This window comes from Anaerolinea thermophila (assembly GCF_020723905.1).
In the GTDB taxonomy this organism is placed as follows: Bacteria; Chloroflexota; Anaerolineae; order Anaerolineales; family Anaerolineaceae; genus Anaerolinea; species Anaerolinea thermophila_A.
The window spans coordinates 173,015-230,685 of record NZ_DYHZ01000005.1; the positions used below are offsets into that span (position 1 = coordinate 173,015).

Annotated in this window: 47 protein-coding genes, 1 tRNA gene and 1 riboswitch (2 of these 49 running past the window's edge); of the genes, 26 read left to right on the forward strand and 22 right to left on the reverse strand. The window is 44.2% G+C overall.

Annotation, left to right across the window (positions count from 1 at the left end):
- The 3 genes from LHF31_RS09285 to LHF31_RS09295 all read right to left on the reverse strand — a co-directional run.
- A protein-coding gene (locus LHF31_RS09285; RefSeq protein ID WP_298010455.1) for an MFS transporter crosses the window boundary here: on the reverse strand, positions 1–237 show its 5' end (the start). Its footprint begins 939 nt before the window's first position; only the first 237 of its 1,176 coding nucleotides appear in the window; the start codon lies at positions 235–237; its stop codon lies beyond the left edge, outside the window.
- The gene (locus LHF31_RS09290) at positions 237–1,340 is read right to left on the reverse strand and encodes a Xaa-Pro peptidase family protein (protein WP_298010453.1); all 1,104 of its coding nucleotides are present in this window, start codon (positions 1,338–1,340) and stop codon (positions 237–239) included. Before LHF31_RS09290 ends, LHF31_RS09285 begins: the two co-directional genes overlap by 1 nt.
- Before the next feature lie 92 nt (positions 1,341–1,432).
- Positions 1,433–2,017 (reverse strand): metalloregulator ArsR/SmtB family transcription factor, encoded by a 585-nt coding sequence (locus LHF31_RS09295; protein ID WP_298010450.1) that lies wholly within the window; start codon positions 2,015–2,017, stop codon positions 1,433–1,435.
- A 166-nt stretch (positions 2,018–2,183) separates the two neighbouring features.
- Here LHF31_RS09295 and ffh point away from each other — a divergent pair, with 166 nt between their 5' ends.
- The 8 genes from ffh (at position 2,184) to LHF31_RS09335 (ending at position 10,649) form a co-directional block, all read left to right on the forward strand.
- Entirely contained in the window at positions 2,184–3,506 is a 1,323-nt protein-coding gene (ffh, locus tag LHF31_RS09300; RefSeq protein WP_298010447.1) for a signal recognition particle protein, read from the forward strand.
- Positions 3,507–3,624: 118 nt separating this feature from the next.
- The gene (rpsP, locus tag LHF31_RS14660; protein WP_363324803.1) at positions 3,625–3,972 is read left to right on the forward strand and encodes a 30S ribosomal protein S16; all 348 of its coding nucleotides are present in this window, start codon (positions 3,625–3,627) and stop codon (positions 3,970–3,972) included.
- 85 nt (positions 3,973–4,057) lie between these two features.
- Positions 4,058–4,297 carry a KH domain-containing protein gene (locus LHF31_RS09310; protein ID WP_298010444.1) on the forward strand — a complete coding sequence of 80 codons (240 nt, stop codon included), beginning with the start codon at positions 4,058–4,060 and terminating at the stop codon, positions 4,295–4,297.
- Complete coding sequence (gene rimM, locus LHF31_RS09315; RefSeq protein WP_298010441.1) at positions 4,294–4,857, forward strand: ribosome maturation factor RimM; 564 nt, start codon at positions 4,294–4,296, stop codon at positions 4,855–4,857. Before LHF31_RS09310 ends, rimM begins: the two co-directional genes overlap by 4 nt.
- A 7-nt stretch (positions 4,858–4,864) precedes the next feature.
- Positions 4,865–5,977, forward strand: a complete 1,113-nt coding sequence (gene dprA / locus LHF31_RS09320; protein WP_298010438.1) for a DNA-processing protein DprA — start codon at positions 4,865–4,867, stop codon at positions 5,975–5,977.
- Position 5,978: 1 nt separating this feature from the next.
- On the forward strand, positions 5,979–7,112 hold the full coding sequence (locus tag LHF31_RS09325; RefSeq protein WP_298010435.1) for a mannose-1-phosphate guanylyltransferase: 1,134 nt from the start codon (positions 5,979–5,981) through the stop codon (positions 7,110–7,112).
- A gap of 17 nt (positions 7,113–7,129) precedes the next feature.
- A complete protein-coding gene (gene topA, locus LHF31_RS09330) occupies positions 7,130–9,460 on the forward strand; it encodes a type I DNA topoisomerase (RefSeq protein ID WP_298010433.1) in 2,331 nt (776 codons plus the stop codon).
- A gap of 112 nt (positions 9,461–9,572) precedes the next feature.
- Positions 9,573–10,649, forward strand: a complete 1,077-nt coding sequence (locus tag LHF31_RS09335) for a hypothetical protein (protein WP_298010430.1) — start codon at positions 9,573–9,575, stop codon at positions 10,647–10,649.
- A 49-nt stretch (positions 10,650–10,698) separates the two neighbouring features.
- Here the strand turns inward: LHF31_RS09335 and greA are convergent, their stop codons facing one another.
- The 5 genes from greA to LHF31_RS09360 all read right to left on the reverse strand — a co-directional run bounded on the left by greA (position 10,699) and on the right by LHF31_RS09360 (position 15,149).
- Complete coding sequence (gene greA / locus LHF31_RS09340) at positions 10,699–11,166, reverse strand: transcription elongation factor GreA (RefSeq protein ID WP_298010427.1); 468 nt, start codon at positions 11,164–11,166, stop codon at positions 10,699–10,701.
- An 87-nt stretch (positions 11,167–11,253) separates the two neighbouring features.
- Positions 11,254–12,405 (reverse strand): deoxyguanosinetriphosphate triphosphohydrolase, encoded by a 1,152-nt coding sequence (locus LHF31_RS09345; RefSeq protein WP_303774159.1) that lies wholly within the window; start codon positions 12,403–12,405, stop codon positions 11,254–11,256.
- A gap of 11 nt (positions 12,406–12,416) precedes the next feature.
- The gene (locus tag LHF31_RS09350) at positions 12,417–13,223 is read right to left on the reverse strand and encodes an isopentenyl phosphate kinase (protein WP_303774160.1); all 807 of its coding nucleotides are present in this window, start codon (positions 13,221–13,223) and stop codon (positions 12,417–12,419) included.
- A gap of 22 nt (positions 13,224–13,245) precedes the next feature.
- Positions 13,246–14,187, reverse strand: a complete 942-nt coding sequence (mvk, locus tag LHF31_RS09355) for a mevalonate kinase (protein WP_298003523.1) — start codon at positions 14,185–14,187, stop codon at positions 13,246–13,248.
- Positions 14,188–14,189: 2 nt separating this feature from the next.
- Positions 14,190–15,149 carry a decaprenyl-phosphate phosphoribosyltransferase gene (locus LHF31_RS09360; RefSeq protein ID WP_298003520.1) on the reverse strand — a complete coding sequence of 320 codons (960 nt, stop codon included), beginning with the start codon at positions 15,147–15,149 and terminating at the stop codon, positions 14,190–14,192.
- Between LHF31_RS09360 and LHF31_RS09365 the strand changes: the two genes are divergently transcribed.
- The 16 genes from LHF31_RS09365 to LHF31_RS09440 all read left to right on the forward strand — a co-directional run bounded on the left by LHF31_RS09365 (position 15,148) and on the right by LHF31_RS09440 (position 38,293).
- Positions 15,148–15,942 (forward strand): TlyA family RNA methyltransferase, encoded by a 795-nt coding sequence (locus LHF31_RS09365; protein ID WP_298003517.1) that lies wholly within the window; start codon positions 15,148–15,150, stop codon positions 15,940–15,942. The genes LHF31_RS09360 and LHF31_RS09365 overlap by 2 nt on opposite strands.
- An 82-nt stretch (positions 15,943–16,024) precedes the next feature.
- A complete protein-coding gene (gene lepA, locus LHF31_RS09370; protein WP_303774161.1) occupies positions 16,025–17,824 on the forward strand; it encodes a translation elongation factor 4 in 1,800 nt (599 codons plus the stop codon).
- Positions 17,821–18,858 carry a lysylphosphatidylglycerol synthase transmembrane domain-containing protein gene (locus tag LHF31_RS09375; RefSeq protein WP_298003511.1) on the forward strand — a complete coding sequence of 346 codons (1,038 nt, stop codon included), beginning with the start codon at positions 17,821–17,823 and terminating at the stop codon, positions 18,856–18,858. Before lepA ends, LHF31_RS09375 begins: the two co-directional genes overlap by 4 nt.
- Positions 18,842–19,990, forward strand: a complete 1,149-nt coding sequence (locus LHF31_RS09380) for a glycosyltransferase family 4 protein (protein ID WP_298003509.1) — start codon at positions 18,842–18,844, stop codon at positions 19,988–19,990. Before LHF31_RS09375 ends, LHF31_RS09380 begins: the two co-directional genes overlap by 17 nt.
- A 15-nt stretch (positions 19,991–20,005) precedes the next feature.
- Positions 20,006–20,803 carry a class I SAM-dependent methyltransferase gene (locus tag LHF31_RS09385; RefSeq protein ID WP_298003507.1) on the forward strand — a complete coding sequence of 266 codons (798 nt, stop codon included), beginning with the start codon at positions 20,006–20,008 and terminating at the stop codon, positions 20,801–20,803.
- A gap of 29 nt (positions 20,804–20,832) precedes the next feature.
- Positions 20,833–22,965, forward strand: coding sequence for a hypothetical protein (locus LHF31_RS09390; RefSeq protein ID WP_298003505.1), 2,133 nt, complete (start codon positions 20,833–20,835; stop codon positions 22,963–22,965).
- Positions 22,895–28,231 (forward strand): DUF2298 domain-containing protein, encoded by a 5,337-nt coding sequence (locus LHF31_RS09395; RefSeq protein WP_303774162.1) that lies wholly within the window; start codon positions 22,895–22,897, stop codon positions 28,229–28,231. Before LHF31_RS09390 ends, LHF31_RS09395 begins: the two co-directional genes overlap by 71 nt.
- 54 nt (positions 28,232–28,285) lie before the next feature.
- A complete protein-coding gene (locus LHF31_RS09400) occupies positions 28,286–30,019 on the forward strand; it encodes a hypothetical protein (RefSeq protein ID WP_298003501.1) in 1,734 nt (577 codons plus the stop codon).
- A gap of 73 nt (positions 30,020–30,092) precedes the next feature.
- Positions 30,093–30,590, forward strand: coding sequence for a ribonuclease HI (gene rnhA, locus LHF31_RS09405; RefSeq protein ID WP_298003498.1), 498 nt, complete (start codon positions 30,093–30,095; stop codon positions 30,588–30,590).
- 24 nt (positions 30,591–30,614) lie between these two features.
- On the forward strand, positions 30,615–31,541 hold the full coding sequence (locus LHF31_RS09410) for an NAD-dependent epimerase/dehydratase family protein (protein ID WP_298003495.1): 927 nt from the start codon (positions 30,615–30,617) through the stop codon (positions 31,539–31,541).
- A gap of 118 nt (positions 31,542–31,659) precedes the next feature.
- A riboswitch (cyclic di-GMP riboswitch) is annotated at positions 31,660–31,761 on the forward strand.
- 41 nt (positions 31,762–31,802) lie between these two features.
- The gene (locus LHF31_RS09415; protein ID WP_298003490.1) at positions 31,803–32,585 is read left to right on the forward strand and encodes a DapH/DapD/GlmU-related protein; all 783 of its coding nucleotides are present in this window, start codon (positions 31,803–31,805) and stop codon (positions 32,583–32,585) included.
- Between the two features lie 19 nt (positions 32,586–32,604).
- A complete protein-coding gene (locus tag LHF31_RS09420) occupies positions 32,605–33,825 on the forward strand; it encodes a glycosyltransferase family 2 protein (RefSeq protein ID WP_298003488.1) in 1,221 nt (406 codons plus the stop codon).
- 12 nt (positions 33,826–33,837) lie between these two features.
- Positions 33,838–35,472, forward strand: coding sequence for a radical SAM protein (locus LHF31_RS09425; RefSeq protein ID WP_298003485.1), 1,635 nt, complete (start codon positions 33,838–33,840; stop codon positions 35,470–35,472).
- Between the two features lie 34 nt (positions 35,473–35,506).
- Positions 35,507–36,649, forward strand: a complete 1,143-nt coding sequence (locus LHF31_RS09430) for a GAF domain-containing protein (RefSeq protein ID WP_298003482.1) — start codon at positions 35,507–35,509, stop codon at positions 36,647–36,649.
- A gap of 59 nt (positions 36,650–36,708) precedes the next feature.
- A tRNA-Pro gene (locus tag LHF31_RS09435) sits at positions 36,709–36,783 on the forward strand.
- 466 nt (positions 36,784–37,249) lie between these two features.
- Complete coding sequence (locus tag LHF31_RS09440) at positions 37,250–38,293, forward strand: L,D-transpeptidase (protein ID WP_298003479.1); 1,044 nt, start codon at positions 37,250–37,252, stop codon at positions 38,291–38,293.
- Here the strand turns inward: LHF31_RS09440 and hemW are convergent.
- From hemW to LHF31_RS09510, 14 genes are all read right to left on the reverse strand, one after another.
- A complete protein-coding gene (gene hemW / locus LHF31_RS09445) occupies positions 38,290–39,471 on the reverse strand; it encodes a radical SAM family heme chaperone HemW (RefSeq protein WP_298003476.1) in 1,182 nt (393 codons plus the stop codon). The genes LHF31_RS09440 and hemW overlap by 4 nt on opposite strands.
- A gap of 44 nt (positions 39,472–39,515) precedes the next feature.
- Positions 39,516–40,292, reverse strand: a complete 777-nt coding sequence (locus LHF31_RS09450) for a class I SAM-dependent methyltransferase (RefSeq protein ID WP_298003474.1) — start codon at positions 40,290–40,292, stop codon at positions 39,516–39,518.
- Positions 40,249–41,436, reverse strand: coding sequence for a PqqD family peptide modification chaperone (locus LHF31_RS09455; RefSeq protein ID WP_298003471.1), 1,188 nt, complete (start codon positions 41,434–41,436; stop codon positions 40,249–40,251). The genes LHF31_RS09450 and LHF31_RS09455 overlap by 44 nt, the downstream gene beginning before the upstream one ends.
- Positions 41,423–42,838, reverse strand: coding sequence for a radical SAM protein (locus LHF31_RS09460; RefSeq protein WP_298003468.1), 1,416 nt, complete (start codon positions 42,836–42,838; stop codon positions 41,423–41,425). Before LHF31_RS09460 ends, LHF31_RS09455 begins: the two co-directional genes overlap by 14 nt.
- Positions 42,839–42,841: 3 nt before the next feature.
- A complete protein-coding gene (locus tag LHF31_RS09465) occupies positions 42,842–44,536 on the reverse strand; it encodes a hypothetical protein (protein ID WP_298003466.1) in 1,695 nt (564 codons plus the stop codon).
- A 25-nt stretch (positions 44,537–44,561) separates the two neighbouring features.
- Positions 44,562–44,915 carry a hypothetical protein gene (locus LHF31_RS09470; RefSeq protein ID WP_298003463.1) on the reverse strand — a complete coding sequence of 118 codons (354 nt, stop codon included), beginning with the start codon at positions 44,913–44,915 and terminating at the stop codon, positions 44,562–44,564.
- Between the two features lie 127 nt (positions 44,916–45,042).
- Complete coding sequence (locus LHF31_RS09475) at positions 45,043–45,708, reverse strand: NBR1-Ig-like domain-containing protein (RefSeq protein ID WP_298003459.1); 666 nt, start codon at positions 45,706–45,708, stop codon at positions 45,043–45,045.
- Between the two features lie 78 nt (positions 45,709–45,786).
- Positions 45,787–46,800, reverse strand: coding sequence for a tyrosine-type recombinase/integrase (locus LHF31_RS09480; protein WP_298003456.1), 1,014 nt, complete (start codon positions 46,798–46,800; stop codon positions 45,787–45,789).
- A 28-nt stretch (positions 46,801–46,828) separates the two neighbouring features.
- Positions 46,829–49,015, reverse strand: a complete 2,187-nt coding sequence (locus LHF31_RS09485) for a GAF domain-containing sensor histidine kinase (protein WP_298003454.1) — start codon at positions 49,013–49,015, stop codon at positions 46,829–46,831.
- Between the two features lie 36 nt (positions 49,016–49,051).
- Positions 49,052–49,579, reverse strand: coding sequence for a hypothetical protein (locus LHF31_RS09490; protein ID WP_298003451.1), 528 nt, complete (start codon positions 49,577–49,579; stop codon positions 49,052–49,054).
- Positions 49,580–49,589: 10 nt separating this feature from the next.
- Positions 49,590–50,441 carry an energy-coupling factor transporter transmembrane protein EcfT gene (locus LHF31_RS09495; RefSeq protein WP_298003448.1) on the reverse strand — a complete coding sequence of 284 codons (852 nt, stop codon included), beginning with the start codon at positions 50,439–50,441 and terminating at the stop codon, positions 49,590–49,592.
- A gap of 51 nt (positions 50,442–50,492) precedes the next feature.
- Positions 50,493–51,038, reverse strand: coding sequence for an ECF transporter S component (locus LHF31_RS09500; RefSeq protein ID WP_298003445.1), 546 nt, complete (start codon positions 51,036–51,038; stop codon positions 50,493–50,495).
- A 23-nt stretch (positions 51,039–51,061) separates the two neighbouring features.
- A complete protein-coding gene (locus LHF31_RS09505; RefSeq protein WP_298003442.1) occupies positions 51,062–52,681 on the reverse strand; it encodes an ABC transporter ATP-binding protein in 1,620 nt (539 codons plus the stop codon).
- A gap of 11 nt (positions 52,682–52,692) precedes the next feature.
- Positions 52,693–53,490 (reverse strand): S-adenosyl-l-methionine hydroxide adenosyltransferase family protein, encoded by a 798-nt coding sequence (locus LHF31_RS09510; protein ID WP_298003439.1) that lies wholly within the window; start codon positions 53,488–53,490, stop codon positions 52,693–52,695.
- A 255-nt stretch (positions 53,491–53,745) separates the two neighbouring features.
- Here LHF31_RS09510 and LHF31_RS09515 point away from each other — a divergent pair, with 255 nt between their 5' ends.
- Together LHF31_RS09515 and iorA are read left to right on the forward strand one after the other, a co-directional pair.
- Positions 53,746–55,845 carry an acetate--CoA ligase family protein gene (locus LHF31_RS09515; protein ID WP_298003436.1) on the forward strand — a complete coding sequence of 700 codons (2,100 nt, stop codon included), beginning with the start codon at positions 53,746–53,748 and terminating at the stop codon, positions 55,843–55,845.
- Between the two features lie 3 nt (positions 55,846–55,848).
- On the forward strand, positions 55,849–57,671 hold the 5' portion of the coding sequence (gene iorA / locus LHF31_RS09520) for an indolepyruvate ferredoxin oxidoreductase subunit alpha (protein ID WP_298003433.1). The gene runs 4 nt beyond the window's last position; only the first 1,823 of its 1,827 coding nucleotides appear in the window; the start codon lies at positions 55,849–55,851; the stop codon falls past the right edge of the window.

Genomic DNA, 57,671 nt, shown 5'->3' on the forward strand with positions numbered 1-57,671 from the left:
ACTTCCCAGAAACCATGACGCCCACATCACAGGGCGATTTCCAATTTTGTCTGCAAGATAACCTGCAGGAGCCTGAGCAATTGTCATGGCAATGCCCAGTGCCCCATAAATCACGCCAATGGTTACAGAAGAGGCTCCCAGTTGTTGGAGATAAACGGGCTGGAAGTATGTGAAAAATCCTTCACCGATGCCCCAAAAAAACAGAGATATTGCGACGAGGAGAATATTTTTAGGCATTACAGGATGACCAGTTCGCGAGGTAAGTCTGAGAGAGAGTGACAACCTTCATGGGTAATGACTACATCATCTTCAATCCGAACCCCACCTTTACCAGGAAGGTAGATTCCAGGCTCAATGGTGAAAGTCATTCCATTTTCGATCACCAGGCGGTTTTCAGAAAAGAGATAGGGAGGTTCATGTCCCTCGAGACCTAAACCATGTCCTGTCCGGTGGGTGAAGAATTCACCATAACCGGCAGTTTCTATAATTCTTCGAGTGGCTTTATCAACCTCTCCGATGGGAATCCCGCTTCGCGCAACTTTTTTCCCTTCGTTATTTGCCTGTAAAACGATTTCAGCAATTCTTTGGAGTTCTGGTTCGACTTTTCCAATGGCAAAGGTACGAGTCAAGTCGGCGACATACCCCTGGTAGGATGCTCCCCAATCAATAACGAAAAGATCGCCTGGTTGAAGAGGGCGTTCTGTAGGAGTAGCGTGTGGATTAGCGCTATTTGGGCCTCCGGATACAATGGGGTAAAACGGAAATTCAGGATCGGAGCCATGACGGAGAAGTTGTGCAGTTAATTCTGAAGCAATCTCTTTTTCCGTGATTCCTGGTCGGATGATGGGTAAAGTTGCAATTAACCCTTTTTGCGCAATCTCAACGGCTTTTTGCATTCTTTTTATTTCTTCGTCATCCTTTTTCATCCTCATTGTTGCGATTATGTTTTCAGCATTGAAGAGATCACATTCAGGGGCTGAATTCATGATCAGGAATAACTCCAGCGCACGCAGGCGAACAGTCTCATATCCTAATCTTTTGTTCTTCAGGTTCAGATGGGCGCTTGCCTGGTTAAAAGCACTTTGCCATGTCTCTGGATTGTCATCAAAGAAAATTCCTTCTAATGGAATTTGGCTTTGCCCAAGTTTCTCTTTTTCCAGTTTAGGAAGAATCATGAGGGGATGCTGTTTTTGAGAAATGAACAGCACCACCGGCCTTTCGCTCAAGTGAAAAGACAAACCAGTAAGATACAACAGAGAAGGTCCAGGATTGAAAACAAGAACATCACAATGATTTTCTTGCATCAGGGCTTGGAGTTTATGATATCGGTTTGCGTACATACAGGTCCTTCAGAGGTGAGATAGAGGAATTATATCCTTAAAGAAAATGGCTCTGAGAGAATTTCAGAGCCATTCCATAGTGAAGTTTATCCTTATTTTATACGCCAGTAAATTCCATTCTCGCGTTGCATGAATTGATAGTCAATGAGGTATCGGCGTATAGAGGCGAAGTCATCATGAAATTTTTTGATAATTTCGTTTACCTCTCGCTCCGGGTATTTCTTTCCGATCTCAAAGGCTTGAATGATGTACCGTAGAATAGCAAGAAGTTTTTTTCCCTGGGCAGGAAGGGCCTTTAGTTTCCCATTTGAAGCCAGATAATCCCGAACCACTTTTTGGTCAAAGGACTCAAGATCAACGGGTTCTGCTACTTGGGCTAAATTTTCCTTCTTCAACAGGCGCTGGGACATTTCTTCCAGGGCAGTCTGGTTCAGGCTGTAAATGTTGTAATACCCCTCGGCTTTTGCACTGACCAACCCCGCATCACTCAATTTGGCAAGGTGGTGAGACACAGTGCTGGCGCTTAAATTAAGAGCCGTAGCAAGTTGCTCCACGCTCATCGGTTGATTAGCAAGAATTCCCAGAATTCTTAAACGATTTGAATCTGAAAGGGCTTTAAAGAAAGTCAGCAATTCATCTGAAGGATTCGATGTTGAGGTTTGAGCGTTGTTTGTCATTTCAATCTCCTGGAAATAATTTTATGTTTATAGAAATAATTTGTCAAGGATAAAATTTGTTAGAGGACGCTTTTCATTCTCTTGACCAATGAGCCTACTAAGGATAAAATGACATTCAAAGCCTCCCGAGAGGGAGGTAGATTATTGATTGATGTGAGTAGATATTGTGTTTGAAACACTAACGCAACGGCTGGAACAAATCTTCACCAATCTGCGGAGGCGAGGAAAACTCACCGAGCAGGATGTGGATGCTGTGATGCGCGAAGTCAGGCTTGCTCTTCTGGAAGCAGATGTGCATTACAGCGTTGTGAAGGATTTTGTTTCTCGTGTACGTGAACGAGCCGTAGGTGCAGAGGTCTCTCAGGCATTAAATCCTGCCCAGCAGGTCATTAAGATTGTTCATGAAGAACTGATTAAAACTTTAGGGGAACCTCAATGGTTGAACCTGACAGGACCCAAACCGCGGGCGTTAATGCTGGTCGGTTTACAGGGTTCTGGAAAGACAACTGCTGCGGCAAAATTAGCCCGCCTTTTACGTTCTCAGGGTGAACGAGTTTTACTGGTTGCAGCGGATCCTTATCGTCCTGCGGCGGTAAAACAATTGCAAACTTTGGGTGAGAAGGTGGGGGTACCAGTTTTTTATGAAGAAAAAGTACCGCCACCGCTTCTTTGCGCAAAGGCATTTGATCATGCCCAAAAAGGCGGTTACTCGGTCATGATTATGGATACAGCAGGGCGTTCTCAACTGGATGATGCCCTTATGTCCGAACTAAAAGCCATTACTGAAAAAGTGCCTGTCGCAGACATCTTACTGGTTGTAGATTCGATGATTGGTCAGGAAGCTCTTCATGTGGCACAGGGTTTCCGTCAAGCCGTCAATTTGACTGGTTTGATTATGACCAAAATGGATGGTGACTCGCGAGGTGGGGCGGCAATTTCTATCCGCTCTGTCACAGGAGTTCCCATAAAATTTCTTGGTACGGGGGAGGGGATTGATGCTCTTGAAGTTTATGACCCCTCTCGCCTTGCTTCCCGAATCCTGGGGATGGGAGATGTTATCGGCTTGATTGAAAAGGCTCAACAAGCCTACGATGAGAAAACTGCCCGCGAGCAAGCCGAGAAAATGATGAGCGGGCGCTTCACCCTGGAGGATTTTGCTAACCAGTTGAGACAGGTGAAAAAGTTAGGTCCTCTGGCGCAAATTTTGGAAATGCTCCCGGGACAATTAGGACAAGCCGCCAAAATGGTAGATCCTAAGGACGCCGAGCGTCAATTGAAGATGACAGAAGCGATTATCAATTCCATGACCAGAGAAGAACGGTTGAACCCTGATATTCTTAATGCTTCCCGCCGGCGCAGGATTGCGCGAGGCTCTGGAACGGATGTTCAGGACGTCAATCGTCTGATTAAACAATTCCGGGAAGCACAAAAGTTGTTTAAGACTCTGCAAAAGACAGGAGGGCGCGGTATGCCCAACCTGTTTGGATAGCCACTGGTGATCGGCTGTATGAGATTTGCGTCCTCCCGCAACCCTCTACCGTACAGCCAGCGCCGGGTAAAATCAACAACATCTACGAGAATTTGTGAGATTTGAAGGAGAAAGATTCATGGTTCGCATTCGATTGCGCCGCACTGGTTTGAAGAAACAACCTACCTATCGTGTCGTTGTCGCCAATAGCGAAGCTCCGCGCGATGGTCGTTTCATTGAAATTTTGGGGCACTATAATCCCCGCACGGAGCCTTTTACGCTAGAGGTGGATGAAGGACGGGTTTATTACTGGATGAGCGTAGGTGCTCAGCCCAGCGAAGCGGTCCTGAAACTGTTCAAATCCACTGGTATTTTGGACCGTTTTGCCCGTTTCAAGAATGGCGAGCCGGCAGAAAAATTGCTGGAGGAGTCCAAAGCCTACTTTGCAGAACGAGGCACAAGCGTCAAAACCCGTATCGCTTCCTAGTTTGGGTCTGGGTTGCTGAGGATTTCAGGAGGATGCCCTCCTGAAATCCTCCTATTGGTTTGTCCTGTTTTGAAGGAGCAGGTCTGTGAAAGACTTAATTGAGTATATTGCACGTTCTCTGGTGGATCAGGTAGATAAAGTAGAGGTTACCCAGCAGAAGGGACCCGGGGGAAGGATTAAATTCGAGTTACGAGTAGCAAGGGAAGATATGGGACGGGTAATTGGCAAAGGTGGAAAAGTTGCCAATGCCATGCGTATCCTCCTTCGGGTGGCTGCCGCTCGTGACGAGAAACAGGCTACGCTGGATGTAGTAGAACCCAAATGAGACGGAAGGTACCATTCTCGCCCCAATCCAGAGATCAAACGGCAGGCTCGCCAGTTGAGGGTGAGCCTGTGTTTGTTGCTGTTGGCTTCTTACGACGTCCTCATGGAATTCATGGCGAAATGCTCATGGATGTCCTTACTGATTTCCCCGAAAGAATGAAGCCAAATCGCCAACTATTCCTGGGTGAGGCTCACGAGCCGGTAAGGATTGAGAAAGTCAGATGGGCTAATCAATCCTTGTTGATCAAGTTTGAAGGTTTGAATACAGCCGAAGACATAGGACGCTACCGCAACACGGTGGTTTACGTGCGTACCGATCAGTTACCTCCTTTGCCAGAAGGACAATATTACCATCACCAGTTGTTGGGACTCAAAGTGACAAGCGACCAGGGGGTTTTTCTGGGGATTCTGGAACAAATTCTTGAAACAGGCGCGAATGATGTATATCTCATCCGTACCCCTGAGGAAAAAGAGTTGCTCTTACCCGCTATTGAGGAAGTCGTATTATCCGTTAATCTGGATAGTGGTGAAATGATTGTGCATCTCCAGGAGTGGGCATAAATAGTCTGTGGATTCTCGTTTGTATTGGCTTGGTTTCAATATGGTGCGTGGGGTGGGAGCGGTTCGATTTCGAACCCTCTTGAACCATTTTGGCGATTTAGAGATTGCCTGGAATGCTCCCCTGGAAACCCTCAAAGAAATTGGTTTGTCGCCAAAATCGTTGCAACATTTGCAGCGTTTACGTGAAGAACCAGATTTTTTTAAAAGACTGTCCGATTACTTAAACCGACACCAGATTCGTTTTGTTCTTTGGGGTGATCCTGAATATCCACCTTTATTAAAACAGATAGATCAGCCACCTCCGGTGTTGTATTTCAAGGGTGATATTCTTCCCCAAGATGAAATTGCTGTGGCGATTGTAGGCACAAGAAAAGTAACAGCCTACGGACGTCAGGTTGCGGAGGAAATTGCTACTTTTTTAGCGAGGAATGGAATTTGTGTTGTCAGTGGTTTAGCGAGGGGGATTGATGCTATTGCTCACGAATCGGCATTAAAGGCTGGAGGCAGGACATTTGCAGTACTGGGTTGTGGACTGGATCGAATCTATCCGCCTGAACATGGTAAACTTGCCGAAAGAATTACCCAACAAGGAGCCCTCATAAGCGATTATGCCCCTGGAACTCCTCCAGATGCGATCAATTTCCCTCCTCGCAATCGAATCATTTCCGGTTTGAGCCTGGCAACTGTGGTCGTAGAGGCAGGGGAAGAAAGCGGAGCTTTAATTACCGCAACGTTTGCTGTTGAACAGGGGAGAGAAGTGTTTGCAGTTCCTGGAAACATCAATGCACCTCAAAGCAAAGGTACCAATCGTCTGATTCAGCAGGGAGCGATTCCTCTATTATCTCCAGAGGATATTTTGGAAGACTTACATCTGGCGAATGTATCTGCAAAACAAACCGCAAAGCAAATTCTCCCTGCTGACCCCATGGAAGAAAGGATTTTGAAAATATTGGAAGGTCAATCCCTCCATATTGATGAAATCAGTGCAAACATGGATTTACCCGTTGAACAGGTTTCTGCAATCTTGACGTTCATGGAATTAAAAGGTTTGATTCGAAATCTGGGAGGGATGACGTACGCTTCGTTGTACGAGGTGCCTTCATCAAAAAGGGGAAAATGAAATGGACTACGCTCATTTCTTTGCTGTGATAATGGCTGGGGGAGGAGGCACCAGACTTTGGCCTCTATCTCGACAGAATCATCCTAAACACATGATTCGTTTAGGCAATGATCGTAGTTTTTTTCAACAGACGGTAGATCGTCTGAATGGGTTAATTACTCCGGACCGTATGTATGTTGTCACTGTTGCAGAGCAAGCCCAAGAATTGCAAACCCAATGTCCTGAAATCCCGGCTGAGAATTTCCTGATCGAGCCTTTTCCGCGAGGGACTGCTTCGGTTGTGGGCTTGGCTTCAGTGGTCATCCATGCTGTTGATCCTGAAGCAACGATGGTTGTATTGCCATCCGATCATGTCATTAAGAATGTAGATAAGTTTCAAAATTTACTGAAAAGTGCGTATTTACTTGCTCAGGAAAAACGTTTAGTCACTTTAGGCATTAAACCAACACGAGCCTCAACCGGTTACGGGTATATTCAACGAGGGGAGTTCCTGGGGTATTATGAAAACTTCCCTGCCTATCAGGTTGTTCAGTTCACAGAGAAACCAAATCGAGATAAGGCTCTGGAATTTATCCGTAGTGAAAATTATGACTGGAATTCCGGCATTTTTATTTGGCGAGTAGATCAAATTCGGAATGAAATCGAAAATGCAATGCCTGACCTGTTTAAGTCAATGGAAAGGCTGGCATCAGACTGGAATACCGAACAATGGCAAACTTCAGTAATTATGGAGTGGTTGGAACTGGAAACCCAAACGATAGATTATGGTATTATGGAGAGAACGACGCGGGCTGTGGTATTGCCGGCTGATGGTTTGGGATGGAATGATGTCGGAACATGGGATTCATTCTTTGAGGTCTTTGATCTGGACGAAAACGGAAATGTTGTTCATCAATCAAAGCATGTGGGTTTGTCCACCAGTAACACATTGGTCATATCTGAAAAAACTGAAAGAGTGATTGTCACCATTGGCATAAATGACTTAATCATTGTAGATACTCCAGATGCAGTGTTGGTTTGCTCGAAAGATCAGGCTCAAAGGGTTAAGGAGATTGTTACTCTTCTCAAAGAGGGCAATAGCGAGTTGCTGAAAGACCTTCTTCGATATGGAGATGATCCAAAACAATACTTGTAGGCGTTTTTGAGGGAGATATGACAATTGAAGCCTATTGTGTAAAATGCAAAACCAAACGGGAAATCCAGGAACCGGTTGCTGAATTTACAGCCTCAGGCTCTCCAGTTACCAGAGGAACCTGTCCAGTGTGTGGAACCCGTATCTTCAGGTTGGGTAAGACGCTCGAACACGAACATCTTACCCCTCCAACCCCGGTCAAGAAAGAGAAAACTAAACAAAGGTCAGGAAAACTGGTTATTGTTGAGTCTCCTGCTAAAGCAAAAACAGTAGGCAGATTTTTAGGGAAAGGTTACACGGTTAAAGCCTCTGTAGGGCATGTGAGGGATTTGCTCCGTTCGGAACTTTCTGTAGATGTGGAACATGACTTTCAACCCAAGTACCGTGTGCCTAATGAAAAAAGAGCAGTGGTAAAGGAATTAAAAGCCCTGGCGCAGGAAGCCGAAGAGATTTATCTGGCAACGGACCCAGATCGCGAAGGCGAGGCAATTGCCTGGCATCTCATGCAAGCCGCAGAGATTGACCCCAGCCTTTCCAAGCGAGTTGTTTTCCATGAAATCACTAAACCAGCCATTGATGAGGCTTTTTCTCATCCGAGAGATATTAACATGGCGCTGGTTGATGCCCAACAAGCGCGACGTGTATTGGATCGTCTGGTTGGGTATAACCTGAGCCCGTTGCTTTGGGAAAAGGTTCGCAGTCGGCTTTCAGCAGGTCGAGTACAGTCTGTAGCATTAAGGCTGGTGGTGGAACGAGAAAGAGAAATCCAGGCTTTTGTCCCTGTCGAATATTGGACGATTGAGGCAGAACTTCGTCCGGAGGGCTCTTCTTCAACTTTTATTGCAAAGTTAACCAGGATTGATGATGCCGAGCCTGAACTGCCTGACCAGGAAGTGGTTCATCAATACCTGGGGGATTTGGAGCCGGCAACATTTACTATCACCAGAATTAAACGAAGTGAACGGCGTAGGAAGCCGGCAGCACCTTTTATCACTTCAACGCTTCAACAGGAAGCCTCCCGCCGATTGGGGTTTACAGCACGCCGTACAATGGCAATCGCTCAGCAACTTTATGAGGGTTTAGATGTTGGAGAAGGCGGAACCACAGGTCTTATTACCTATATGCGTACCGACTCCACAAACATTTCAGAAATTGCTTTGAAGGAAGTACGGGAATTCATCAGAGATACATATGGGAATAATTACTTACCCGAATCTTCTCTTCAGTACAAAACTCGGGCAGCCTCTGCTCAGGAAGCGCACGAAGCCATTCGTCCGACTTCGGTTTTAAGAACGCCAGAAAAGGTGAAGCCCTTTTTATCACCTGAGCAATTTAAACTGTACCAGTTGATTTGGCAGCGCTTTGTTGCCTGCCAGATGGAAACAGCCATTTATGATACCCTCTCGGTAGAGGTTGAAGCCGTTGGTAAGCAACATCATTACCTGTTTAGAGCAAGTGGCTCTACTCTTAAGTTCCCGGGTTTCTTAATTGTTTATGAGGAAACGCGGGATGAGGATCAGTCCTCCGAAGATGAAAACGCCGAAGTTCGGATTCCAGCGCAGGTACAGGAAGGCCAGAAACAGGAACTAATGCGCCTTATTCCTGAACAGCATTTTACTCAACCGCCACCAAGATATACAGAAGCCTCCCTGGTGCAGGTGTTGGAAGAAAATGGTATAGGGCGACCTTCAACGTACGCGCCAATTTTGTCCACAATTCAGGAGCGAGGCTATGTGACCCGTGAAGGAAAGCGTTTAATTCCAACGGAGACCGGTGTGCTGGTAAACGACTTAATTGTTTCTCATTTCCCTGACATTGTGGATACCGGTTTCACCGCGAAAATGGAAGAAGATCTGGATCGAATTGCAGAGGGAAACGAAAAATGGGTGGAGGTAATTCGTAAGTTTTATCAAACTTTCTCTCCACAGGTGGAACGTGCAAGAATGCTCATGCCAGAGAGCAAGTCAGAGCCCGAAAAAGTGGGTCGAAAGTGTCCGCAGTGTGGACATGAACTGATTGTCCGATGGGGACGCTTTGGCAAATTTATCTCCTGCAGCGATTTCCCCAACTGTCGCTATACTGAGCCGTGGCTGGAAAAGATTGGGGTTCGGTGCCCTAAAGATGGCGGCGAAATTGTCGAAAGACGCACCCGAAAAGGACGTGTCTTTTATGGTTGTGAAAACTATCCGAATTGCGATTTCACTTCCTGGAAACGTCCTGTTCCTGCCGCTTGTCCTCAATGCGGAGGTTTGCTGGTTATAACCAATAAACGGGAAGTGCAGTGTATTGCCTGTGGGGAAGTCTTCTTACAAGAACAATTTGTTGAAAATGTGGAAGTTAATCAATCCTGATGGCATAGTCCTTGCAACAATTCGAATATGGAATGGAGTTGCGAACTTTCAATCTTTAATCTACAATGACTTTGGGGTAACTCCAGCACGAAATTAAAATCAGGAGCAGAACATGGAAAAGATTAGCGAACTCTTGAAACGGCCACTGGTAATTGGAGTTATTGCATTCCTACTCGGCACGGTTTTTGGCCTGGTGGTGCTGGGTTGGGGATTGTGGCCAGTCCAATGGGTGGATGCCTCAGCAAAAGAATTGCGGGAAGATTTGCGCGAAGATTATCTTCGCATGGCAATTGATTCGTATTCCAGAAACCCTGATGAAGCGGTGGCACAACGGCGTTTGAATGAATTGGGAGACAAAGCAAAAGAAACGCTGGAAAAAATCAAAAAGGAAAATCGAAATCAAGACCCCGCTGCGATTGGTGTTTTCGATAAGATCCTGCAATCCCAAACTGGAGAGATCCCTTCGGCAGTCACCCCTGAGCCTGAAGGGACGGTTGCGGAGGGAGCGCAGGTAACCACCCCCGAGGAGCAAGCCGTCACTGCCACCCCGACGGAAGAAAAATCTGCAGGCACACGCTCAAATCTGACGGTTGTTCTTGGTTTGTTGTGCTTGCTCACTTTAGTTGTAGGCGGCATTTTGGCATATCTTTTCCTCTTCAAAGGACGTGGACTTCGTTCCAGTAGTGATGCTGGAGTAACCATTCCACGGAGCCAGCGGGTTACTTCTCCAGTGTATGAGGAGGAAGCAGGAGAGGCTCCACTTCACACTTTCAACTCTTATTATCACTTAGGGGCCGACCTGTATGATGACTCGTTCAGCATTGACTCTGTGACAGGCGAATTTCTTGGTGAGTGTGGGGTAGGAATATCTGAGACCATTGGTGTGGGCGATCCGAAGAAAGTAACAGCCTTTGAAGTCTGGGTATTTGATAAAAATGATATCCAAACGGTGACAAAGGTCTTGATGAGCCAACACGCCTACAACGACCCGGTTATTTCTCAACGCCTTGCCTCGAAGGGGGAAGTTATTCTGGCTGAGCCTGGAAAACGCCTGACGCTTGAAACAAAGACTCTGATCCTTGAAGCACGCATTGTGAATATGGAATATGGCAAAGGCGCACTTCCTGAGAACAGTTATTTCGAAGAGTTCTCTCTGGAATTAAGTGTATACAGAAAACCGTCTGCTTAAAAATTACAAAAAAAACAAGCGGCGCAAAAGCGCCGCTTGTTTTTTTTTATTATTCAATAGAAAGAATTTTGAAAGTGATTTTCCCCGTAGGAGTCTCAGCGGTTACGATATCTCCAACCGTCCGCCCAATAAGGGCTTTTCCAATGGGAGACTCATGGGAAATACGATTTTTCTTGGGGTCTGCTTCTTTGGGCCCCACAACTTGATAGGTTTCGGGTTCAAAACCATCTTCTTGAATAGTCACCTTCGCGCCCAGATTGACAACGTCTCTGTGGTTTCCACTTTCATCAATCAATACATAATTATTGAGAATCTGTGTCAGTTCCAGGATTCTACCTTCCAGGAACCCCTGTTCTTCCTTTGCCTGAATGTAATCAGCATTTTCGGAAAGATCTCCCTGTTGAATGGCAAAACGCAAGCGTCTGGAAAGTTCTTCCCGTGCAGGACCCTTTAAGAATTCCAGTTCTTCTTGAAGTTTTTTCAACCCATCTGCTGTGAGATAATGCACATCAGCCATATCCAACCACCTTAAATCCTAAAGATGGCGGAATTTTACCTGATTTTAGAGAGTTTGACAATTTGAGTTAAGAAATTCTTATTCCTATCAGGGCAGTCGAACAGGATCGAATAATTTTTGGTGTTCTTCAATCGCATAACGATCTGTCATCCCTGCAATATAGTCACAGATAGTCCTCTCCAGACCCCATTTTGCAATGTTCTCCTGAACGTGTTTGGGCAGGATAGTAGGTTCTTCGCGGTAGGCATTGAAAAGGTCTGAAATGATACGTTCGGCTTTCACAGCCATCCGCACAACCCGCCAATGACGATAAAGATTCTTGTATAGAAAGTCTTTCAATTCGCGATTACGCCGGCGCATATCCTCGCTCATGGTCACCACATTGAAAGGCAAGCGCTGGAGTTCCTCAACTGATCGCACCAAACTCTCGCGAAGTCTTTGTTCAGTGTTTTGAATAATATCATTTACTGTCATTCCGATTAACCGACGGATGATTTGATGCCGGATCATATCCGTCAAGATACCACCTTTCCAGCCAATACTTTCACAGACAACTTCCCAGAGAGAAATTCCTTGAAGCATTTCCACTGTAATCATTCCGGAACGTAAGCCATCATCCAGATCATGCGCTGTGTACGTCAATTCATCGGCAATATTGGCAATTTGCGCTTCTAAGTGCCCGCGTAAATCGGGGTTGAAATCTCTGGCATCGGCTCTATCATATTCAGTTTCGTGTTTGACAATCCCTTCAAGAACTTCCCAGGACAGGTTTAAACCCGGAAACTCAGGGTATCGCTGTTCCAGTTCCGTTACAATTCGCAAGGATTGTTTATTATGGTCAAAACCGCCATAATCTTTCATCAACCGGGACAGGGTAAGTTCTCCAGAATGCCCGAAAGCCGGATGTCCTAAATCGTGAGCAAGGCATATGGCTTCTGTGAGGATTTCATTTGCCCCCAGGGCAACTGCAATAGAGCGCCCTATTTGGGCTACTTCCAGAGTATGAGTTAATCGTGTCCGATAATAATCTCCCTCATAATTGATAAAAACCTGAGTTTTGTATTCCAGCCTTCTGAATGCGGTAGTATGGAGGATACGGTCTCGATCCCGTTGAAAACACGTACGAAATTGTGGCTCGTCTTCCGGGTATTTTCGCCCCCGCGAATTTCGACTTTTCACCGCATAAGGGGCGAGGGTTTGCTCTTCGATTTCTTCCAATCGCTCACGTGTGTATGCCATTTTTCCTCCTCTCAGGAACTCTGGTAAAGAATTTTTGTTCCAATGGATTTCCCTTGTAACGCCCTTAAAATATTGCCTTTTCTAACACCGCTGAAAATCCATGCTTCTAAACCAGGGATCTTCTGGCTGAGTGAGAGCATAGATTTGACCTTTTCCAGCATACCTCCGGTTACATCCACTGCAGATGAGCCGCCAATTTGAATTCGTTCTAATTTCAATGTGTCTTGAGAAATTTCTTCAATGAGTTTCTGGCAGGTTGGGTAATCTGCCCAAACACCTTCCTCTACTCCCGCCAGCAATACCCGTTTAGGAGCAAAATCAGGGGCGATTTCGGAAAACACTTCTTCTGTGGACAGTATTGTACCGCCCTGATTCAGATCAAAAATAACATCACCTTGGACGACAGGAATAAGCCCTTTTTGTAAGGCAAATTGAATGAGGGTCGTGTCAAACCGTACCTTCTGATCTTTTCGAAAAGCAATGGCACTTGGAGGAAAGGAGATCACCGGTAGTCCGACGGAAAACAACGCCTCAATCACAAGTTGATTTAATGCTCGAGCGTCGTACCACACATGAGCAAACCCGCGCCAGTCTTCTTGAGAGAAGACTCCGTCTCTGGTTCGGTATTGCCTGGCAGTGTTATGTCCAAACGAACCGGATCCATGCCCGATAATCAACTTCATTTCAGGATTTTCTTGCAGGGCCTGGTAAATTTCATCTGCAACTTGCTGGATGATTTTTATCCGGGGCGTACGAGGTTTATCTTTTTCTGTAATTAGAGAACCGCCGAGTTTCAAGAACGTTAGATTGGGAAACATGGTTGAGTGGATACCTTATGTATTACCGGATTTCTGTAGCAATTACCAGAGTAGCGCCGGCATCGCGAAGGGCTTGAGTGATTTCGGGAATTCTTTCGGGGGTTGCCAGTGCAATCATGTTTCCCCCTTTCCCTCCTCCACTTAACTTGGCACCCAGTGCCCCGGTGTGGATTGCCGTCTCTACCAGACGATCCAGTTCATGACAGGAGACACCCATTTCCTGAAGGAGTTTGTGATTCTCTGTGAGTAAGGGACCTAACTCATTAACATTCCCCTTTTCAATAAATTCCCTTGCCTGGTAAACGATTCGACTGATATTTTCGAAAATAGAATTGTATTTTTCCGGATTTTGTTCTCGGTTTCTTCTTACCTCCGCAACAACTTCACCCGTAGGACTTGCGATTCCTGTATTTCCAATCAAAATCCTGAAAGGCTTTTCAACGTTTAATAATTGATAGGGCTTTTCTTTTTGAAAGAATATGGGTTGGTTGTAGGTGATCACCGTGTTGTCAATGCCAGAGGGAGTGCCGTGGTAACTGTGCTCTGCCCGAAAAGCAATAGCGCAGAGGGTTTCATCAGGCAGAGGATGTCCAAGAAAGTTGGATAAAGCCCTGGCTAATGCAACGCTAACTGCTGCACCAGATCCCAATCCTGCAGCTACAGGAATGGTTGAAGTGATTCGAATCTTCATTGGGGGGAGGTAAGAGAGACGCAGGGCATTTTGCACTTCTTCGATGACTATTCTCAAGGGATTCTTAAAAGGGAGTTGGTTTAAGTGGGAATTCAGGTGAATATCGGGGGCTTCAATATACACCTCATCGGGCTTGTTCTCCGGTATGGGCATGATGAGCGCTTTGGCGCGCACCTGGCTTACCGGGACTGCAATAGCGGGGTGACCATAAACTACGGCGTGTTCGCCGAATAAAATGACTTTTCCTGGTGCGGTTGCAAAAATCCCGGCCATGTTTACCTTAAGAAATAGAAAATAATGAGAACTGCAAGACCGTAAAGAAGTAAATCTATCTGCAATGGACGATCACTTAATAGCATTTCTTCAGGTGCTCCCCCCTCCTGTTTAATCTGAATTAAGTAAAGATACCGGAAAATCCCGTACATGACAAATGGAATTGTCAGCATCATGGTGTGATTATCCGGCAGATTTGGGGCTGAGAAGGTATACAGGCTATAAGCCAGAATCGTTGATGAGGAAACAATTGTGATAAGTTGATCCAGAAGGGGAAGATTGTAACCATCTAAAACTTTTCGATGTGAGTTTGCATTTTCCTCCAGTAAGGTGAGTTCTGCTCTTCTTTTCCCGAATCCCAGATACAAAGAAAGAAGGGTTGTGACTACGTAAAGCCAGGGGGAAAAACGTTGCACCTCGATGACCGTAACACCCCCAGCCACTCTCAAAACGAATCCTGTGGCAATAATCATGACGTCAATTAGAGGAATGTGCTTGAGCCATCCTGAATAAGCCAGGTTTATCACAAAGTACAGAACTGTGATAATGCCAAAGTCCTTTGAAAGAAGAAATGCTAGAGGGATGACAATGAGTACAATTCCAATTGCCGTGGTGATGGCAACACTTACTGGAAGTTTTCCCGATGCTATGGGACGGTTCCGTTTGGTGGGATGTGCACGATCGGCTTCCAGGTCGATTAAATCATTTATCAGGTAAACACTGCTGGATAACAGACAAAAAATGACAAAAGCCCCAATAGATCTGAGGAGCGGGTCAAAATTATGGAGACTCAATTGACGGTCAAAGACAACCGCAGCGAAAACGAAAATGTTTTTTGTCCATTGACGAGGGCGCATGGCTTTGAGAAGTGAGAACATCATAAATAAAATGATAGCATAAAAACTTCTCCACTTTGGGAAGATAAGATGAAATGATTCGGACAATGATAAAATCATAAACATGGCAAAGGCTCGTTTGGATGTTTTGCTTGTGCACCGAGGGCTGGCTGAAAGTCGTACAGCGGCACAGCGTCTTATTATGGCGGGAAAAATCCGCGTAGCCGGCGAACTCATAACAGAACCATCTCGCCGGGTTGATGAAAATATCCCCATTGAACTTGATTCGGGTCCGAAATATGTATCCAGAGGAGGTGAAAAATTAGAACCTGCATTACACGCCTTTGGATTGGAAAATTTACAGGGGTTTGTCTGTGCAGATGTAGGCGCATCCACCGGAGGATTTACCGATTGTCTGCTTCAGCATGGCGCTCAGAAAGTCTATGCCATTGATGTGGGATATGGAATTTTGCACTGGCGCATTCGTCAGGACCCTCGTGTAATTGTTATGGAGCGGACAAACGCTCGCCATGTTGAGTCTCTGCCTGAAGCCATTCATTTAGTCACGGTTGACGCCTCTTTTATTTCTCTGAAAATTTTACTTCCCGTTATAAAGAAGTGGCTTGCTTCTCCCATGGGACACGTTATTGCTTTGATCAAACCACAATTTGAAGCAGGTAGAGAAGAAGTAAGCAAAGGTGAGGGGGTGATCAGGGATGAAGCAGTTCATCAAAAAGTGATAAAAGAGGTGTTACAAAATGCTATTGAACTGGGGTATCAAGTAGAGGGATTGATCCAGTCCCCACTTAGAGGTCCCAAAGGAAACATTGAATTCCTGGTTCATCTAACACCTGGAAAGGGAGACCCGTCCGTTATCGATTGTCTGATTCAGGGTGTCTTTGTGAAACCAGGGAATTGAAGATCCGCATTTCATTTAGGAGAAATTTTTTCCAAACAGTTTCACTTTTATGGTTATAATTCCGAGTCTGGAAGTGAGGGAGATGAGCGCACACATTCGTAACTTTTGCATAATTGCTCATGTTGATCACGGTAAATCAACCTTGGCAGATCGCCTGTTGCAATTAACAGGGACGATTTCAGATCGAAATATGACCGAACAGGTTCTGGATAGCATGGACCTGGAGCGGGAAAAGGGCGTAACGATTAAGGCTTCTGCCGTACGAATGATGTACACCGCTAAAGATGGGCAAACTTATGAATTAAATCTAATTGATACCCCCGGTCATGTTGATTTTAATTATGAAGTCAGCCGGGCACTGGCTGCCTGCGAAGGTGCATTGCTGGTCGTAGATGCCACTCAAGGAATTGAAGCCCAAACCCTGGCAAATCTGTATTTAGCATTGGAGTCAGATTTAACTATCATTCCAGTTATTAACAAAATTGATTTAGTTTCGGCTCGTCCAGATGAAGTGGCTGAAGAACTGGAAAACTTGCTGGGTATTCCCGCTCATCAAATCCTGCGCATTTCAGCAAAAGAAGGAATCAATGTAGATCAGGTTCTTGAAGCCATTGTGCAGTATGTTCCACCTCCCAGAGGAGACATCCAATCCCCATTACGTGCGTTGATTTTTGACTCACATTATGACTCCTATAAGGGAGTGGTTGCATATGTGCGTGTAGTCGAAGGAGTGGTGAAGCCCAGTGATATGTTGCGATTGATGTCCACCGGGGTAGATGTCAAGCCCATAGAAATAGGCTACTTTGCTCCTGAACTCAAACCAACCGATCATCTTGAAGCGGGTGATGTGGGCTATATTGCCACAGGATTAAAAACGGTGCGAGAGTGCCGGGTAGGTGACACGATTACACACAGCCAACGTCCTGCTGATGAACCATTGCCTGGTTACCAGCATGCCAAGCCAATGGTTTTTGCAGGGATTTACCCGACAGAAGGGGAGGATTATCCCAACTTAAGGGATGCCCTGGAAAAACTGCAGTTGAACGACGCATCCCTGGTGTTTGAACCTGAAACTTCCCAGGCTCTAAATTTTGGCTTCCGTTGCGGATTTTTAGGCCTTTTTCACATGGAAATTATTCAGGAGCGTCTGGAGCGGGAATACGATTTGGATATTGTTGTTACCGCACCATCTGTGGAATATGAAGTTGTGATGCGCAGTGGTGAGGTAATTCGGATTGATTCTCCCGCTCAGTTACCCGATGAAGGACTAATTGAGGAAATTCGTGAGCCCTGGATGCTGTTGCAAATTTTCAGCCCCACCGAGTTTTATGGGGCGATTATGGATCTGGTTACGAAACGCAGAGGTATTTTCAAGGATCAGGAATATCCTGCCACAAATCGGGTGCAACTGAACTTTGAAATCCCTTTATCCGAAATCATCGTAGATTTTTTTGATGAACTGAAATCTCGAACGCGCGGCTTCGCTTCCATGGATTATCATTTCCTTGATTACCGCCCTGGCAATCTTGTCAAACTGGAAGTTCTGGTAAATGGCGAGCCGGTTGATGCATTAGCCACTATTGTTCATCGAGAAGAGGCTTATCACAAGGGACAAGCCCTGGTGAGCAAATTGAAGGAACTCATCCCTCGCCAGTTGTTTGATGTTGCTATTCAAGCCTCTGCTTCAGGAAGAGTGATCTCCCGGGCAAATGTTAAAGCCTTGAGGAAAGATGTTTTGGCAAAGTGTTATGGAGGAGACATAACCAGAAAGAAGAAATTGCTGGAGAAACAGAAAAAAGGCAAGAAACGCATGAAGATGGTGGGAATGGTTGAAATTCCCCAGGATGCCTTTTTTGCTGTATTGAGATTGAGGGAAGAGTGAGCACTACAACAAATTCATCCGGTTCAAAAATTTCATGGCTTTTCCAGTGGGGTGTTGGGATTCTTCTGACCGGGGTTGCCATATTTATCCTTTCCCGAGTTATCGACTTGAAAGAGTTTGTAACGGTTTTCCGGTCACTACCCTTAGAGACCCTACTGATTGTCTGGTTAATTTATCTGGTTTCTATGGTTATTCGCGCCTGGGGGTGGCAAAATTTGCTTCAGCGGCGTGTTGGGTTATGGCGCGCTGTTTTGCTTATGAATGAAGGCTATTTCCTGAATAACATTTTACCTTTTCGTCTGGGTGAATTTGGACGGGCTTATCTGGCAGGTAAACATGGAAAATCTGGTACTTTTAGCGCGTTTTCCACAGTGGTAGTGGAACGGGCTTATGATCTGGCCTTCGCTTCTTTTCTTTTACTTGCTTCATTGCCTTTTGCTTTGCAAATGCAATGGGCACAAAACGCTGCATTGATTCTTTTTGGGGGAATTGTTGCTGGTTTGGTGGTGTTGTATCTAGCCGCGCATCGCAGAGAGAATATTGAGCAAAAAGTTATCCGGATTTCAGAAAGATCAGCCTTTGTAAAGAGATGGATTTACCCGACCATCCATGGGATGCTGGATGGATTTGCAGTCCTCACTCGTTTTGAATTCTTTATTTTCAGTTTGCTAGGAATTGGATTTTCCTGGTTTCTGGCTATTTTCAGGGATTTTTTTGTGCTTCGTGCATTGAGCCCCGATATCCCGTTTTGGGTTACTTTGCTGGCGATCAGTTCATCCAACCTGGGTGGCGCTTTACCTTCCATGGCGGCTTCTCTTGGAACTTTCGAAGGGGCTGCTACTGGAGCCCTGTCGCTGATTGGTTTGAAACCTGAACTGGGTCTGGTTTATGCCCTTGTGATTCATATTATTCATCTTGTGTCCACCACAATCATTGGCGGAATTGGAATTTCTCAAGAAGGGAAAACCATTCAGCAGTTAATCACTGAATTACGCACCTCTCAACGGAGTTCATTGAATGCGAATTCTGATTAGCCTGACTTATTACCGCCCTCATTATTCTGGTTTGACAATTTATACCGAGCGGCTTGCAAGGGCTTTGGTATCCAAAGGACATGAAGTGACAGTGTTGACTTCTCGATTTAGCCCTGAGTTGCCTACGGAAGAATATCGGGATGGAGTTAGGGTTGTTCGTTCATCGGTTGCTTTCCGGCTAAGCAAAGGGGTGATAATGCCCAGCATGCCATTAAAAGGTTGGAAGTTGATTCAGGAAACAGACATCCTCAATGTCCATGTGCCTCAAATGGATGCTGCTTATCTGGCGGTGATGGCGCGCTTATCGGGGAAAAAAGTCCTTATGACCTATCACTGTGATTTGTTGCTTCCCCGAGGAATTATTCACTGGATGGCTAACTGGGGTTCAACGATTGCAAATGAGATTACCGCGCGAGCCTCTCATTTGATTGTAACAAATACCCAGGATTACGCCCTTCATTCCCCTTTTCTAAAGCGCCATATCAAGAAAGTTCATCCTGTTCTGCCCCCCATTGAAATGCCGTCTGTACAGGATGGCGAAGTAGCACGGTTTCGAGAGAAGTATCAAATTCGGGATGATGAAAAAATTATCGGTATCAGCGCTCGCATGGCAACCGAAAAAGGGGTGGAATATCTGGTTCAGGCAATGCCGATTATTTTAAAGCGTTTCCCGAATGCACGGGTTTTGTACAATGGTCAATATGAAAATGTGCTGGGTGAAGAAGAATATGCCCAACGGCTGATGCCCCAAATTCGTTCGTTAGGAGATCGATGGACTTTCCTCGGAATCATTCCTCCGGTTGAGCAGGCAGCCTTTTTCTCTGTGTGTGACGTTACGGTATTACCAAGCATTAACTCCACCGAATCATATGGAATGGTACAGGTGGAATCTATGGTGTGCGGTACCCCTGTTGTCGCCAGTGATCTTCCCGGAGTTCGACACGCCGTTCAGACAAGCGGGATGGGGATTGTAGTTCCTCCAAGAGATGCCCGGTCGCTTGCCGAAGCCATTATCAAAATTCTGGAGACTCCCTCTAATTATTGCGGAAATATCTTTGAGATCAAATCACGCTATGCTTCTGAAACGATTGCCAGCCAGTATGAAACGCTTTTCAATAAACTCTTTGAGTAAGAGAGCGACTTCCATATGAATGATAAAAGAGATGAGCAAATTCTCTGGAGACATTTGAACAGTTTGCCGTATTTTCGTGCTATGGTCAGGGCGATAGAAGATAGTTTTTATCAGGGGGTGGATCTCCCTCGTCCAGTTCTGGATTTAGGCAGTGGGGATGGGCATTTTACTTCGGTTGCCTTTACTCAGCCACTGGATGTGGGAATTGACCCCTGGTGGGGACCTCTTTATGAGTCTAAAAGGTATCATGCATATCGGTTACTGATTCTGGGAGACGGTGGTATCCTTCCGTTTGCCCCCCATTCGTTTTCCAGCGTGATCAGCAATTCTGTATTAGAGCATATTCCTCATGTGGACAAGGTGATCGGAGAAATCTCCAGAGTGCTTCGCCCTGGTGGACGCTTTGTGTTTTGTGTACCCAATCATCGGTTTCCAGAACTTTTGTTGGGAAAGCAGGTATTGAGTAAAGTGGGTTTTTCGAGGTTTGCTGACCAATATGCGCATTTTTTCAACCGCATTTCTCGACATCATCATTGCGATTCGCCGGATGTGTGGAAGCAAAGGCTGTCATCTGCAGGATTGATGATCGAGAAAACCTGGGATTATTTTTCTCCAGAGGCTTTACATAGAATGGAAATCGGGCATGTGTTGGGGCTTCCAGCCCTTTTCTGGAAAAAAATCCTCGGGCGCTGGATTCTTGTGCCAGAGAAATGGAATTTATGGTTTGCGTATCAGATTGCAAGGAAGTCCTTTGAAAACCCATTCTCTCCAGAAGGTGTTTATAGTTTCTACATCACCCGAAAAGCAGAATAATCATTCAGTCCAAAACAGGTGCAGTGCGTATGATGGAAGAACCAAGCGTTTGGGATTATGTAAAAGCAAAAGTCCAATTTTGGAAAAAATCAAACCTGGACTTTTCTTTCCAAGAAACCGCAGAAACATCTGTCGTTTCTGAAGAAAGAAAAGAAAGCCCCAATTTATTGACTTTGTCATCTATTCCCTGGCTGTCTCTGTTGCCATTCGTTGTTTTATTGGTCGGTCAGTTCATGTTGGAACCGCCTGATCGGTTACCCCTTTGGGGTGGGTTATTCTATCTTGTCGGTGGCATCCTGCTCATTTTTGCTGTTCGGTTTGGATATCTGGTGATTCCTGCTGTCCCTGATGATTCTACTCGGGTGGAAAATATTCAGATTCGCTGGAATTGGCTGCTGGCAGCGGGAACTGGCATGGTGATTTCTTTTGTTCTTTTTGGCGGGAATCGGTTTAACTCCCTGAATGTGTTAATCTGGTTGTTTGCAATCATCTCACTGTTCATTGCCATCCTCTCGCCAACTACGTATTCCCGGTGGTTGGCATGGATTACCGCTGCAGGAAAGTGGATTCGTGCTCCGAAGGTAAACTTCTCCATTTCTATATGGGGAATAGTCCTGATTCTGGCTCTGATTGTTGTAGGATATTTTCGATTGGCAAATCTCGAACAAATTCCTTCAGAAATGGTATCTGACCATGCCGAAAAATTGTACGATGTTCGAGATGTGTTGAATGGACAATACAAGATCTTTTTTGAACGTAACACAGGACGAGAGGCATTTCAGTTCTACTGGACAGCGCTCATCGCCGTTCTCTTTAATACAGGTATCTCTTTCATGAGCCTGAAAATCGGTACGGTGATTGTGGGTTTGATTACTCTATACTACATGGCCCGGTTAGGAAACTTGCTTGGGGGGAAATGGCTGGCTTTATTTGTGTTGGTATTTGCAGGAATAGGGTATTGGCCCAACATCATTTCAAGAATAGGCTTGAGATTTCCCCTCTACCCGTTTTGTGTAGCCCCCCTCATGTTTTACTTGATTCGCGGATTGATCAATCGTGATCGAAATGATTTTATCTGGGCTGGAATTGCGTTAGGAATAGGGTTGCATGGTTATACCTCCAGTCGAATGGTTCCATTCTTAGTCATTGTGGCTTTCATCATTTACGGTCTCCATTTGAAAACAAAAGCAGAGCGCATCCAGACTGCCTACTGGCTGGGTTTTGTCATAATCGTTTCGTTCTTCATCTTCTTGCCATTATTCCGATATGCTCTGGAAAATCCGCAGATATTCGCTTACCGGGCATTAACCCGAGTAGGGTATTTCGAACGATCTTTGCCAGCACCGGTACTGGCGGTTTTCCTCAACAACCTATGGAATGCATTAACCATGTTCTTCTGGAGTAATGGAAATGTTTGGGTGCATTCTATTCCTTATCGGCCTGCGTTAGATCCAGTTACGGCTGTGCTGTTTTTTATTGGTATGGTAGTAGTGTTGATCCGCTACATTCAAAAACGCCATTGGGTGGATTTGTTATTGCTTTTATCGATACCATTGTTGTTAATGCCTTCTGTTCTGTCTCTGGCTTTTCCAGATGAAAATCCAAATCTGAACCGAACCGCTGGAGCCTATGTTCCTGTCTTTTTACTGGTGGCAATTGGTTTTGACTCGCTTATTCAGGGAATTCGAAATGTCTTATCAGAGAAAAACGCCATAAAAGGTGTGAGTATTATTGGGGTTATTATTTTCCTGATGGCATTGCTCTTTAATTACGAATTGTTTTTCGTTCAGTATAACCGGTTGTACCGGCAATCTGCATGGAATACGAGCGAAATGGGTGGGATTATGCGAGGTTTTTCCCGAATTACTGGTTCACCTGATACTGTTTACGTGGTGGGATATCCATACTGGGTAGATACTCGTCTGGTAGGGATCAATGCCGGTTTTGTTAATCGGAATCCTGAAATCTTTAAGGATCAGTTCTTTGAAACAACAGCCGATCCTCGAGCGAAGTTATTTATGCTTAATCCGGCAGATGTTGAATCGCTTGAGGCGCTGAGAACTTTATATCCTCAAGGAAGAGCATCCTGGTATGATTCCTCCGTTGAGGGGAAGGATTTCATCTTGTTCATGGTTCCTGCGGATCAGGATCAATTACCGTAGACCTGGATGGAGTAATATGGAAATTCGTAACCAACAGTCCAGTTCATTAAATCAACGTTTTGTTTGGGTTTGGGATGTTTTGTTGATCGGAATAATAATTCTGGGAGCCTATTTCCGCACGGTTGGGCTTAATTGGGATGAAAACACTCATATGCATCCGGATGAGCGTTTTCTGACCATGGTGGCGACCTCTATTGAACCTGTAAAAAATCTTTCTGAATATTTTGATACTGAAAATTCTACGTTGAATCCTCATAACCGGGGTTATGGTTTTTATGTATACGGTACACTACCCATGTTTATTGTGCGATATATTGCTGAATGGGTAGGACAAACCGGTTACGACCAGATTCATCTGGTGGGCAGACAGGTTTCTGCAATTTTTGACCTGGGAACAGTTCTGGTTGTTTTTCTTATCGCATCGCGTTTATATCGTAAACCTCGCCTGGCATTGATTGCTGCATTGTTCTATGCATTTGCTGTTTTGCCTATTCAACTTTCCCATTTCTTCAAAGAAGATACATTCATGACGTTCTTTGCAACGTTATCGGTGTATTTTGCCATTCGTATCCTGCCTTTAGATGGAGAAAAATGGGAAGATCACTTTGATTTGGCTTCCATAAATTTTTCCTGGTTACGTTTTTGGGAGAGCGCCATCCCGTTTATCTTCTTTGGGTTATCTTTGGGTATGGCAATGGCTTCAAAAATTAACTCTGCTCCGCTGGCATTGCTCTTACCTGTGGCGCTGGGTATTCGTTACTTTTCGTTCACCGAAGAAAAAAGAGAGCAGATCCTCGGCATTTATATCAGAGATTTAGTTTTTGCCGCTATCATTGCTTTCATTACTTTCAGAGTTTTCCAGCCATATGCTTTTTCTGGACCCGGATTTTTTAATGTTTCAATTAATCCGAAATGGCTGGCGAACATGAAGGAACTTGCAAGCCAAAACAGCGGTGATGTGGATTTCCCGCCACAACTTCAATGGGCTCGTCGTCCTTTCTGGTTTGCTTTGCAAAATATGGTTCTGTGGGGTTTGGGTGCTCCTTTAGGGGTATGGGCTTGGGTGAGTTTTTTACTGATGGGATGGATGATAATAAAAGGGGAATGGCGTAAGCATCTTCTCCTGTGGGGCTGGACGGGAATTTACTTTCTCTGGCAATCATCCAGTGCTACTCCGTCAATGCGCTATCTAATGCCTATTTATCCCACGATGAGTATTATTGCCTCCTGGGGGATATTCTCGTTATGGGAATACTTCAAATCTAAACCATTACCTTTGAGAGGATTTAAGACACTTGTTGCAGGATTGGGCGGCTTAGTGGTTATTTCAACTTTTCTGTGGGCGGTTGCGTTTATTCAAATTTATCGTTCTCCGTTTACACGTGTTGAGGCTAGCCGTTGGATTTACCAGAATGTTCCTGGACCGATTAATCTCCAGATTCAAACCGATCAAAATCTGATCAACCAACCGGTGAGTTTTGATTATGGGTATTCTCTGACACCCAATCCGATGAAGGTTCTTGTGACTCCCTTCCAATCTGGAAACCTGGTGACTCTGGAAATCCCGCATGTTAAAGATCGAAGGGCAGATCCAGACATGGCTACCCTCATCATCCACGTTCTGGATGCAGAGAGTGGCGATCTTCTCTCGTCCGGTTTGATTACGGATGTGTTTAAACCAGAAGGAGATCCGCGGGGCAAAAGTTATACTGTTACATTGGACTCTCCCGTTTATTTGGAGAGCGATCATTCGTATTTTATTGAATTTATCTCTGCAATACCGGAAGCAGAATTAGAACTGGCTGGTCCAACACTTCTGGTGATACAAAATCAAAATGGAACATACCGCCAGCCATTGCCTGAACCAGTTCGAGTCATTCGGGAAGGACAACAATTTGTCACTGGTTTTCGTCCAATAAAAAATGGAACACTGACAAATATTTATTTCCATCATGTCGTAGATTGGGAAGCAGGATCAGGTAATAAAACGATTAGAGTGGTTGTTCGCTCGAATGAAGACCCCCCCCAAATATCTTCCGGGAGAATCACAGGGACGTTTTTACCGGTTAAAGATTACAGAGGAGAAGGGTATTGGGTGACCCTGGATTCTCCAGTAAACCTTTCGATTGATAAAAGTTACTCGCTTGAAATTGCTCTGGAGAGCGGTTCCGGACAAATTGCTATTTACGGCAGTAAACAAGCCATTGAGACTTCATGGGATGATGCTCTACCTTTGGGGGTGGATGGATACAGCCCATATGATTTCAATTCCGGGGTCTACCGTAGCGATTTGAATTTTGAAATGTATTGGGACGATAACCCCGAAAAACTTCAACGTTTCCTGACCATTCTTGAACAGGCAGACTACATTTTTATCAGTTCGAACCGTCAATGGGGCACAACCATTCGAGTTCCAGAACGTTACCCGTTGACAACGAAATATTATCAAAAATTATTAGGTTGTCCGGAGACAGAGGACCTCTTTACCTGCTATGCCAATGCTCAACCCGGAATGTATGATGGAGAGTTAGGGTTTGAACTGGTCAAAGTGGTTCAATCTGAACCCAGACTTGGAAATCTCTGGTTCAACTCACAATTCGCTGAAGAAGCCTTTTCCGTTTATGACCATCCCAAAGTATTAATTTTCCAAAAGAGCGCTAAGTATGACCGGAACAAAGTGAAGGAAATCCTCAGCGCGGTGGATCTAAGTCTGGTTGTGCATCTTACACCCAAACAAGCCGGAAAATACCCGGGAAATTTGCTGTTACCGCCGGACCGTTTGGCTGCTCAACTTGAGAGCGGCACCTGGCAGGAACTGTTTAACAGACAGTCCTGGATTAACCGCTACCCGATATTGACTGTCTTGGTTTGGTATCTGTTCATTGCAGTTCTGGGGTGGATTACTTATCCTGTTGTTAGAGTGGTTTTTAAAACCCTGCCTGATAAAGGTTTTCCTCTTTCGCGATTAACCGGATTGTTGTTACTGGCTTACCTGGTCTGGCTGGGTGGAAGCCATAAAATCCCTGTGTCCAGAGAGATGATCACGATTGTGATGCTTTCTCTTCTGACCATCGGGCTCATATCTGGTTTTCTTCAAAGAAAATCTATTCTTCAGGAACTCCGAGAGAATGGCAGACATTATTTAATCGTTGAAGGAGTATTTGCCACCTTTTTCTTGTTGTTTTTACTGGTTCGTTTGGGCAACCCGGATTTATGGCATCCCTGGAAGGGTGGTGAGAAGCCGATGGATTTTTCCTACTTCAACGCCATCTTAAAAAGCATTTACTTCCCTCCCTACGATCCGTGGTTTGCCGGTGGTTACATCAATTATTACTACTATGGTTTTGTGCTGGTGGGGATTCCTGTGAAATGGCTGGGAATCGTTCCATCTGTTGCCTATAACCTGATCTTACCTACTTTGTACGGTTTACTTGCGTTGGGCGCGTTCAGTTTTATCTGGAATACTTTGGTGAAAATTAACCAAAAGCATGGCTTGAACACTTCGCCATATGGATATTCGTTTTTGGGAGTTCTATTGCTTCAGGTGGTCGGAAATCTGGGCACGCTCCGAATGATCTGGCATGGATTGATGAGGCTTGCATCTCCTGACCCACAATTTCTTGAGGCAAATCTTATTCAAAAAATAACCTGGACGATCCAGGGATTGGGTAAGTACCTTACAGGTGCTGTTTTGCCTTACCCAAGAGGAGAATGGTACTGGATCCCCAGCCGGGCTTTCCCAGCCAACACAGGGGATCCCATTACGGAATTTCCGGCATTTACCTTTCTGTATGCGGATTTGCATGCCCACATGATTGCGCTTCCGGTTACTGTGTTAGCTCTGTGCTGGGCACTTTCAATTCTGTTCAAACGTTGGGAGGATGAAGAACGCCTATCGCTTCGCAATTTCCTGGACTTTGTCTTTTCTCTCTTTATCGGCGGATTGATTGTAGGTGCCTTGAAAACCACGAATACTTGGGATTATCCAACGTATCTGGCATTAGGAAGTTTGGCAGTCATTTATAATCTGTTTAAATCTAACTCTGTTAACTGGATAAGAGGGAATCTGTCAATTCTTGTTAGAAAAGGAATATTTGCTCTTGTATCGCTGGGCCTCTTTGTCGGGTTCTCTTTCGTTTTATATGCCCCGTTTTCTCAGTGGTACGGACAGGGCTACAGTGAACTCATTCCGTATCAGGGTTTAAGAACTCCGTCCTGGTCATATTTGACCCATTGGGGGCTTTTCTTTTTCCTGATTATTGCCTGGATGGGATGGGAAAGCATCGACTGGATGGCATCTACACCAGTTTCTGCCCTGAGAAAATTATCCCCATATAAGGATGTACTCTACCTGGGTTTATTAGTGTTCCTTGGTGCCTTAATCGGTTTGTTATTGATGAAAGTGCACATTGCCTGGCTTGCATTTCCGCTCGCAATCTGGGCAGGAATTTTAATGTTGAGACCGGGAATTCCTGATGCAAAAAGGGCGGTTTATTTCATGATTGGTACTGCCCTTGTGTTGACCCTCTTTGTGGAATTATTTACATTAAGAGGGGATATCAATCGGATGAATACCGTGTTCAAGTTCTATCTTCAAGCCTGGACGTTGCTTTCCCTGGCGTCTGCAATAGCATTGGGTGTGAGTCATCCGCATGTGGAGACCGGGTGGAACCCTTCCTGGAGAACTGCCTGGTACCTGCTGGGTACATTCCTGTTTGCCAGTGCCCTTCTTTTCCCGCTGATGGGCGGCATGGATAAAATTAGAGATCGGATGAGTCCATTTGCCCCTCACACCTTAGATGGAATGGCATACATGCCATACAGCACGTATAACGAAAGTGGCGTTGATCTGGTTTTGAAAGAAGATTATCAGGCGATTATCTGGATGCAGGAGAATATCTCCGGAACGCCAGTTATTGTGGAAGGGCATGTGCCAGAGTATCGCTGGGGGAATCGATATGCAATCTATACAGGATTGCCTGCCGTGGTCGGATGGAATTGGCATCAGCGTCAGCAACGTGCGCTGACGCCTGAATCATGGGTAACCGATCGTGTTCGAGCCGTTGCGGATTTTTATACGCTTTCGGATGAACAGTTTGCTGAAGCCTTCATCAAAAAGTATCAGGTCCGGTATATCATCGTAGGTGTCTTGGAACGGGCTATTTATCCACCGGAAGGTTTAGCGAAATTTGAACGTCTTAACGGCATCCTGTGGGATGAAGTTTATCGAAACGGGCAAACGGTGATTTATCAAGTCCGGGATTAATGTTGTGGGGATTTTCATTTTACCCAGCAATAATATTTAATTCAGCGAGGATCTATGAGCGCAATCATTTCCTCTGATGTGGAAAAGAAAGCCTGGTATAACCGCCCTTATTTTTGGGTTTTAATCGTGATTATAGGAGCCCTCTTACGATTGATTGGCTTGGGTTCATCTCCGTTAGGAGAAAATGAAGCCAGACTTGCTTATCAGGTGATTGATCTACAAAGCGTCTCTGGGTCCTCATCTCCCTTATACATCAGTTTCACCTCTATTTTCTTCTGGCTTTTTGGGCCAAACAATTTCCTTGCTCGTTTCTTCCCCGCACTCATGGGGATTAGCCTTATTCTATTACCCTTTTTTTTGGATCAAGAACGAAAAAATGGACTGGCATTGTGGATTGCTTTATGGCTGGCGATTGATCCTGCACTTGTGGCGGTTTCCCGTCAGGTAAATACTCAAATCATCTTGCTGACTACATTGTTCTATGCTTTTGTTTTTCTTTGGAAAAAAGATTATTTCAAAGGCTTGTTGTTTGGTTGCCTATCTTTTTTTTCGAGCCCATTAATATTCCATTTTCTTGTTCCTGTACTGCTGACCGGTTGGCTTGCAACAGTTTTCTGGAAGGTAAACCTACCAGATATCCATATAAAAAGGCTTGAAAAAAGGCATTTTTGGCTGGCAGTCGTTCTTGCGCTATTATTCATGACCTGTTTCATGGTGATTCCTCAAAATATAGGAGTATGGGCAAACTTTTTGCCCCATTATCTTGAGACATGGCGATCATCTACTGGAATGCATTTTATGCAGTTCCTGTTTGGAATGTTGGGCTATGAGTTGGGGTTGGTGTTTTTTGCGGTTTTGGGAGCCGTGTATTTTCTGAAAAATAATCAGACCATAAAAATAATTACTCTATGGATAACATTATGGTTGGTCTGGATTTTGATTTTCCCGGGAAAAGAAGTCTTCGATTTGATTTTTATAATCCCCCCGCTTGCTTACCTCGCTGGTTTACAGATTCAAAACATGGTTAAACAGTCAGGTGAAGGGGCAAAGGGTTCTCTACTTTTAGGCGTGGTTTTATTAGGAATTCTGGCATACCTCACTCAAATCATTTTTCGAATGGGCGGAATAGGGGATAATGAAAACCTTCTGTTGAAAATTTTGCCCATTGCCATACCCATCATCATGGCAATGATTTTAACTTTGCTTGTTTCGTGGGAAAGATCATTGTCCACGGCATTGCATGGGATCTATTGGGCATTGGGAACTTTCCTGGTCATCTTAAGCGTGTTTTCTCTTTTCCGAATCACTTCTCCTCAAAGCGATCAAGAGATCTGGAAAATGCCAGGGCGGATCCAGGAAGAAAAGGCAATATTCTCATTTATCCAGAATGTAAATGAGTGGAGGAAATCCCATACAAAACCACTGACAATTGTAGCCCCTTCCGAAAGATACGTATGGCGTTGGGCTTTTCGTGATCGTTTAAATGTTTCCTATATCTCAGGAGAGTATGATGGGTTTAATCCTGATGTGGTCATTGCATTCAATACGCTGGGTTTCAATGAGTCCAACGCGTATCGGGGAAGGGCGTTTTTAGTGGATCAAAGGATTGCCTGGGAACTTCTTTCACCGCCTGAGTGGTTTGATTGGATGTTTTCACGCAGTCTTCCCGAAGCGGTGATACAAAAACAGGAAGCCATCTTGTGGGTAAGGAATGATATCCTGCCAGAAGGTTTGGTAGGGAATGAAAGTCTAAATTTGAATTCGGAATTAGACAATCCGGCGAACTGATATTGTATATTAATTAGATTATAATAAGAATAATAATCCGAGGGTAAACAAAAATCTTCTTGAAGTCGGTGATATGAAACGAATAACGATTTACACAGATGGAGCATGTATCGGTAATCCCGGCACGGGGGGGTATGCTGCCATTTTAATCAATGAAAACCATAGAAAAGAAATTACCGGAGGTTTTCAATATACGACCAACAATCGAATGGAACTCATGGCTGCCATTGCAGCATTGGAAGCATTGAAAATGACCTGCGAAGTAGATTTGTATTCGGATTCAAAATATCTGGTCGAAAACTTTAACTCTGGAGCAGTATTCCGCTGGCGGGAGAAAGGGTGGAAGAGAAACAAAAAGGAACCGGCGGAGAATGTTGATTTATGGGAGAAGTTCCTGACACTGTGTGAAAAGCATCGGGTTCGGTTACACTGGGTAATGGGGCATCAGGGAAATCCCGAAAATGAAAGATGCGATTTTCTTGCTCATCAGATGGCACGCAGAAAAGACTTACCCAGGGATATTGCTTTTGAAGAAGGATCCACCAGGTCTTTTGAACCTTCCTTGTTTTAAAACCAATTGTAGAAAAGAGGAAAAATGAAAATATTAGTCACCGGAGGGGCTGGTTTCATTGGGTCTCATGTGGTTGACCTGATGATTGAGGCTGGGCATGATGTTGTTGTGGTTGACAATCTCTCAACAGGACGGCAAAGGAATCTCAACCCTAAAGCAAGATTTTATCAGGTGGATATCCGGGAGCCCGAACTACGGTATGTATTTGAACAAGAAAAGCCCGATGTAGTGGATCATCACGCTGCCCAGATGAATGTCAGGCGTTCTGTTACCGATCCACTATATGATGCGGATGTCAATATTCGAGGTTCGGTGCACTTATTGGAACTTTGTAGAGAATTTCATGTTCGCAAGATAATTTATATTTCAAGTGGTGGGGCTGTTTACGGGGAACCTGTTTATCTTCCATGTGATGAGGAACATCCAGTTCGTCCCTTGTGTCCGTATGGTTTAACGAAGTATGCGTTTGAACTGTATTTATATATTTATCAACAGAATTACGGAATTGATTACACAGTGTTTCGATATCCGAATGTTTATGGACCCCGTCAAGATCCTTTAGGTGAGGCGGGCGTCATTGCCATTTTCACTGGTCAAATGTTACGGGGACAGCCTGTGACCATTTACGGTAGTGGTGAACAGGTTCGGGATTATGTTCATGTCCATGATTGCGCGCTGGCAAATTTGCTTGCTTTAGAGAACGGTAGTGGTCGTGTTTATAACCTTGGTAGTGGGCAGGGAACATCAGTAAAGGAATTGTTCAGACGCTTGAAATCCATTACAGGATATGCGGGCGAGCCCGTTTATGCGCCTGCAAAGGTTGGAGAAACCTTTAAAATTTACCTGAATGCTCAAAGGGCTAAAGAAGAGTTAGGATGGTCGCAAACCATTTCTCTGGATGAAGGGTTAAGCCAAACGGTGGAATATACAAAGAAGAGTGAGATGGCTTAATTTGAATTGAATTGCAATTCAATTACGATCCTTCCAGAGAGATTGACATTTGGTGACTTTTTAGATTAATATTCTCCAAGGAGAAATTGCAGAATAAATTTTGGGAACAGAATATTGTTAGATTTGTGGAGGCGTTGACTCAGAACCAGGGAATTGGTCGCTTTCCCGAAAGTGTGGGAAGTGTTCTGACGAGCCAATAGCGAAACCGACCACAAAAAGCGGTCGGTTTCGCTTTTTAAAAAGGATATTTTTGCCAGCCATATGGAAACAAATTACCAAATTGAAAGTATGAAAATCCCTAACCGTTCATCTGAAAAAGGAAATGGCGTAAGTTTGTATTTGCAACGTCAGGCGGATTCGCTCGCCCGATATTTCCTTGAACAATTAATTTACTTCCTCTTTGGCTGGATTCCAACGATTGCAGGAATTGGCATAAGAGCCATAGTGTACCGGCTCATCTTATCAATGAAAGGGCTGGTTGCCATTGAGTCTGGCGTGCGATTGCGATTTGCAAATCACATTGTGCTGCATCATGGCGTTTACCTGGATCAGGGGGTTTATCTACATGCTTGCCCAAATGGGATTGAAATTGGTCAGAATTCCATTGTAATGCATGGCGCGGTTTTGCATGTTTACAATTTCCGATCGTTACCTAATGCCGGAATTCGCATAGGAAATAATTGTTTGATTGGAGAGTATTCTGTAATTCGTGGTCAGGGTGGGGTATGGATTGGGGATAGAGTTTATACCTCTCCCTTTACACAGATTCTGGCTGTAAATCACGTCTTTCGTGACCCAGAGGAGCCTTTTATTTATCAGGGAATTACAGCCGAAGGAATTGTAATTGAAGATGATGTTTGGCTGGGGGCTGGTTGCATTGTAACCGACGGGGTGAAAATTGGAAAAGGGTCTGTTGTTGCTGCCGGCTCGGTAGTAACCCATGATGTTCCTCCCCATACCCTCGTTGGTGGAGTCCCGGCAAAGATTATTCGGGAAATTAGCAAGGAAAATTTCCCCGAAGATCACCGGAAAATTTATTTCTAACACCTATTAGAGATGTGTTATGTCAATGTTGTCAATTGTGATCCCTGCATACAATGAAGAGCACGGTATTGCAGAAATAATGAATAGGGTCTTACAAATTCGAGATGAATTGAAAAAAGTAGGCATCTTTGAAATGGAACTCCTGGTTGTTAATGATGGCAGCCGGGATAGGACAGCAGAAGAAGCCAGCAAGGTTGCCGAACAATTTGATTGCGTGCGTGTGCTTTCTCATCCGAAAAACCGGGGGTATGGAGCAGCCTTAAAAACAGGGTTTAATGAAGCCCGCGGAGAACTCATTGGATTTCTGGATGCAGATGGTACTTATCCACCAGAATACTTCCCACAGTTATGCCTGGCGGCTTTGAATGGTGCCGATCTGGTCATTGGGTCTCGTATGGCAGGGGCAGAAAGCAAAATGCCCTTAACACGCAGGATTGGCAACATTATTTTTGCAAATCTCCTAAATGTTTTAGGATGGCAAAGAATTACCGATAGTGCTTCTGGTATGCGTGTATTTCGCAAAGAAATTTTGAGGAGACTTTCGCCGCTACCCGATGGTTTGAATCTTACTCCCGTAATGAGCACAAGGGCAGTTCACGAAGGAATCAAGATGGTGGAAGTACCCATTCCTTACAGCGAAAGGGTAGGACGCTCAAAACTCAGTGTAATTCGAGACGGGACCAGATTTTTCCAGTCCATGGTTTGGACTGTTTTAGGATATAACCCTGTTCGTGTTTTGGGCATACTTGGGTTGGCTGGGGTGATACCTGCAGGATTAATAGGACTTGGACTGGTTGTTGCTCGATTGATGGGAATCACTACTTTAGGCCCCTGGGGCGTGGTAGCGGTTTTTACCGCGCTGGTTTTAGGCGTGACTGGTGTAAGCCTTTTTGCTTTGGGAGCGACTTTTAACTACATTGTGTCTTTGTTTTACAAGATCCCAATCCGGCAAGGTTTGTTTGGTAAACCCATTTTTAAGAAACCTTTGGAGCAGCAGTTTGGATGGATGGGACTGCTCTCTGTTCTGGGTGGTTTAATCATTGGAGTAGTCAGTCTGGTTCTGGGATTATCAGGATGGGAAATTACTCGACTATGGCTGTATTTACTCGGTGGAGCACTGTTGACATTGGTAGGAGTTCAACTGATGATTTACTGGATTTTGATTCGCATTTTAGGTGAATTAAGCCAGAGGGAACTGCTCACTGAGAAGGATCTTAACGGTGATTTTCTTGAGGAATGAAAGGAGTTAGAAATGGAACAACAACAACGAGAATTTAAAAATCTTGGTACCGCGCGCATTGCGAAACTTCGCGAATCCAATTTCCCAAATGCAGATGAGATCGTGAGGGACTCTATACACAATCGAGAGCGATCTGCAGATGCCGTTGATATTTTACTGGTAAACCCTCCATCTCCTGATGGAGGAATCTGGATTCGTTCTCAACACCGGGTTGGCAGACGTTCCCGCGAGAACATGGTCTGGCCACAGGTATCTCTTGCTCAAATGGCAGCCATTCTACGAGATGCCTATACAGTCAAAGTGATAGATTGCATTGGTTCACGAATCGGGTGGAAGGAATTTAAGGCGTTACTTGACCGTTATCAGCCCAAATACTACCTGACACAGGTTACTGCACCGACGCTGGAAAATGATATGTATGGAGTTTTCCTGGCAAAAAACCGTGGTGCAAAGACCATGGCATTTGGCACTCACGTCACTCCCATCCCTGTGGAAACTATGAGAGGATTCGTTTCATTGGATTATGTGCTGTATGGTGAACCTGACCTGACCATTAGGGATTTACTCGATCATCTGGAAAACAAAGTTAACCAGCGCCCTCCAGAAATTCAAGTGATGTTTGATAAGGAAATGGGATACAAGCCTTCTATTGAAGAGGGCGTGTTGAACATGGCTGGCATTCGGGGCATTGTCTGGAGAAGAGGAGAAGAAATCATAAAAAACCCTCCCAGACCGTTTATTGCCGACCTGGATGATTTGCCTATTCCTGCACATGAACTCTTGCCGTTGAAGAGTTACCGGATGCCAATGATGAAAGGACCATTTACTTTTATTGTTACCAGCCGGGGTTGTACAGCGGGATGTACTTACTGTATCAAACATGTTTCCTATCAATACACAGTAAGGTTGCGCTCCCCTGAAAAGATTGTGGAAGAACTTTGGGTCTTAAAGAACCTGGGGATTAATAATATTCACATGTACGCTGATCTTTTCACTGTGAGTCGTGATCAGGTTGTTGAGTTGTGTCGGCTAATTATTGATCAGGGATTGAAAATCAAGTGGACTTGCAATAGCCGTGTGGATTATGTGGATGAAGAGATGCTTAATCTCATGGCTAAAGCCGGTTGCTGGTTTATTTCCTGGGGCATTGAAAGCGGAAATGAGCAAATCCTCCGACACGCTCGTAAAGGAGCATATCCCGAAAGAGCCATTCATTCCCTCACACTTGCCAGGAAGGCGGGTATTCGCAACTGGGGATATTTCATCATTGGTTTACCCGGTGAAACTGAAGAGACAATCCGTCAGACGATTGATTTTGCTAAAGCGCTTCCTTTGGACCTGGCTCTTTTCCATATCGCTGCCCCGTATCCGGGAACGCCATTTTTCTTCGAGGTTGTCCGAGAAGGCTGGTTCCGAAAAGGAACTCGTTGGGAACAGGTGGATATGGACAAAGAAACCGTTTTGGATTACCCGCATTTATCTGCAGAGCGAATGATGTACTGGCAGCGAAGGGCATTCCGCGAATGGGCTTTTCGTCCAGGTCCTATGTTGACTTACTTGAAAATGTTATTGTCGGATGTTCACACATTTAAGATCGCCCTTGACGTTGGCATACAAACCTTGCGCTGGCAGATAAAGGGCTCGTAATGGTGCAGTTAAGCAAACATGGAGGTTTATAGTTATGGGACACTTAGATGAGTACATGAAAGACCTAAAAAGTGTAATTGACAGAATTCCCCTTGAAAAAGTTGAAGAGATTATCCAGTTGCTGCATCAAACCCGGATGAATGGGAAGCAGGTTTTTATTCTAGGAAATGGGGGTAGCGCTTCGACAGCCTCTCATATGGTTTGTGATCTGGCTAAAAATACCAGGAAACAGGGTTTACCTCATTTCCGTGTTTTTGGCTTGACCGATAACATGGCAATCATGACTGCTTATGCCAATGATGAAGGGTATGATACGGTTTTTGCAAATCAACTGGATAATTTAATTGAGGCTGGGGATCTGGTCATTGCCATTTCGGCGAGTGGAAATTCTCCAAACGTAATAAAAGCAGTGGAGTTAGCCAACCAGAGACGAGCCATTACTGTTGGCTTTACGGGAATGACGGGGGGAAAACTGATACATCTTGCACAAATATCGATTCATGTTCCAAGCATGCGAATTGAACAGGTTGAGGATGTTCATCTCATGTTAGAGCATATGATTTGTAGTGCCATAAAGAACCTTGAAATTCCTGTTCAGACCGGAGAAATTATCACTCAAGAACCTCTAGATAAGGCAGAACAGTTATTTGGATTCCCGGTGGCTACTGAAAGTCAATTTCAGTTTGATCAATCGGAATTGCTTGAGGTCATTACCAGAGAATTTTCCGAAAAACTGGACCTTCACGAATTTTTACCGAAAATTTTAGATTTCACCGTACAATCCGTGGGGGCGACCAGTGGTTCCATTGTTGTGCTTGATGAGAATGGGGAAGTGATTGAGGGAGCCATTACCTATGCCGGGGAAGTTCTTCGAAAGTCTACAAACACCTTAAATCGCGCCACCCAGGAAGGTTTGGCTAACTGGGTGATTGAAAATCGTCAACCGGCTCTGGTAGAAAACACTATGAGAGATCCACGTTGGATGAAGTCTGAACCGCAAAAAGTCCAGACAGATGTAGCGCGTTCAGCCATTTGTGTTCCCTTGATGGTGCAGGATCGTGTGGCAGGAGTGTTAACACTCAGTCGTACTTCACCTTATCATTTCACCATGGAAGATTTAGCCATGCTGACAACGATAACTGTTGCAATTTCTTATTCTTTCAGGCGAAAAGCCTGAGAAAATTTTGATAAAACCATTGCCAACATCAAAAATTGCGGTATAATTACAACAGCAATCGGGGCGTGGCGCAGCCCGGCTAGCGCGCTTGCATGGGGTGCAAGAGGTCGAAGGTTCAAATCCTTTCGCCCCGACAAGAACCACCTTTAGGGGGGTGGTTCTTTTGTTTTCTTGTAGTGTTTAGAGTAGGTGCATATAATCAGACATTATGATGAGACAAATAATTGCAGTGACACTTGAGGGTGCTTATTTATCGATCAATATGGTTTTTAGCGATGTTCAGTATTCATTTGCTGATACTCATTTTGCTCTTTTTTGTCCGTTCAGATCGAAAACGCCCTGTTACCGGAAACCTTAACCAGTTTCCACGGTTGCTTGTCCAATTGCCGATTTATAATGAAAGATATGTTGTACTACGTGGGGAGAACTAATCCTCTCTTTATATGGTATCTCTGCAGCAATCTTGGTGTTTCATAAATTGCCGGCTGCAGTTCCGTTGTTTATTAGTCTGGCGTTTACAATGAACGCTTTTTCAGAGATGGTTTATGCCCTGCGGAAAAGGGCAAAAGTTTATCAGTTGGTATAGCACTGAGCTTTGAGATGAAGAAATACGAGATGAATCGTCGGGAATTCCTCAAATTAATCGGGTTGGGATTAGGCTCGTTGGCGTTCCGTCCCTTACTTTATTACCCTGAATCGGGATATAGCGGGGATATTTTGCGTGTAGCCACATACTCGGTTTCCGTTTACAAAGAGCCAAACGACAAAAGTCCCATTTTATACCAGCGATATAGGGATGAATTAATCAATGTGTATGAAGAAGTCATTTCTCCCCATGGACCCGGCTATAATCCGATATGGTATCGGGTATGGAGAGGTTATATACACAGTGCCAGATTGCAAAAAGTAAAATTCCAACTTAATTCTGTAATTAACGAGATTCCTGAAGGCGGAAAACTTGCAGAAGTAACCGTTCCTTTTACTCAGTCTTTCCGTTATATCCCATGGCGAAAGAAATGGGAACCCGTATATCGCCTTTATTTTGAATCCACTCATTGGGTAACGGGAATTGAGCAGGGACCCGATGGAAAAGCCTGGTACCGCATTCATGATGAATTACTGGAATTCCATTATTTTGTTCCTGCTGAGCATCTTCGGTTGATTCCGGATGAGGAATTTTCTCCAATCTCTCCGGAAGTAAAACCATGGGAGAAAACCATAGATGTGTCCATTGCCAGACAGGAACTTATCTGCTATGAGGGAGCGAAAGAAGTTCTTCGTTCTCGCGTTTCCACCGGGGTTTCGCGATGGAATCCAGATCCCAATGCCGTCCCGACAGAAACGCCCACCGGAGAGTTCCATATTTTTTCCAAAATGCCCTCCAAACATATGGGGAATGGGCAGGTGACTGCGGATATCGAGGCATATGAACTGGTAGGAGTTCCATGGACCTGTTTCTTTGTTGAGACCGGAGTTGCCATTCACGGTACATTCTGGCATCGTAACTGGGGGACCCCTATGAGTAGAGGATGTGTGAATGTGCCTACGGAGATTGCGAAATGGATTTTTCGGTGGACAACCCCTGTGTGTGCCCCAGGGGTATGGGAGCAGAATGGTTATGGAACTCTGGTTGTGGTTCATTAGACAAAGTGGATAAATACCTGATTTCCCAATAATTTCCCTTTTCTGGTCAGGCGAAGGTTCCTTTGGTTGTTGCACCATTCAATCAAATCACGAGAAAGTAGAAAGTTAATTTCTTTTTTAAAAATTTCAAGCAAAGAAACTCCAAACCGTGAATAGAAATCTTCTAACTGTACTCCATTGTGGGTTAGTCGGAGTCCCACCATCATATATTCTTTCATTTGTTCCTGAAAATCTAATTTGAGCACCCGATCATTTGCCGGACTGGTGGGAAATGCTTGCGCAATTAAGTGGTTGATCTGATGGATATATTTTGGAATTGCACGCACGTTCTCTGTTCTGATGTTTTCAAAAAAACCATGTGCTCCAGCACCAAAACCCAAATAAGGTAAATAATTCCAGTATTGCAGATTATGACGGCACATTTGCCATTCTCCATTTTTGCCTGGTTTTGCCCAGTTAGATATTTCGTATTGTAAAAACCCGAATTCTGCCAGATAATCCATGGAAAATTCATACATCTCTGCTGTTTCATCTTCCGATGGCATGATGGTTTTTCCTTTTTCCACCCATTGATGAAGAGGCGTGCCTTCTTCTACTGTAAGGCAGTACAGGGATAAATGTTCTGGGTCAAGGGATAGGGCAAAGTCAAGAGAATATTTCCAGGTATCCATTGTTTGACCCGGAATGCCAAACATTAAATCCAGATTGATATTTTCGAAACCTGCTTGTCTGGCAAATCGTATAGATTGTTTTACATCATCTGGGGTATGTGTTCTTGTCAGAAGACTTAATTCTTCCTGGACAGCGCTTTGCATCCCAATCGATAGCCGGTTTACCCCTGCCAGCCTTAACGTTTCCAATAATTCTGGCTCTACACTCCCTGGATTGGCTTCCAGCGTAATTTCCGCTTCTTCCAGAATGAGAAATTGGGATCTTATGGCGGTCAGAATTTTTTGAATAAAAATTGCCGGAATAAAAGAGGGTGTGCCTCCACCAAAAAAAATAGTATGAACTGGGAACATTTGTGGAGCGGCATTACCGACCAGGGTAATTTCTTTGCACAAGGCATCTACATATGATGGAATCCACTTTTCCATCCCGGCGTATGTGTTGAAATCGCAGTAAGCGCAACGATGGACGCAAAAGGGGATATGAATATAAATACTGACCGGAATCATTGGTGTGAAGATATCATAATAGGAGAGTAATTGCAATACAGGTTTTAATCTGGAACCTGACCGTATGCATAAAAAGTGGGCACAAATGAAATGCGCCGACCGGATATGAAATGCCGGAAGTCACGTTGGCGATAAGACTGAACCTCGTCCATTGAAAGGTAATAAAGAAGATCCTTCTCAATCGTTTCCCATTCTTGCTCAAATTGTGTTGGTTCTTGTGGAAAATTCCACTCGCCGCTGTACACTCCTGTAGTGATGTGTGTAAGTCCACATTTGCTAAACAATGCCGATAATTGCCTTCCCATGGTTGGGATAATACCTCTTTGAACCAGTGATTGTGTCTGCATCTTTCCGATGTCAGCCGTATCTTGTGGAAAGTCAATCCTTGCTTCGTAATCAGGTTCTGCAATGGCAACAATCCACCCTGAAGGCATGGTGACTCGAATCATTTCCTTCAATGCGTCTTCAGGGGATTTTAACCAGAGAAAGACAAAGTGAGTCATTACGCAGTGGAAATACTTTGAAGGGAATGGGAGATGATATATATCTGCCTGAGCGTGAAAATAAACAGCAGGATGCTGATAATGGCTATAACGTACCATATCAAAGTCAATATCTATAGAGTGAACTTGAGCCCCATAGGAAATGGTTATATCTTCACTCAGGACCCCAGTTCCACAGCCGGCATCCAGAATACGAAAATGTTCTGGAAAACGATGACGGAAAAAGAAATCCCGGAAAGGACGCGTCCATTTCGATTGACGCTGGAACAAACGGTCAAGATATTCTATTGACGATTTTTCGTCTCTCAATGGCGGCATTCCAAATGGTTTCCCAGGAGTCTTTTAGAAAGTTTCCTAAAACTTGAAATTCGCCTTGTGAAAGCAATACATCTCCGTCCGGTTCTACGTAAAGCGATGAATATCCGGTGATCGTTTCTTTGTTCTCTTCAGATAGCGCAATCTCCAGTGCAACCGGATGGAGACGAGAATAAGGGACAGGGATATCCCAAATCAGGGAAATTCCCATTTCAGCAATTTTATCTCTCGCCCAAAAGACTTCGTCCCTGAAATCCAGGGAATTTGTGGATAGAGATAAGTTTCGGATGCCTTTCTGTTGAAGATGTTCGAACAAGTCTATGTATTCATGGCGTTTCTGATGAGTAATAGTAATGTGGACAGCTATGGAAATATCCTGCCTGATCAGGATATCCAGTTTTTCCCAGATCTCTTGATCACCTTCCTGGAAAATGATCATGATGTGATCCAATCCGCAATCATTAATCAGGTGTTGAGCGGTTTGCTCTGTCAGAGAGTAACCTGTAGAGAGCAAACCCGTCACCATTCCTAATTTACTGGCATACAGGATCAATTCCGGGCATTCTTCTCGCAGCAAAGGTTCACCACCGGTAAAAATGACATGAGGTATTCCTGCATCCCATGCTTTTTTCAGAATAGTTTTCCATTCTTCGGCACGAAGATCAGTCTTAACCCGTTCCACCGGCGCAGAACGAAGATAAGAAAGATCGGGATGACGATAGGTCAATGCACAATCTAGCCGATAAGGAGCAGACATTGCTCCGGTGTTTACTTCTACTCTTTCAATCCCCAGATAAGCAACAGGATCCACATCGGGAAGATTTAAAAGATTTTCTAGTTGACCGGTAAAGGCATTAAGATCAGCCGCTGCTTGTTCTCTGGAAATCCCATATCGCTTTTGTATCGTTTTAATGATTTGATCGTCTGTCCGATTTTCAAGTAAATGGTAAGTCAGTTCTGTCGCGGTTTGATTTAAGTGTAAAACAATGCTTCCATTCAGGATCATGATTCCAGTCCCATTTTTTTCTACCCTGAGGTGGACCTTGTTGGGAATGGAAGATTGTAATCTGAGAGTCCCACTGTAATTCCCTGCGGGGATGGGCTGATAGGCAGGAAAAAATCGGTTGAAAATTTCAGGAAAGTTCATATGATGTCCTCTCAGAACAGGAGATTCTGGTTATTTCATCAAGGATTGGCGAAGGTTTGAAAGAAGGGTCGAGTCCCCTTGCTAAAGGACATCCTCCACCGCAAACATCCAGAATTTGGCATTGTTTGCATTCTTCTGAAATTATTTGACGATTTCGAATGGAAACGGCAAGAGGATGGTTCCAGATGGATTCCCATGACTGGGATAATAAGTTCCCCAGTGGAGAATAATAAGATTGACATGGGATGACATCGCCATTGGGCTCTATCGCCATTGCATACAGTGCAGCAGTACAGCCTTTAATTCCCAGTCCCATCTCTAAGGGGTTGAAATCACAATAATGGGTAGGAGTGTACCAGATCAACTTTTGCCCCGTTTGTTGAATCGCCTGGTTGACATGTTCCAGAAGTTCAGGCAGTCTGGATTCGGGTAGTCCTGTCCGGGCAGATTTTCCATGTCCCGAGTATATGAGAGCGTTCATTCCGATAGTTGGAACTCCTAACTCATGCAGGAACTGGATTGTATCCAGAATGAAAGGGGAATTTTGCTGTAATAAAGTTGTATTGGTCATTACGTATAAAGAAGACTTCAAAGCATTACGAATACCTTCTACTGTCAGCCGCCACGCCCCTCGATGAGCAACCATTTCATCATGGATGAATTCAATGTGAGACTCAAGAGTAATTTGAACATGATCTAATCCAGCATCAACCAACTGTTTGAGATAATCGGGGTTAGCAAGGCGCATGCCGTTTGTGTTTAACCCGGTGATCATACCGGTCTTCTCGGCAAATTCTATTAATTCTGGCAAATCGTTCCTGAGGGTGGGTTCTCCACCGGTAAACACCAGATGAGGAATACCAATATCCCATAATTTTTGAATGATAGATTTCCATTTTTCTGTTGATAGTTCCTGAAAATCCCGAGGACGCGCATTATAGCAATGTGCGCACTGGTTATTGCACCGGTAGGTTATTGCCAGATCCATACGATAGGGAGCAAGGGGTACAGAACGAAAAGGTAAAATTGGCTCTAGTTCCAACTCACATATTGGACAATGGCTTAAAGGACTGGTCAGAACCTGGATTTGTGAAGCGATTTCTTTGTAATCTTTCTCTACAGTCACTTTGTCCATTGAGTACCAGTCTGCAAGTATCTCAATAGCCTTTTCTGAAGAATTGCCTTCCAGTGTCAGATAACACATCAGTGTGGCGCTTGAATTGAGATGAAAGATTCGGTTGGCGTTTACCACTAAAATACCACTCCTGTCCGGATTTATCCGCAGGTGTATGCGGATCCTGGAATTCCCATCGTTTTTTTGATAATGATAAAGTCCAGGATCTGGCAGGGGTGAGGTAACCTTACCAGCAAATATTCGTTTCAATAAACCGGGAATAGCCATCAATTACCTTCCTCCACCAGCACAGGCGCAGGCGCAGCCTGCACATGCACAGGCACAGGCGCAGGCACAAGAACTTCCCCCGCCGCCACTTCTACCTCCCGATGATGATGAAGTTGTGGATTTGGGAACAGGATTGGTTTTTTCTGTAATCCCGGAGGTGAATGATGTCACATCCCCAATTACTGAGGAAGCAAAGGATTGTACCCCGCCCACAATTGAAGCCGCAAAATCTGCTCCAGGAAGTGAAGGGAGAGAGGATCTTCCAGGTGCCTGCCCAACCTGAGAGGGTTTAGGTGAAACTGTTGAAGCCTTTCCAAACCCCGGATCGTATCTTCCCCACCATGAAGGAACGATAACTGGCCGGTTTGTAAAGACCTCGCGAGAACGGTCTTCAAATCTTCGATCGAGCATGGTCCAATCCATGGCTTTTTCGAATAAATCGCTTTGGACTTCAGGAGTGTCTGCGGCTTCCACCTGTTCCCAGGCTCGTCGAATGATGTCCTGGTAGTATTCGATGGTTTCTTTTCTGCTGAAACCTCTCATCTTCTCGCTGACTTCTTTGACGAGATTAACCATCAAATCTTGAAGCATTTTTCTTTTGGTGCTTAATTTTTCTTGTTTCATTGCTTCAAGGAAATCTTTCTCATAACTGCGCAGTTCTACGTTTTCAGGAACTGGTAGGACCTTAATTTTTAAGGGATTTCTGGAAATGACCTCAGCGGCTCCTTTGCGAACAACCGAGAAGAGGATCATGGTAAGGACCTTTTCCAGAGGCTGTTCCATCACAATTGCTGCTTCAACAGCCGTGAGGCCGCGCTTAATTCCGTTCCCTTCAATAGAGATCTTGGGAGGAAGGTATTGCAATTTTCGTTTCTTTTCTGCTTGAGAAACTCCCCAAATGACGAGTACAAAGAACCCGATGAAAGTAATTAAAATGATAGAAAAGCAGATTGCTCCTCCAGCCTCCTCGCTAATGACAGGCTCAGATACCAGCGCGGTACTATCAACCAGCCTGGCTGGAAATGCTGCCCCAAAAATATATTGGGTATAACTGTTGGCTTGAGAGGATTTCCAGCGGTAGAAGACGTTTCCATTTTGATCAAATCCGCTTTCAGGTTGAGGATTGTCGGGCCATCCCTTTGGAGTAAACCATCTTGGTTCTTCAGGCTTCAATCCTGGGGGCAGATGCAGAGTAACGCTGAAATTGGTGCTGCCAATAACGTACTCTTTACCAAAGGAGTTCGGCGAAAATTGAAAACTGGCATAGGCTTCGCCCACATCTTTTACCCGATTGGTTTTATACAACATGTTATAGATTTCGGGAATCCATACCTGTACTGTGCCACTTTCCCCGGGTTGGATGATTTGTTCAGGACTTAATTCCAGTGCGATTCCTGGAGACACATAGGGAGATTCCACAATTCGAAAAATAGGAGCACCATTGATCTGCGCTGTAATGTTAGACAATGCGTAATCATTTGTGGGAAGGCCGATATCTATTGCATCAATAGGCGCTCCAAAAGGCGAATTCTTAAATACAATCACATATTGTATTGAAACAACCCCGTTTGGAGAGACATATAAATCAACAATGTTTTCTGTTACCTCAAACTGCAAAGATTGTGCATTTCCTTGAGTATTAAGAAAAAGTAAAAATAGAAGGAATAAAAGACTCGCACGATAGAAAAGTCTTTTCATATTTTCATCCTTTGGCATTCTCTTTTTACCATTTTGGGTCTTCGGTCAATTGATATACGGTTGAACAGTAAGGACAGGTGACAACTGGCGCCCCATTAATCACCTTGATATTCTCTGCGGAAAGGGTTCCGCCACACGATCGACACTTTATTGTGTCAAGATTGACATTTGCTGGCAAGTCTAACTTTAAGGTGATATTTGAATCTGCTGTGGTCTTGGGCTTTTTAGATGTAAAGTAAAAAAGAACCAGTCCTATACTAACTGTAATGATTCCAATGACGATCCATCCTGGCTGTCCTTGAGCGCCAAAAGCCCCCCATATGAACAACACGCCAAAGAAAATCAATATGCTTGCGACAATATAGCCTATTGTTCTCATTTGCATTTTCTCCTAAGACAGTTTATAGCATTGATTATGATACCGGTTCAAGTTTAAAATGTCATAATTTTGTCAAAAATAAACCCCGGATTTATCCGGGGTTTGAAAGTAAGGGAAAAAAAGGACGTTATTTTTCTACAAAAATTTCAATGTAGAAAGTGCATTTTACCGTTGACCCGGCCGATAGTGTCCAATATGTGATCTGATAGCCGGCTTTTTCCGGCGCTTTCATGGTAATGGTTATGTCAATTGTACCGTCAGGGGGAACGGACTTGGGCAAATCGATAATATCGTTGCTTGTATGCATTGGTACGCCACCCTTAAATCGTACATCAATGCTGTCTGAACGCCATGGTTCCGTGCTGGTGTTCTGTAAAGTCCACGAAACTCTAAATGTTTCGCCTGCCTTAATGGTTTTCCCATCTTCTGGACTCTGTGCAAGCAATTTACATTTACCTTCCAATGGTAAACGTGCGTTGGTGGGATAGACTGTCTTTAGCATGGGTGTGGGTGATGGTAAGACAAAAGGAGTATTTGTCGGTGAAGGGGTAAAGGTGGGGCGCCTGGTAATCTCACTGAGAGCCGTGGGCTGTGCGGTTGGTGTCCATGTTGGTGGTAGTGCTTTGGGGGTAGAGGTGAAAGTTGGGACAAAAATTGTAGGTACAGGAGGGGGTGGGGGAAACGGATTCATGAAAAGGTATGGATTTTGGAATAACAAAAGGACCACAATAGCCACCAACACAATACCAATGAGCAGGATAATTGATAGAAAGTCCCAGATGGATTGTTTCATGTCCTTTGTCCTCAATTGTTATGATGTATAAAGTCCATTTTACACTTAATAAAAAGTGATGCAAAAAATATGCTAGGTTCAGGATTTTTCTTCAATGGCTTGCCAGTAGCCACGATCTAATTCATCATCACTTAAGTGGGCGTATCGTTGAGTAACAGCAATATTACGATGGCGGGCGAGTTCCTGTGCCAATTTTAAATTTCCAGACGAAGTAAGCACGCGGGTGACAAAATAGTGGCGAAAAGAGTGAGGTGTTATTTCGAGTGCAATGTTTTCATCAAGGAATTCCTTAACCCGCTCCTTGACAATATTCCTTCCGGTTGTAGTAGTAATGGGTTTTACTTTTTTGCCGCTTCCTTTATCGTGACGTGCAAAGATGGGAAGAGAGGACAAAGGTTTGCCACTATTCGAGTCTAAAAAGGCTCTCTTTGATAAATATTCCTTAATGGCTTCAATGGCGCGAGTAGAAAAACGTACTACAGCCTCCCGGTTACCTTTTCCAATAATTACTGCTTTGCCTTCATTCCAATCAATATCTCCGCGTCGTAAATTGCATGCTTCATGGACACGCAATCCTGTATCCGCTAGAGTCAATAAAAAAGCCCGATCTCGTAAAAAACGGAGTCTCTCAATTTCTTCAAGAGGTGTATCAGAGGGGAGCGCGTTAATTTTTTCTATCAACACTTCAATGTAATCTTTTGGAAATTGTGGTAGCCTTTGTCCTGGTTTACGGCTTCTTTGTCTGATTAAAAGTTTGACTCTCGGCAAATTGATATCAGCCAGTTTCTCGGCAGCGAGGAATTCGTAAAAATTTTTCAAAGCCGCAAGATACAAGGCCTCTGTCGCCGGGCTATGATATTTCAGGTACGTCGCAAACCATGCTACCGGTGTTTCGTCGAATTCTTTGATTGGCAAGGTGGTTGGATTAAGTCCATGTTCAATGATACATAGAATAAATGCGTTAAGGGCATTTTTGTAGGTCCGAAAGGTATGAGCACTACGAGATAATGATACGTTTTCCAGATACCGGGAAATGCTGTTCGATAAAGTGCTATCTTTTTTAGTGGATGATGTGAGATTTCCACTCTCCATGATTTTGATTATACGACACTATTTATTATCAATTTTCTTGCGGAGACGTTTGAACCGCTGGAAGCAATACGTGGAATTTACTTCCTGGCAAAGAAGTTTCATCACGTCCCGCGCTTTCTGCCCAAATACGTCCATGATGGGCTTCAACAATCCCTTTAGCAATTGTCAAGCCCAATCCTGGCCCAGCGCCCTTGAATTTTATATCTCCTGTGCTGTGAAGCAGGACATCTCCAATGCGATAAAATTTCTCAAAAATTTTCTCTGTATCTTCAGGTGCGATTCCTATGCCTGTATCTGCCACAGTAATTTGAACAAAAGTTTGCTGGGAAACTGGATCTTGAATTGTTTTCCCAGTAATAAAAATCTCTCGGTGATCTGGGGTTGACTTAATAGCATTTTGAAGGAGCTCAGAAAATACCTGTACCATTCTCTGGCTATCAGCCTGAATTAGAGGTAAATTACTAAGATCTGCAACATGGAGGGTTAGATTTCTTTCGTCCAATGCATTGCGCCATTTATCCACTGCAGCGCGAATAATAGTCGCCGGTTTGACTGGAGTGGGGTGAATTTCAAAGATCTGGGTCTCCAATTTGGAAATATCCAGCATTATACCGATAATTTCTTCAAGCCGCCTGGCTGCTTTTTTTATCCCCCCTACCATGTGTTCTAATGAACTTTGCGGCAAAGGTCCACTTTGTAACATTTCCCCAAGAAAATCGTTAAACCCCATGATTTGGGTAAGAGGCGTTCTCAACTCATGGGATGCAATGTTGATAAAATCAGTTTTTGCTTTATCCAGTCTGGATAACTCTTTGTTAGCCAGAGTTAATTCCAGGTTCAGTCTTTCGTTTTCTCGATTTCGTTTCAATAAATCTTCATATAAAAGGGCATTCTTCAGGGCCACTGCAGTTTGATCAGCGATGGCTTGAAGGAATAATATTTCTTCCTCGAAAAATCGATCTCCAGAGGGTTTGGCACCGATAATCAATAAACCAAGCCATTCAGATTGAAACAGGATGGGAATAATAACATCTCCCTTATAGGAACGTATGGTGTTTTTTTCTTCTTCGGGCACCTCTGCAAAAATATCGGAAAAATCAAGAACATACTGGAGGATTGGGCTTTTATGTTCTTGCAAATGAATTAAAAATGGACTTTGTTTTGAAACGATCAGAGGAGTACTGAGTGGATTCAGATTGTTTTGAAATTCGATAGTATCCTCTTTATCGCTGGCGGTAAGCAACAAAATATGATCAATTGAAAAGGTCTGATGAAGTAATTCTGAGAGGTGATTGAAAAGGGTTTCCAGATTACTTAATGAGGCAATTGTTCTTGAATAATTGGATAATAGTGAAGTGTAATTTTTTTTACTTTGCCATAAGCGTCTGCGAATGTATTTTCGAGTTGTACCAATCAATGGGTAAATCAGGACAGAAAATAACAACCCTCCACCCAGAAGTATCACAATAATTTGGCTCAAGCCAGAGTTAAGGCTGATCAGGAGAAAGAAACCCAGCGCAAGAGTGAACAGTAAATAAACCACAAGGGTTTCAAGAACTAAGGATAAACCTCTACGGACAAGCAGGATTAAATCGGGAAGATCGGTTCTCCATTGAATGTAAATTACGCAAGTAAAAGTCAGGGTAAGAAAAACAATGGACAGGAGAGGATAATTCAGCAAAAAACATGGAATGGATAAACCAAAAAGAAGATTTACAGCAAACCAAAAAAGAATGCGATTTCTGTATAAGGCTGTGGGGTTTTTCTTATATAGGGTAGCAAGATAGACGAAAGAAACTCCCAACAGAAGAAAAGGCAGAACCCAAAGTAGAATTATTATCGCCTGGGGGAGAAGTGGAGGGAGAGCAATTACACCTTTCAATGAGGCAGTGTAAAACAATAACAGAACAATACCTGTCAGGTATCCTGCAAGATACCAAAAAACATTTTCATGATAACGTGGGTAAGCATAACGGGATAACCTTACAATAGCAAGTGCGCTCCAAAAGAATAAAAACGGAGGAATACTTGATAATATTTCACCGTTTAAGTATTCTGAAAAAATTTCTAGTAGTCCCATTAAGAGGATGGGGGAGAACAGATAGAAAACTTTCGTGATTCGCTCTTTCCTTTTCTCAATTTTTGTCCATAAAATAAATAATAGCGTAGATGCAATAATGAGCGAACCCAATGAAATTTGTTCTATTGTTGACATAAATTCTATGGTTTGATGAACATTGGGAGAACGGTTTTATTTTTTTCTTCTAAAGAATATTCTTGAAAAAGAAAAGATAATACCACTGACAATCCCGGCAACTATTCCAAACAGGATGGATTCTTTCGTGCCAAAAGCCGATTGGACATTCCCATGAACATGTTGCCCAAACAGAAAGACTGTATTTATGTTTTCTCCACGAATTTCTTTTCCCGCTAATACCACACTGCCAGATTGATCCAGAGTTGTGTTCCCATTTACGATAAGCACTTTAGCCCCACTTTGATCCAGACTGGCATTTCCGTTGATGATTGCCAGATTGGTAGCAGAACTGGAAAAACTGGCTTGTTGAGCCTGAGAAAACACAATACCGCTGTTTTGTGTTGAAAGGGTTGATGTTTTTGAAAAAACAACTCCGCCCTGACGAATAACCACCTCATTGGCTTCAAGGGATGTTACGGCTCCCTGTTTGACAACCACACGATCTCCGATAACTCGCTTCTCAACCCCTTGAATTTCGATTGCGGGAGATTCCCTTTTTTCTTGTGCATCAATTTCCGACATGGACCGCTCCTTATGACATTCCCGGCATCCAGAAATCGCCAAGGTTTAATCCAAAGCGAAGATAAAGAGAAACGACCAGGATCAGGATAGAAAAACCGATCAGCACAAAATCGCCTGTCTTGAAATGTAAATTTTCAATCCAGGATCGTTTTTTCAATCCAAAACACCTCAAATCCATTGCATTAGCAATGTCTTCTCCAGCGAGGATGGAATTCATGGTTACCGGCACCATCAACGGAGCCATTCGGCGAATTCTCTGAAAGATGTTCATTTTCCCTTTGTCAATCTCAAAACCTCGCGCTCGTTGTGCGTCAAGAGTGACGTTGAAATCTCGAGCAATTGTGGGGATAAACCGGAATGCAAGGTCCATCGTATAAGCAAGTTTATCCGGAAAGCCCAACCCTTTGAAAGTAACGCCATATAATCGAGGATCCATTGTGAATGGGAGAATGATGAACAAACTGGCAATGGAAATAATGCGAAGATACTGAGTAAGGGCAAACCACAGACGTTCAACTGTAAGCACATAAAAAGTTTCAAATAGAGGAATTTTCAGGGAGAATAAGGGCGTTCCGCCACGGATTGTCCCGCCTACAGTCTCTACTCCTGTGATGATGGTGTTGATAAAAATCATAATGCTAGAGAGTACCAGGATAAAAATCCAGGCTCTTTTGGTCTCCTGCCAGGTCACTTTACTGACAAAAAATTGGATAAGAGTGATTACAAAGAAAACGGATAATATACGTAAATCCCAAAACAACACAATTGAAAATAGCATACAAAAGGCAAAAATCCATCTTGCCCTTGGGTCTATTTTCTCAAGAATGCTTTGATGTGGACGGTAACCGAAATTAGCAATCATAGGTTTTGTAAGGTCTTGAGGGGAGAGTTTTACTCTCCCCTCAAGAATAAATTATCTTCCTGAGCGGGCCTGGATTGCACTGTAGGCAACCATAAGAATGGGGACAAGGATCAAACCATTCACCAGGTTAGTGGTCACTGAAGGAATGAAATTCATGGAGACGGTTGTGGCAAAATCTACGCCGGAAACCCACAATTCGGAGATCGCCGCGACACCGATACCGACCAGCACACCAACAATTACCATTCCTTCGGCTTTCAGAATATCTGAAGTATCTTTGAAGTTTTTAATTCCCAGGTAAATCAAACCGGGGAAGAAGCCCATTAGGCCATTGGCTAAATCCCACCAGGGCCAAAAGCCGTAACCCGAGAGCAGGTCGCCAATGATGTTCCCCAAGATTCCGGAAATGAATCCCACGATAGGCCCGAAGGCAACACCAAAAAACATTGGAATTGCTACGGCAGGGCGGATTGCAACATTTCCTGCTCCGGGAATTTGAAGCATGTTTGTTGCGTAGGACAGAACCCCGTACAACGCCGCGCCAATGGCGGCAAAGACAACTTCACGAGTCCCAAAACTCCACAAAGATTTTTTCATCTTCCTACTCCTTTCAATGAATATTATATGAAATTTGCAAGCAATTCTGCCCGCAAAAATTTCTTCGTTTTAGGTAGCAGTTTCAGATTGAGAGATAAAAGAGATGTGGGTAGCACATGGGCTTTCTCTAAGGTACTGATATCTTTTAACACCTCTTCCGGGGCACCGTCGCGAATAATTTGCCCATTCGCCATCAAGATCACTCTGTTTGCGTAAGCAATTGCCAGATCCAGATCATGGGTGATGAAGAGAATGGCATCATATCCGGGCATATCAAGGATGGAAGACATGAAAGAGTGGTAATTCCAGTAATCCTGACCGGCAGTAGGTTCATCCATCATAAGGATGCGTGATTTCATAGAAAGAACAGAGGCAATGCTGACTCGTTTCTGCTGTCCAAAAGACAATGCCAGAGGGGGAGTTTGTTTTTCTCCTTCAAGATGGACGGTTTGGATTGCCCAATCTACATTTTTTTGGATTTCTTCCTTGGAGAATCCCAGATTTTGTGGACCAAAGGTTAATTCCTGCTCGACCGTTGGGGCAAATAGCATCTGGGTTGGGCTTTGAAAAACATACCCTATTGTATGAGCCGCCTCAGCAATAGTCATTTTTCTCGTATCTTTTCCGTCCAGATAAACCGTTCCACTGGTAGGTTTTAACAATCCCAGCGCGTGTTTCACCAAAGTGGTTTTGCCAGCGCCGTTATGCCCAAGTATAGCGGTGATTTCTCCCTTATGAATTGAAAAATTGATATTTTTTAGTGTCAAAGGTAAATCCTGGCGATATTGGAAAGAAACATTTTCAAAGCGGAGGAGTTCTGAAGAAGTATCTGGTTCAAAACTCCGAGTCCTTTGAGGAAATTGGATTGATTTTGCTCTCTGAGCGACAATTTCTGCAGGGAGTTTTACCTTTGAAAAATCCGCAATTTCCAGAAATCCTTTCACATCTCCCTGGTATGTGATTTCACCGTCTTCCATGAACATGATTAAATCTGGTTCAATAGCGAGGACGTCTTCAACACGGTGTTCAACCAGTAATATTGAAATCCCATCTTCGGCAAGGCGTTTAAATAACTTCAATGCTTCTGCAGCAGAGGCGGGATCGAGGCTCGCCAGAGGTTCATCCAGCAATAGTAATTTGGGTTCCATCACAAGAACACCTGCAAGGGCGACTTTTTGCTTTTCGCCGCCTGATAATTTAAAAGTTTCCTTGTACTTGAGATGGTCAATTCCCAAATATTCTAAAGTTTTGTCCACTCGTTGAAGAATGCGGAGGCGCGGTACACCAAGATTTTCTAATCCGAATGCCACTTCATTAAGAACGTGGCTTGCGACGATTTGCCTTTCAGGATCCTGTAACAATGTTCCTACATGCTGAGAGAGTTGAAGCAATGAGAGTTGAGTTACATCATGACCAAAAACACTGATCTTGCCAGACATTTCCCCTTTGTAAATTGTGGGGGCTAAACCGTTAATACAACGCATAAGGGTAGTTTTACCGCAACCACTTGAGCCGGCAAGTAAAATGATCTGTCCAGGTTGTATAGAAAAAGAGATATTTTTAATTGCAGGTAATTCCCGCCTTTCATAACGGAAAGTCAGGTTTTCGACAACAAGGGGAAGAGGTGAATGAGGTGTCTGCATAGATTGTCAACCTATGACGAAAGGATAACTTTAATCGGGGTGCGCGTATTGCATTGCGCTCTGGATGCGGCATTCCCATTGACAATAGCAATAGCGAGATAATGGTCAGAATCAATGAAAGCAACCCATTCTCCTGGTTGTCGTTCGCCAAAGGTCTTATTCAGTCCTTTGATGGTGATATCCTTAAACGAAAAGGTTAATTGATGGGGTGGGTATTGTAAGAGCCATTCACCTGGAATATTGGTGCTCAAATTCCCAAAATGGTCAATGTCAATAATTTCGCCAACGATTTGATCTGCCAGTACCTGGGGTTGAGGAAGATCTAACATAACCGGGTTTTCGATATAACTACCCAGTTCAGAAAGAGGCACTCCGTTTGCGAGGTGCGCAGCAACCGGTGCGAAAATATCTCTGCCGTGGAACACATGACTTACATTTTCTAACCAGTATTGTGGTTGATTTAATTCCACACACTCGAAGGGGATGCCCTTTTCTATAACTGCTAACAAAGGAAAAGTGAAGAGTCCGTTATCAGGACCCACAAAATAATGTTCTCCAATTTTAGCCGCAACTGGACGACGCCTGGTGCCTACTCCAGGGTCAACAACTGCAATGTGAATAGTGCCTTGTGGAAAGTAAGGATAAGATCGTTCGAGAATTCGCGCCCCCCGGTAAATATCTTGGGGTGGGATAAGATGGGTAATATCAACAATTTTTACCTCAGGGGCGATTCGATAAATCACCCCCTTCATGATACCTGGATATCCATCTTGTAGGCCAAAATCTGTGAGAATTGTGATAAGTTTCATGGAAAACATTCGTCTGTGGTAGATTTTTATTATTATAACATGCAGGTTTTTTTTACTCCCTGCTTTTACTTCAAAATTCTAAAAAAAACCTTCAATTAATTATCGGCTATGAACTACAGCGATAATACTCCCTTTGAAGGATTGAAGTTCATGCTCAATATGACACTTTACTATTCAGGAAGTGATGAAGACGAATAGACTTGAAGAATAGAAACCTGTATAAAATAGACAAATCACCCTTTTAAGAGGAGAATTATGCATCCCCTTCTTCCTTTTTTTAAACCCCAAGGCGTGGCAATTATTGGAGCGTCTTCTAATCCAACGAAACTCAGTTTTGGGATATTCAGAAATTTGCTTCAATATGGCTATCAGGGAAAAATCTATCCTGTAAACCCAAATGCCAGTGAGATTTTAGGGTTAACTTGCTACCCGGATATTCACAGTGTTCCTGATCCTGTTGATTTGGCAGTCTCTGTTGTAGCGTCTCACTTGACGCCTTCCGTTGTTGAGGCGTGCGGTCAGCGGGGGATAAAAGCGGTTACGATTATCTCTGGCGGATTTCGTGAAATTGGTCCGGAAGGGGAAAAGTTAGAAAGGCAGTGCTTGGAAATTGCCGGCAAGTATGGGATGCGTTTGGTTGGTCCCAATTGTGTGGGAACGATGGATTTGTACTCAGGTTTAAATACTACCTTCATTCATGGAGTTCCTGAGAAAGGGCATATAGGATTCCTTTCTCAGTCCGGTGCCATCTGCGGGGGGATTGTGGACTATGTGAGAGGAAAACACATTGGCTTCTCCAACTTTGTCAGTTTAGGGAATGAAGCGGATGTCACAGAAACAGATATGATTGAATACCTGGCAGAAGATCCGGACACGCGAGTAATCGCCCTTTATGTAGAAGCCATTAAGGACGGAGCCCGTTTCATGAGAGTATGTGAAGAGGTGGGAAAAACCAAGCCTGTTGTCCTGTTAAAAGCAGGAAAAACTCAGGCTGGTGCAAAAGCAGTCTCATCCCATACAGGTTCCATTGCAGGCGCGATCACAGCATACAAAACGGCCTTTAAGCAATCTGGCGTCATTGAAGTTGACACTGTGATTGACCTCTTTGATATTGCCCATGCGCTTACCTGTCAGATGTTACCTCGGGGAAACCGTGCAGTGATTCTCACAAATTCCGGAGGTCCTGCGGCATTAGCCTCTGATAGTCTGGGACTGCATGGGTTCGCTCTGGCGACTCTGGCTCAAGAGACGCAGAATAATTTGCGGAAATTCCTGAATCCCAGCGCTCAGGTGGCAAATCCGGTGGATATGCTGGGAGGTGCAGAACCCGAAGATTATGAGCGGTCATTTCGAGAGATTGCTGGAGACCCAAATGTCGATATTCTAATACCGATCCTGGTTCCACAGGCTTTGATAAAGGCTGAAAAAGTGGCAGAGGCTATTGTCAATGCCAGCAGAGGGGTAAACAAACCAGTCCTTTGCTGCTTCATGGGGGATGAGGCTGTGCAGGAAGCTCGTCGTGTCCTGCATGGAAACGGTATTCCGATGTTTACCTTTCCCGATTCTATAGGACGGGTGTTGGCTTCCATGAGGTTTTATTCTCAATGGATCGAAAAGTCCGGTAAAAAAGTGAACATAGAAATCTCCCGGGATCAGAAAGTCGTAGAAAAAATTTTAGAAAGTTATAGAGATCTTTTATCCATTGGGGAGATAGATACTCGGCCAGTTCTTGAGGCTTATGGGATTCCCGTTGTGGAAGGTGGTTTCGCTGCCTCATTGGAAGAAGCGAAGTTGTTGTATCGGCAGATTGGACCTTCCGTTGTCATCAAAGTTGTTTCTCCTCAAATCCTGCACAAATCTGATGTTGGGGGAATTCGTGTAGGTATTAACAGTGTAGCGGAACTGGAAAGCGCATTTTCCAGTATGATGGAAGATGTAAGAAAGAAATGTCCTGAAGCCCAAATTATGGGTGTTCTGATTGAAAAAATGGCTCCCAAAGGACAGGAGATTATTATTGGAATGAAGCGTGATCCAGTATTTGGTCCTTTGATGATGTTTGGCTTTGGAGGTATTTTTGTTGAGGTGTTTCAAGATGTAGCCTTTCGGGTTGCTCCCATGGATTTACAGGATGCTAAAGATATGATTTTTGAAACAAAATCAGGGAAACTGCTCCAGGGATATCGCAATCTTCCTGAATTCGATGTAGATTCGATCGTCAGTTGTATTCAAAAGTTGGGACAATTGGCTTTAGATTTTCCGCAAATAGCAGAAGTAGAAATTAATCCCTGTCTGGTTTTACCGAAAGGGCATGGTGTTCTGGCATTGGACGGGCGAATCGTGCTGGCTAAGGAGTAGCAAATGAAGCGATTATTATCCGGTAATGAAGCAGTGGCAAGGGGGGCTTGGACTGCAGGGGCAGTTGTGGGGTCAGGTTATCCAGGCACTCCCAGTACAGAGATTCTGGAGACTTTTGCTCTGTATCCTGGTGTATATGCGGAATGGGCTCCGAACGAGAAAGTTGCTCTGGATGTAGCCATCGGTGCGGCTTATGCCGGGCGCAGAGCCTTTGCGACCATGAAACATGTTGGTTTGAACGTGGCTGCAGATTCCCTTTTTTATGCTGCGATGACGGGGATTGAAGCGGGGTTAGTCATTGTCTCTGCGGACGATCCCTCCATGCATTCTTCTCAAAATGAACAGGATAATCGTCAGTACGCTAAATTTGCTCGCATTCCGTGTTTAGACCCTGCAGATAGCCAGGAGGCGCATGATTTTACTATTTCTGCATTCAACTTGAGTGAGCAATTTGATACCCCGGTTTTGTTGAGATTGACTACCCGAGTTTGCCATACCAGCACCACAGTAGAAATAACAGAACAGCGTTTTACCCCTTCAGAACGTATCAAATACCCCCGGAATATTGCAAAATACGTCATGGTTCCGGCAAATGCGCGCCGGCGGCATGGTGTAATTGAGCACCGTATTCAGGAAGTCTCTCAGTATGCAGAAACCTTTCCCCACAATCGAATGGAGATGCGATCTCCCAGGTTGGGAATCATCACCGGTGGGATTGCTTACCAGTATGCCAGAGAAGTCTTTCCAGATGCCAGCATCTTGAAGTTGGGTATGGTTTATCCAGTACCTTCCAAGATGATTAAACAATTTGCGTCTATGGTGGAGCGATTAATTGTATTGGAAGAACTGGATCCTTTTATTGAGCATCAGGTGCGTTTATTGGGGATTGATGTATATCGCGGAAATCAGGACTTGGATTCGTCGAAGAGTATTTTTCCGGTCGTTGGAGAATTGAATGCACAAATTGTCCGCGTTTCTGCTATTGAGGCAGGATTGATTCAAGATATTCATGACCATGAAGGTTTCCAAATCTCTGGTGTGGAATTGCCTCAACGTCCTCCCGTATTGTGTCCCGGTTGTCCTCACAGAGGGGCTTTTTTTGTTTTGAGCAAATTAAAAGTTCCTGTCAATGGGGATATTGGTTGTTATACCCTGGGGCTTACCGAGCCGCTAAACGCGATTCATACCTGTGGTTGCATGGGAGCAAGTATAGGAGTTGCCCATGGGGCTGCTGTAGCGGGCGATCAGGAACGGCATGTGGCAGTCGTTGGGGATTCGACTTTTTTCCATACAGGCATTCCGGCACTTATCAATGTGCTTTACAACCGCAGTAACGTGATCACCATTATCATGGATAATCGGGTTACGGGTATGACCGGGCATCAAGATAATCCCGGTACGGGAAAAACCTTACAGGGAAAAGAGACGGTTGAAGTAGATATTGAGAAGGTAGTTAAGGCGCTTGGTTTTACCCATGTAAAAACTGTGAATGGCTATGATGTTGAGAACATCGAAAAAACTTTAAAGGAATGGATGAAAATGACTGAACCGGCAGTGCTAATCACCCGTGAAGAATGCGCTTTATTGCCTGAAGCCAGAATGAAATATGTACCTTTAGAGGTTATTGAGGAAAAATGTAATGGTTGCACCATGTGTTTTCGGGTAGGATGCCCTGCTATTTCAAAGTCTGAAAAATTGGATCCTCAATACCAGCGTCCCCTGGCAGTTATTGATCCTGCTTTATGCACAGGTTGTGAAATTTGTGCTCAGGTTTGTCCAAGGGATGCTATCTTATTCCGGAATCAGGTTCTTCCAAAAGCAGAAGT

Bases quoted from the DNA above. Each gene is read 5' to 3' on its own strand.
- LHF31_RS09325 (WP_298010435.1), top strand. From the start codon at position 5,979: ATGGACTACGCTCATTTCTTTGCTGTGATAATGGCTGGGGGAGGAGGC.
- LHF31_RS09430 (WP_298003482.1), top strand. From the start codon at position 35,507: ATGGGACACTTAGATGAGTACATGAAAGACCTAAAAAGTGTAATTGAC.
- lepA (WP_303774161.1), top strand. From the start codon at position 16,025: ATGAGCGCACACATTCGTAACTTTTGCATAATTGCTCATGTTGATCAC.
- LHF31_RS09335 (WP_298010430.1), top strand. From the start codon at position 9,573: ATGGAAAAGATTAGCGAACTCTTGAAACGGCCACTGGTAATTGGAGTT.
- LHF31_RS09410 (WP_298003495.1), top strand. From the start codon at position 30,615: ATGAAAATATTAGTCACCGGAGGGGCTGGTTTCATTGGGTCTCATGTG.
- topA (WP_298010433.1), top strand. From the start codon at position 7,130: ATGACAATTGAAGCCTATTGTGTAAAATGCAAAACCAAACGGGAAATC.
- LHF31_RS09400 (WP_298003501.1), top strand. From the start codon at position 28,286: ATGAGCGCAATCATTTCCTCTGATGTGGAAAAGAAAGCCTGGTATAAC.
- LHF31_RS09420 (WP_298003488.1), top strand. From the start codon at position 32,605: ATGTCAATGTTGTCAATTGTGATCCCTGCATACAATGAAGAGCACGGT.
- LHF31_RS09470 (WP_298003463.1), bottom strand. From the start codon at position 44,915: ATGAGAACAATAGGCTATATTGTCGCAAGCATATTGATTTTCTTTGGC.
- LHF31_RS09365 (WP_298003517.1), top strand. From the start codon at position 15,148: ATGGCAAAGGCTCGTTTGGATGTTTTGCTTGTGCACCGAGGGCTGGCT.
- LHF31_RS09485 (WP_298003454.1), bottom strand. From the start codon at position 49,015: ATGTCAACAATAGAACAAATTTCATTGGGTTCGCTCATTATTGCATCT.
- LHF31_RS09465 (WP_298003466.1), bottom strand. From the start codon at position 44,536: ATGAAAAGACTTTTCTATCGTGCGAGTCTTTTATTCCTTCTATTTTTA.
- LHF31_RS09505 (WP_298003442.1), bottom strand. From the start codon at position 52,681: ATGCAGACACCTCATTCACCTCTTCCCCTTGTTGTCGAAAACCTGACT.
- LHF31_RS09455 (WP_298003471.1), bottom strand. From the start codon at position 41,436: ATGAACTTTCCTGAAATTTTCAACCGATTTTTTCCTGCCTATCAGCCC.
- LHF31_RS09475 (WP_298003459.1), bottom strand. From the start codon at position 45,708: ATGAAACAATCCATCTGGGACTTTCTATCAATTATCCTGCTCATTGGT.
- LHF31_RS09510 (WP_298003439.1), bottom strand. From the start codon at position 53,490: ATGAAACTTATCACAATTCTCACAGATTTTGGCCTACAAGATGGATAT.
- LHF31_RS09500 (WP_298003445.1), bottom strand. From the start codon at position 51,038: ATGAAAAAATCTTTGTGGAGTTTTGGGACTCGTGAAGTTGTCTTTGCC.
- LHF31_RS09390 (WP_298003505.1), top strand. From the start codon at position 20,833: ATGATGGAAGAACCAAGCGTTTGGGATTATGTAAAAGCAAAAGTCCAA.
- rnhA (WP_298003498.1), top strand. From the start codon at position 30,093: ATGAAACGAATAACGATTTACACAGATGGAGCATGTATCGGTAATCCC.
- LHF31_RS09360 (WP_298003520.1), bottom strand. From the start codon at position 15,149: ATGTTTATGATTTTATCATTGTCCGAATCATTTCATCTTATCTTCCCA.
- hemW (WP_298003476.1), bottom strand. From the start codon at position 39,471: ATGATTCCGGTCAGTATTTATATTCATATCCCCTTTTGCGTCCATCGT.
- LHF31_RS09440 (WP_298003479.1), top strand. From the start codon at position 37,250: ATGAAGAAATACGAGATGAATCGTCGGGAATTCCTCAAATTAATCGGG.
- LHF31_RS09480 (WP_298003456.1), bottom strand. From the start codon at position 46,800: ATGGAGAGTGGAAATCTCACATCATCCACTAAAAAAGATAGCACTTTA.
- LHF31_RS09515 (WP_298003436.1), top strand. From the start codon at position 53,746: ATGCATCCCCTTCTTCCTTTTTTTAAACCCCAAGGCGTGGCAATTATT.
- LHF31_RS09450 (WP_298003474.1), bottom strand. From the start codon at position 40,292: ATGCCGCCATTGAGAGACGAAAAATCGTCAATAGAATATCTTGACCGT.
- LHF31_RS09495 (WP_298003448.1), bottom strand. From the start codon at position 50,441: ATGATTGCTAATTTCGGTTACCGTCCACATCAAAGCATTCTTGAGAAA.
- LHF31_RS09345 (WP_303774159.1), bottom strand. From the start codon at position 12,405: ATGGCATACACACGTGAGCGATTGGAAGAAATCGAAGAGCAAACCCTC.
- mvk (WP_298003523.1), bottom strand. From the start codon at position 14,187: ATGGCCGGGATTTTTGCAACCGCACCAGGAAAAGTCATTTTATTCGGC.
- LHF31_RS09380 (WP_298003509.1), top strand. From the start codon at position 18,842: ATGCGAATTCTGATTAGCCTGACTTATTACCGCCCTCATTATTCTGGT.
- rimM (WP_298010441.1), top strand. From the start codon at position 4,294: ATGAGACGGAAGGTACCATTCTCGCCCCAATCCAGAGATCAAACGGCA.
- LHF31_RS09490 (WP_298003451.1), bottom strand. From the start codon at position 49,579: ATGTCGGAAATTGATGCACAAGAAAAAAGGGAATCTCCCGCAATCGAA.
- LHF31_RS09415 (WP_298003490.1), top strand. From the start codon at position 31,803: ATGGAAACAAATTACCAAATTGAAAGTATGAAAATCCCTAACCGTTCA.
- LHF31_RS09385 (WP_298003507.1), top strand. From the start codon at position 20,006: ATGAATGATAAAAGAGATGAGCAAATTCTCTGGAGACATTTGAACAGT.
- LHF31_RS09350 (WP_303774160.1), bottom strand. From the start codon at position 13,223: ATGTTTCCCAATCTAACGTTCTTGAAACTCGGCGGTTCTCTAATTACA.
- LHF31_RS09295 (WP_298010450.1), bottom strand. From the start codon at position 2,017: ATGACAAACAACGCTCAAACCTCAACATCGAATCCTTCAGATGAATTG.
- greA (WP_298010427.1), bottom strand. From the start codon at position 11,166: ATGGCTGATGTGCATTATCTCACAGCAGATGGGTTGAAAAAACTTCAA.
- LHF31_RS09425 (WP_298003485.1), top strand. From the start codon at position 33,838: ATGGAACAACAACAACGAGAATTTAAAAATCTTGGTACCGCGCGCATT.
- rpsP (WP_363324803.1), top strand. From the start codon at position 3,625: ATGGTTCGCATTCGATTGCGCCGCACTGGTTTGAAGAAACAACCTACC.
- LHF31_RS09395 (WP_303774162.1), top strand. From the start codon at position 22,895: ATGATTCCTCCGTTGAGGGGAAGGATTTCATCTTGTTCATGGTTCCTG.
- LHF31_RS09290 (WP_298010453.1), bottom strand. From the start codon at position 1,340: ATGTACGCAAACCGATATCATAAACTCCAAGCCCTGATGCAAGAAAAT.
- LHF31_RS09460 (WP_298003468.1), bottom strand. From the start codon at position 42,838: ATGGCTATTCCCGGTTTATTGAAACGAATATTTGCTGGTAAGGTTACC.